Raw genomic sequence first — 57,671 nt, 5'->3', positions numbered from 1 at the left:
ATCAATGGAACCGAACCTTACGGCACCCGGAAATGGATATAGAAATGAATTTGAAGCAACTGGCCATGATGTACGCCTGGCATAGCATGCATCACTATTCGCACATTAAGAAGGGCCTGGACTAAACCCCGGTCTACTTCCATTTTATATTGCAGCCCATACTTGGCTTCTGGTCTTCTCGCTGCGGGCTATTATTGAGAACATTGTCCAGGGCTTCACGAAGATCCCGGCCATTTACAGGGATGCTGTTTCCCGGACGTGAGTTATCCAACTGACCACGATAGATGAGTTTCAAGTCCTGGTCGAATAAGTAGAAGTCGGGAGTGCAGGCGGCATCATAGGCCTTGGCAACTTCCTGGTCTTCGTCGAAAAGATAAGGGAATGGATAGCTGTGTTTGCGGGCAGTTTCCCACATTTTATCTGGCGCATCTTCGGGGTAGTTCTCCACATCGTTGCTGTTTATGGCCACAAAACCGAAGCCAGTAACCCTGTAGTCGTTGCATACTCGAACGATCTCTTCATTCACATGTTTCACATAAGGGCAATGATTACAGATGAACATAACGACCGTTCCTTTTTCTCCTCTTACTTTCTGAAGAGACACGGGTTTGTTGGTAATTGTGTCAATTAAAACAAAATCCGGGGCCTTGGTGCCCAGGGGTAACATATTTGAGGGAGTAAGCGCCATAGTTCTTTTTTGAAAGTATTAGTTGCTTTGCGACCGCTAAAGTTACAACTTATACCACTCCTGAGCTAATATCATAATCACCCCTGAAACATCTTAGTATGAGTATCGTCTTTATGTACAAACCATTCGGCCAAATGAAAAAAATACTAGTACTTCTTGCTATTACTGCCTTATTCTTGAGTTGCAATTCTACAACGACAGATACCTTAAACTTTGTAATTAAACCTTCAGAAATCAACGAGAAACCTGCTCTCGAAGTAACACTGAGTTTTGTCCCTTCAGACAGCACAGCGACTGTACTTTTATTCCAGGATCAGGGATGGGGGCAGGAGAATCTGCATAATCTGGTGCATAACCTTCGGATAGAGGAGGGAGCCAACGAGATCATTCAGAAAAAAGAAAAAGATCACTACGTAATAAAGCATGAGGCCTCTTCAGAAAAAATAACAATTAGCTATACATTGCTTCAGGATACGGAAGGTAAGTTGAATACCGAAAAAGCCATACGGCCTATTATCAACGAAGATTACTTTCACATATATTCGCACAATTTCTTTATGCTCCCTAAGAGTGTGATCGATCAAACTGGCGATTCATTCAATGTTGTGATCGAATGGCAGGAATTCCCTGAATCCTATGCACTGCAAAATAGTTTTGGAGGGGGTATAGCACAGCAAATAGGACCAATTTCCGAAGCTGAATTCCACAGTGCTGTATTTGTTGGAGGCGATTTCAGGATTTATGAAAAGACAATTGAAGGTAATAAGGTTGTGTTCGCAACACGTGGTGAATGGGAAGCGTTCAATGATAATGATATAGTGAACGTCCTGGAAAGTACGTTAAAAGCCCAGCGAGATTTCTGGGAAGATCATTCACAGGAATATTACCTGGTTAGCATGATCCCAACGATACAGGAGCAAGGCTATAGTTTCCACGGTACGGGCCTAACAAATTCTTTTTCCACCACCGTTTCGAACAATGAATTCGTTGAAATAGAAGGATTGGTGTACCTGTTCAACCATGAACTGCAGCACAATTGGACGGGGAAAGTGATAGAAAACGCAAATGAAGAGGAGCAATACTGGTTTAGTGAAGGATTTACCGAGTATTATACCTTTAGGAATATAGCGGCTAACGGGATCTATGAGCTGGACGAGGCTTATTTCGTTGAAAAGTTGAACGAAAATGTCAAGAACCTAGTCTCATCACCTGTTTTGGCTGCTCCTAACAGTGAGATCAATTATGAGAATTTCTGGTCGAGCTATGACTATAGCAAACTACCCTATTTCAGAGGGTCTGTTTTTGCCTTCATTCTCGACATGAAGATTCGCCAGGAATCCAATGGCGAAAAAAGTCTGGACGATCTGATGCTTCGGATCAAAGAGGATGCAGTGAGCAAAGGAATCAAACTGGACCATGATTATTTTCTGGAGACAACCAACGAATTCCTATCTAATGATATTACTCCCTTTTTCGAAACACATATTGTCGAAGGTAAACCATTTGACCTGGAAAGTATTTATTCTGAATTCGGACTGGAATACAACGCCTCATCTGAAGTCTTCGATCTTGGCTTTTCTTTTGATGATGACCGAAAATTCGTTGCTGCTGTTGATGAAGGTTCACAGGCTTTTGACGCCGGAATTCGTGAAGGTGATAAGGTGGTTAAATTGAGTTATATGAGAGACCATCGAAAGGAAGCAGAATTTACTGTCTTAAGAGATGGTAAAGAGATGAATATAAAGTACTTTCCCGTCAATCAAGCCAATATCCCGCAACTATTGCCTTTTGAAAGTAATCTTCAGAAATTGGGATTTTAGTGATCTAAACTCAATTTCGTTTATCTTAGGTAAAAATTCTCCGAGATGGATTTAACCTGGACCGATTTTCAAAAAGTAGATATGCGTGTGGGTACGATCATAGAAGTTGCCGACTTCCCCGAAGCGCGAAATCCTTCGTATAAGCTCAAGATCGATTTTGGTCGGGAACTGGGTATCCTTAAATCATCTGCACAAATCACAGCCTTGTATTCCAAAGAGGAATTAATGGGTAAACAGCTGATCGCTGTTGTTAACTTTCCGAAGAAACAAATTGGGCCATTTATGAGTGAATGCCTGGTGTTGGGTGCTGTAAATGAAATGGACGTTACCTTACTGGAACCCGGGCTTAGGGTTGAAAACGGCCTCCGAATATCTTAGAGAAGGTCAGATTCCTGTTCCAACTCACAGAATATGCTTACCTAAACTTCACTATCCATCAAATCGGTAACCACATAGTAGCGCGGATCGTCAATTGAATCCTGGATAACTTCTTCAAACCCAATATTGCTTTTAAGCAATAAGACTTTACAATCGGGACTAAGATGCGTAAGTGTTACTTTTTTCCCAGTGGTCTGGTATTTGTCCACAATTGCACGCATAGCTTCAACCCCGGAATGGTCGCTCACTTTCGATTCGATAAAATCGATCTCGATATTTTGAGGGTCTTCCTTCACATCGAATTTGGTCATAAAGTTGGTAGTGGAACCGAAGAATAATGGTCCCCAGATCTCATAGACCTTGGTTCCGTCTTCCTTGATCCTTTTGCGAGCCCGGATCATGGTAGCATTCTTCCAGGCAAATGTCAACGCACTCATAATAACTCCAGCGATCACGGCAACGGCTAGGTCCTGCCAAACTGTAATTGCTGAAACTGCAATGAGAACAAATGCATCACTTTTTGGGATCTTGTGCAGTATCCTGAAACTACTCCAGGCGAATGTCCCAATAACAACCATGAACATAACACCTACCAAAGCTGCAATAGGTATCTGCTCTATTAAGGGTGCTCCGAACAAAACAAAACATAGAAGTGCGATTGCAGCGGTTGCACCTGAAAGTCGGCCACGCCCGCCGGAATTTATATTGATGATGGATTGACCAATCATGGCACATCCTCCCATTCCTCCGAAAAGGCCATTGAGGATATTTGCACTTCCCTGGGCCACACATTCTCGATTTCCGCTACCTCGTGTTTCGGTCATTTCATCGATCAGGCTAAGGGTCATAAGTGATTCTATCAAGCCAATTGCCGCCAGGATAAAAGCTGTGGAAAATATCAGATCCCAATGTCCTTTTAGCGTGTATATCAAACCGAAGATTTGATCCTGGAATGTTGGCATCGATCCCTGCAATCCTTCTCCGCCACCTTCACGGATAAATGATCCCACGGTGCTCACATCGATCTTACCATAGATTACAATGGCCGCAACAACGATAATAGCGGTTAATGCTCCCGGAATCTTTTTTGTTAGTTTCGGTAGTCCGAACATGATTCCCATTGTAAGTAGTACAAGCCCAAGCATCATTAGGAGATCATATCCCTGCAACCAGGTCTTTTCACCGTCTACAGTTTCCTTGAACATACCCAATTGCGATAAGAAGATCACGATCGCAAGACCATTCACAAAGCCCATCATCACCGAGTGGGGGATGAGCCGGACGAATTTTCCCAGACGCAAAAACCCTGCAATAATTTGAATTCCACCAACAAATAGCAACGTAATAAACAACCACTGTAGACCCAGGTTTTCAATAGGTGTATCCAGGGCCATACCTGCATCATTTCCTTTCTGAATTAAATGAACCATTACTACCGCCATAGCTCCGGTGGCACCTGAGATCATGCCGGGACGACCGCCGAACAGGGCGGTGACGATACCCATCATGAACGCTCCGTAGAGTCCAACCAATGGATCTATCCCCGCAACAAAGGCAAAAGCTACCGCTTCCGGAACCAAAGCCAGGGCAACGGTTAGGCCTGAAAGGATATCATTCTTAGGATTCTGGGTGAAATTCTTGATTGTTTTCTGAATCATCTTATTCGCTTGAAAAAGCGGCAAAGATAGGATTTCGGAATTGAGTAGAAGACCAATTTCCGAAGAAATACAACGAAAAGGACTTCGAATCAGCTACATCTTATCTCCGAAGAAGACTGCATTCATTAGAAGCTTATTCGTTCCATACCAGAAGGCTCTGAAGTTGGTGTTATCTGTGAAATAGATCACTTCACCTCGGCCCATGTTCGATACCTTGAAAGGAACTGTATTGGCAAGATCCTTCAGGTTAGGTTTCGAAACATAGCCGCTCAATAAAGGGTTTGTGGTATACTGAATAGGATTGTTATAGCTATTGGCATCAGGCTCTATCATTAGGGTAGTGTTTCTGAACATGGCGATCTTATCGTTCTTATACCCGAAAGCGATAGGATGGGACCGATCCAGTTTAGCTTCGAAGATCGCTCCACCAATTACCTTAGCACCGCTGTAGTCTCTTCGTTGCTCAAAAGTAACATTGGTAGCGCTGTCTTTCCTTGATTTGAATTTCAACTTCATGAGTTCGTTGCGCTCCAGGAACCTCCCGGAACTCCTGAATGCAATAAGTGATCCTCCATTCTGCACCCAGGTTTTTAGTTTTTCGGCATCCCCTTTGTCCAGGGCACTGCCCCAACCAGCCGGAATGATTATATCGGTATAACGGCTTAAGTCGGTTCTCCCGAAACTTCGCGTATCCAGCTTGGTAAGTTGCATGTCGTAGCGGGTATCGAACAAATGCCAGATCTCGCCTGCATCGTACGGACTCACACCATCACCAACCAGCACTGCTACTTTCGGTTGCTCAACAGCCCTGAAATTACTACTTCCCAGGTCAATTCCCTCTGCAAGCCCCGTTCTAACCCCGTGAATGGGAACTTTGGTTTCCCGGCTCACTTTCGCCAGGAATTTTGTTAGGTCGGCCATATTCATGTCCTGGTTCTGAATAGGTATGAGGATAGTTCCGTAATCGTAGTCCTTCCCTTCCAGAGAAAACTGTTTCATGGCGACTTTTGCCCGTAAGCCTTCAGCAAATATCATATTTAGGGCCTTCGGACTATAATACTCATGCCATTCCATAAGGTAGGCATAGGTAGAGACATTGGGAGTGTCGGGAGTGCGCATTTTTAGATTCGTAATCTTTGCTCCTGCCCGACTCATTGAGGCGTTTTCAATATAGTCCAGGTTAAATGCCAGCGGAAAACTCCACGCACTGATATCATAGAACAAACTGTCCTGGAATTTCGTTCGCTTCTCGAACATTGCCTTGATCAATCTGTGTTGCCTCTGATTCATTGGAACCACATAGCTATGACCCTTTTTATATTTTTTTCCATCACTGGTGAATTCATCCTTCAATTCATGAATTTCGATCTTATGTCGGTCCAGGATTTCTGCAAGGTGAAAGGCTTTGGCCGCATCTTTTTCGTCGCCAAATACAATGGCTCCGCCGGATGCTGCTTCCTTCCTGGCGTTATTGTAAAATTCTCGTTGGTAATCGAGCAGATCCGTCCGGAGGCTTACAGCTGCCTCCAGGGTAGATAAGGCCGCAGTGAACTGGTTTCTGATGGTAAACGGAAAAGTTAGGACTCCATTCACACTTTCCTGGGCATGACCCCTGGAAGATGCTTGTTCAAAGAGGATTCCAACGCCACCGTTAATATCCGGGAAGGTAGATCCTTTTCCGTAGTAGAAATCGTCAAAATTCTCTTCGGAAAAGTAAAAACTTCCAAGTTGATCCAACGCTTTGGCATGGAATTTCGCGATCATACCAGTAAGTTCCTGGTTCTTTTTTGGAGTGAGCGGATGTGTTCTTGACGGAATTCCCGGCTGGAAAAAGAAGCTGGAATTCGTTCCCATTTCGTGGTGATCCGTTAGAATATTCGGATACCAGTTGTGAAACGTTTTAAGTCGAGCCCTGCTTTCTGGTAGTTGTACGGGAAGCCAATCCCGGTTAATATCGAACCAGTAATGGTTGGTACGACCTCCCGGCCATGCTTCTCGGTATTCGCGGTCGTTGGGATCGGGATTGATATTTTGTGCTTTATGCGTATTCGCCCAATGGGCAAATCGCTGTAATCCATCCGGATTAAAAGAAGGATCGAATAATATGACGGTGTTATTTAGTAACTGGTCTATCTTCGGGCCCTGGGCCGCTGCCAGGTAATACGCCACGGCCAAACCTGCGTTCGAGCCACTTGGTTCGTTACCGTGAATGGAAAAGCCTTGATATACAACAACCGGCATGTTCGAAGTATTCAGGGAGCCGGACCCACTTTCAACCAATGAAAGGTGTTGTGTGCGAATCGATTCCAAATTCCTGTGGTTAGCAGGGGAAGTGATCGTCATTAGTAACAAAGCCCGACCTTCAAATGTTTTACCCCGATCTTCTATAGTAATTCGGTCGCTGGCATCTGCCAGGGCATAGGCATATTGTACCAGTTTGTCGTGTGTAATGTGCCATTCTCCTACTTCGTGTCCAATTACGGATTTCGGAGTAGGTATACTTTTGTCGTAGGTTACATCTTTGGGAAGATAATAGTTGAGGTCTACGTCAAAGTTTTGGGCAAATCCGGAATAATTCAGAAGTAAAACGAGTAGAAGGAGTAATTTTCTCATAGTTGGTTTAGTGGTGTATTAGAAGCAACAGGCTGTAATGCGAAAGTGCTAAATATAAAAAAAACCGCCTCAAAAGGGGAGGCGGTCATTGTATTTTTAAGAGGAATTTAAGCTTTATATGTCGTCAAATTCTATATCCGTGAAATTAGAAGTTGCAGTTTCGTCCTTTGGCTCTTCAACTGAATTATTCTCTTCATTATTTTCCTTCTTGTAATCCTTTTGATGTCTTTCACTGATCACCTCTTCGCCTTTTTCATCAATAATGTACTGGATCATCTCTTCCACATTGTCCTTGAACTCGTGAAAATCTTCCTTGTATAGGTAGATCTTGTGTTTTTTGTAGTGGAAAGAGCCGTCGTCGTTAGTGAATTTCTTGCTCTCTGTAATGGTAAGGTAATAATCGCCGGCTTTGGTAGAACGAACATCGAAAAAATACGTTCTTCTTCCTGCACGCATCACTTTCGAATAAATTTCTTCTTTCTCCATCATATACTGCTCACTCATGGTTGGTTTTTTAATTGTGTTAGCCAAAAATCTAAAAAAAAACCAAATATGCCAACTTTAGCCTAGATTTCTTTTTCTAAAAGCTGCTTGGTATACAGATCCTTGTAGTAACCTTCTTGGTTTATCAGCTCATTGTGAGTACCTTGCTGGATGATCTTACCCTCTTCAAGCACCAGGATCTTATCTGCATTTTTTGCTGAAGAAACCCTGTGACTTACAATTATGGTAGTTTTTTGTGAAGATATGCGGTTCAGATTTTGAAGAATCTCTTCCTCAGTTTCCGTATCGACCGCCGATAAGCAATCGTCAAACAGAAGTATTTGGGGATCTTTTATAATGGCCCGGGCAATGGAGACCCGCTGTTTCTGACCCCCACTAAGGCTAATACCACGTTCCCCGAGTATTGTTTCGTATCCTTGGGTAAATCCAATGATGTTTTCATGGACTGCCGCATTTTTTGCCGCCTGGATAATCTCGTCCTGGGTAGCGTCCTCCTTTCCGAATTTAATATTATTCGAAAGTGTATCACTGAACAGGAACGCATCCTGAGGAACATATCCTATACTCGAGCGTAAACTGTGAAGATTCAGATCTTTAACAGGAATATTGTCGATAAGCAGATCACCTTTTTCAACGTCGTACAAACGACCGATCAACTCTAGTATGGTTGATTTACCTGAACCAGTATTTCCAACTATGGCCAGTGTCTCCCCCGGATTTATGGCAAAGGAAACATCTTTGAGCGCTGTTATATTGGTGTCGGGATAGGTGTACGATAAGTTCCGGAAAGCAATCTTTCCTTCGATGTTGGAAGGTGCGGGGTTTAAATTCTGAATGGCCGGTTCCACCTGCAGGAAATCATTGATCCGTTTTTGTGAAGCCTCCGCTTGCTGCACAATGGACGTAACCCATCCTACGATAGCTACTGGCCAGGTGAGTAGATTCACGTAAATAAGAAATTCCACAACGGTTCCCAGTTCGATTTGATTGTTCACGTATTGCTGTCCCCCAATGTAAATAACAAGTATATTACTCAGACCAATAAGCAACATCATCAGCGGAAAGAATAGTGCCTGTACTTTTGCGAGATCGATGTTTTTTTGTTTACTTCCTTCTGAAAGGTCCACGAACTCAGTGTTTGTGCGCGGTTCGAGACCGTAGGCCTTTATCACCGATATACCGCTAAAACTCTCCTGGGTGAATGTGGTTAACTTCGAAAGATATTCCTGGACGATGGTACTTCTTTTGTGAATAGCAGCACTGAGCTTGTAGATAAGGACGGATAAAACCGGTAGGGGAGCTACAGCATACAAGGTGAGTGTTGGTGCCTGGTAGATCATATAGCTAAGGACTACCACGAATAAAGTAACTGTAGTTGTGCTGTACATCAATGCCGGACCCAGGTACATACGAACTTTAGAAACATCTTCGCTAATTCGGTTCATGAGGTCGCCAGTGCGGTTTTGTTTGTAGAACCCCAAGGACAATTTCTCATAATGTTCAAATACTTCGTTTTTCAGATCGTATTCAACATATCGGGAAACCACAATGATGGTCTGTCGCATGATAAAGGTAAAAAGCGCTGATAGTAGCGTAGCACCTACTATCATTAAGATGCTATTCAGTAATAAGGATTCGAATTCACCTTCCGAAATACTCCCGTTGAGTCGGCTTTCAACGTGATTTACAATGTCTCCTACCTTCATAGGGACAATAAGTGCGAATATCCGGGCAACAACTGTTATTAGGAGTCCGAGTAACAGTCGCCACTTGTACTTAATAAAGTATTTATTCAGATATCGTAACTCCTTCATTAAGCAAGTTTATAGTTATTAACAAATTCTTGTTTTAACACCCTCTTAATTGCAGAATATTTAATAAACCTATATTTTTGCATGTCCTTTTTGAGGATATCTAAATTTTTATGATATATGGTGACTGATTTGATTTCTACGAGCGACTTGTCAAAAGTTGATCCTGTTTTCGGACAACTGTCTTTCGACAACCACGAACAACTGGTTTTTTGCAACGACAAAGATACAGGATTAAGAGCAATAATAGGAATACACAATACCACTTTGGGACCTGCCTTAGGTGGAACGAGAATGTGGAACTACGAAACCGAATGGGATGCCCTAAACGATGTACTTCGTTTGTCGAGAGGAATGACTTTCAAAGCGGCCATTACCGGTCTTAACCTCGGAGGAGGAAAAGCGGTGATCATTGGAGATGCTAAGACTCAGAAAACTCCTGAGTTGATGAAGCGATTCGGTGAGTTTGTGCACTCGCTCAGTGGCAGGTATATCACCGCGGAAGATGTAGGAATGGAGACGAAAGACATGGACCTGGTGCGAGAAGTAACTCCTTACGTTACAGGTATTTCAGAAGAAAAGGGTGGTGCAGGGAATCCTTCTCCCATAACTGCCTATGGTGTTTTTATGGGAATGAAAGCAGCAGCGAAATACGCTTTTGGAAGTGAGATACTGGAAGACCGAACAGTCTACGTTGAAGGAATAGGAAACGTAGGAGAGGCACTTGTTGAAAACTTGTCTAACGAAGGAGCGAAGATCTTTATTTCAGACATCAACCAGGAGAGGCTTGACTACGTAAGTAAAAAGTACAATGCAAGCATTTACACTGGTAACGATCTCTATTCGGAAGAAATGGATATCTATGCACCATGTGCGCTTGGAGCTACCATCAATGACAGGACTATTCATCAATTTAAGGCCAAAGTTATTGCGGGAGGCGCTAATAATCAATTAGCAGACGAGCATAAGCACGGACTGCTTTTAAGAGATCGCGGGATTGTTTATGCACCGGATTTCTTAATTAATGCCGGAGGTATCATTAATGTATATGCGGAACTGGAGAACTACGGAAGACATGAGATCATCCGGAAAACTGAGAATATTTTCAACACAACGCTTGAAATTCTTCAGAATGCAGAAACCAACGATATAACAGCCCATCAGGCAGCTTTCGACGTGGCGCAAGCTCGAATTGATGCAAGAAAGAAAGAGAATTAACTTTTTGGCAACCTTAAAGTAGTATATTTGCAACGCACAGGAAGTATCTTGTGCGTTGTTATTTTATGTTCTTATTTACATATGCTCACTAGAAGACATATTCGGGTTAAGGTGCTCCAGTCGCTTTACGCATTCAACCAGGGAGATCACCAGGATACAGAGAAACAGGAGAAGTTCCTATTTTACAGTATCAACCAAATGCACGAACTCTACGTGTTATTACTACAGTCAATGGTTAGCCTTCGGGAGCACGCGGAGGGGTACCTGCTGAAATCTCAAAAAAAACATCTGGCTACCGAAAAGGAGAAGAACCCAAGCAGGAATTTTATCGATAACCAACTTCTGCATCAAATAACGTCCCACGATGGTTTACGCCAACTCATTCAGAATAAAAAATTAAACTACTGGAAAGACGACGACGAATACATCGCCATCCTTTTTAATGAAATGGTGAAAACCGACTTCTACGCGGAGTACCTCGCCATAGAGAAGCCTTCTTTCAAGGACGACAGGGATTTTGTCGTTCAGCTCTATAAGAAAGTGATCGCCCCGAATGAAAAACTATACGAATATCTGGAGGACAAACGACTAACATGGCTGGACGATTATCCAATCGTGAATACGGTGTTGGTGAAGGTACTTTCGAAAGTAAATAAAGACAACATTGCTTCCAAATTGATCCCGGACCTTTATAAGAATGAGGAGGATCGTGATTTTGCCAGGGATTTGCTTCGGAAAGTACTTGTTAATGACGAGGATTTAACAGCCGAGATTGATGGAAAAACACCAAATTGGGATAAGGAAAGGATAGCCGATCTTGATATGATCATTCTGAAAATGGGTATTGCCGAATTTCTCTACTTCCCATCCATTCCCGTCCGTGCCAGTATTAACGAATACCTGGAAATAGCTAAAGAATACTCAACGCCCAAGAGCAGCTTGTTCATTAATGGCATTTTGGATAAGATGGTGAAAGATTTTACCGAGAGCGGTAAATTGAATAAAATCGGGCGTGGACTTAGATAAAAACAAAAAAAATGGCTATTTTTAGCCTCTCTAAAATCTAAAAACAATTATCCTATGAAAAAATCATTTTTGATTATAGCGGTTATGTCAGCTTTCGTTTTTACTTCTTGTAAGGAAAACGCTGCAGACAAAGTAAATGAAGAGAATGTGGCAGCAGCAGCTGACCGTGATGCAAAATCTTCGGAATTCCCTGTAATGGCTTTTGAAGAAACTGAATTCGATTTCGGAACTATCGACCAGGGAACTAACGTTGAGCACGTCTTCAAATTCTCGAACACTGGTACAGCACCTCTAGTTATCGTTGATGCTAAGAGTAGCTGCGGATGTACTGTACCTCAGTACACCAAAGAGCCTATAGCTCCAGGTGATTCAGGAGAACTTTTGGTTAAGTTCAACGGAAGTGGTAAAAACCAGGTTAGCAAGACCGTTACCATTACTGCGAACACTGAAAAAGGTACTGAGCAACTTAAGATCAAAGCATTTGTAAATGCTCCGGAAGGTGCTACACAGGCAGCGAGCAAAGTTATCCAGACCAACTAGTAATTTTTAGTAGGAAATAATCTTCTTGTATGGAACAGCAAAGTTTGATATTACTTGTACTGATGTTTGTGGTGGTGTACTTCTTTATGATACGCCCTCAGATGAAGCGTCAGAAACAAGAAAAGAAATTTGCTGCCGAACTCAAGCGTGGTGATAAGGTTATCACCAAAAGTGGCCTGCATGGTAAGATCCTTGATCTGAATGAAGATGGGACCTGTGTTATCGAAAGCGGAGCTGGCAAAATGAAGTTTGAACGTTCGGCTATTTCCATGGAGTTAAGCAATAAGCTTAATAATCCGCCGGCAAAGAAGTAATAAACAGATAAGACTAATAAAAAAGCCTTCAGAAATCCTGAAGGCTTTTTTTTATTGCTTAGCTGTCTCTTTAATAATATTTACGATCACTTCTATCGACTTCTGCATACTTTCCAACGGGACATATTCATAACGTCCGTGGAAGTTGTGTCCGCCAGCGAATATGTTCGGACAGGGTAGGCCCATAAAGCTCAGCTGAGAACCGTCCGTGCCACCCCTGATAGGTTTGATGATAGGAGTGATGCCTGCCTGTTTCATAGCTTCTTCCGCAATATCCACGATTTGCATCACAGGCTCTATCTTCTCACGCATGTTGAAATATTGGTCGTTGATCTCTACCTTGATCCTTTCATTCCCGTATTTCGAATTCAATTCTGAAGCCACCTTCAGCACAGTCTTCTTTCGCTCTTCAAAAAGCTCCCTGTCGTGATCCCTTATTATGTACTGTATTTTTGTTGAATCCACCGAACCTTCTACCGACTGTAAGTGGAAAAAGCCTTCACGGCCCTCTGTTCGTTCAGGGGTTTCTTCTCTCGGTAATGAATTGATGAATTCGGTGGCGATGTACATACTGTTCACCATTTTGTCCTTGGCATATCCCGGGTGTACGATCTTCCCCTGAATGGTGATCACAGCACCTGCAGCATTGAAGTTTTCATACTCTAGCTCACCTACCTGGCTGCCATCTACCGTATAGGCCCAATCGGCACCAAATTTTTCAACATCGAACTTGTGTGCTCCACGTCCGATCTCTTCATCGGGAGTAAAGCCAACACGAACTTTTCCGTGTTTGATCTCCGGGTGGGCGATGAGGTATTCCATGGCCGAAATGATCTCGGCAATCCCGGCTTTGTCATCGGCGCCTAGTAAGGTTGTACCATCAGTAGTAATAAGCGTCTGACCTTTATACATCAAAAGGTCTTCAAATTCAGAAGGGCTAAGTACAATGTTCTGCTCTTTATTGAGGACAATGTCCTCTCCGTCATAGTTCTCAACGATCTGTGGGTTCACATTCGCACCGGTGAAATCGGGAGAAGTATCGAAGTGAGATACAAAACCGATCACTGGGACGTCGTGATCAACGTTCGATGGCAATGTAGCCATGATGTAGGCATGCTCATCTATGGTAATATCTTCCATCCCGATACGCTTTAATTCTTCTACCAACGCGTTCGCCAGATCCCACTGTTTCTTTGTGCTTGGCGTGGTTTTGCTTTCCGGATCACTCTCTGTGTCCACGGTTATATAACTAAAGAATCGGTCTATGAGGTGCTTGTTATCAATCATGTTAATTTGTTTTCTACAAAATAAGAAAATAACGGTCAAATTTTCGGTGGTTTTCGACTATTTTTGCATGAAGATTCGAATTTCATGTACAAATCTTTCCTACGTCCGATCCTTTTCAAATTCGACCCCGAAAAAGTGCACCATTTTACCTTTTCGATGATCCGTTTTTTAACGGCTATTGGATTTGGTGGCCTCTTTCGATCGATGTATCGGGTAAAAGATGTTAAGCTGGAAAGAGAAGTCTTCGGACTCACATTTCCAAATCCAGTCGGACTCGCGGCAGGATTCGATAAGGATGCGAAACTTTTCAGGGAATTGAACAATTTTGGATTCGGATTTATAGAGATCGGGACGCTCACACCCAAACCCCAGGCAGGGAATCCTAAAAAGAGATTGTTCAGATTGAAAAAAGATCAGGCCATTATCAACCGTATGGGATTCAACAATGGTGGTGTGCATGAAGCTGTAGAACGTCTGAAGAAAAATAAAAATGTACTTATAGGTGGTAACATAGGTAAGAACAAGGTTACTCCCAATGAGGAGGCAGATAGCGACTATCTCATTTGTTTTGAAGCCCTGTTCGACCACGTGGATTATTTCGTGGTCAATGTAAGTTCTCCCAACACGCCAAACCTGCGTGCGCTGCAGGATAAGGAACCACTTTCCAAACTACTGAAATTGCTAAAACAGAAGAATTCAGAAAAAAAGAATCCTAAGCCTATACTACTGAAGATCGCCCCGGATCTAACGGATGAGCAGTTACTGGATATCATCGATATAGTCTCTGAAACGAAAATAGACGGTGTTATAGCCACGAATACAACTATTGCACGTGATCACTTGAAAACAGGGGATGTGCGAGTTGAGCAAATTGGAGCCGGCGGACTGAGTGGTAAACCTTTGAAAGATCGCTCTACGGAAGTGATCCGATTCCTTTCAGAAAAAAGTAATGCTGCATTCCCCATCATTGGAGTGGGAGGAATTCACTCTGCCGAAGATGCCCTGGAGAAACTTGAAGCCGGTGCCAGCCTTGTGCAGTTGTACACTGGTTTTATCTATGAAGGCCCCAAATTGATTAAACAGATTAACAAGGCCATTCTTAGCGCTTGATCACCTTCTTTACCACAGAGCTCCCGTCTGTGCTGGTTAGACGAAACATATACACACCCGAAGGCAAATCACTAATATCCAGTTGGGTTTGTTCCGAACTCAACTTTAGCTGCATCACCCGGGCTCCTAGCACATTGTAAACTTCCAGATTGGTCGCCCTCAAATTACCGCTTATGGTAACGCTACCATTTGTAGGATTAGGATATACCCTTATAGGGTTTTCTTCTTGCTCCGTGATACTAGTGTAATTCGCGGAATATGCGGATTCAGGCTGGGCAAAGGTAAATCCGATTGCCACGAGGAGTATGAACGGTATTATTAGTAAATTTCTTGGCATGTTGTTTTATTTTTCAATATCGGTCGGAAGTATCACAAAAACTCACAATGACCTCACAAAAAATGCTAAATTTATTCGATGATTGAGTCACTCTATCTTTTCTCTCTGGCAACCATGGGGTTGGCATTGTCTCCGGGACCCGATAATATCTATGTCCTAACACAATCACTCACAAATGGTGCCAAAAGTGGGATTGCCACAACCGCCGGTTTGATTAGCGGATGCATTGTCCATACAACCTTGCTGGCGTTTGGACTATCGATCATCATTACCACCTCCCCGGTATTGTTTTATTCTATTAAAGTTCTTGGCGCCTGTTATCTCATCTACCTGGCATGGAAAGTATTTCGAAGCGATACGGATATTAAACTGGGAACAAATGCCTCCCGGAAATCTTATGGACAATTGTTTAAACAAGGAGTGATCATGAACCTGGTTAACCCAAAGGTGTTGATTTTCTTCCTTGCTTTTTTTCCTGGTTTTCTGTGGGAGCCTTCCGAAAATACTGTAACGCAATTCTATATACTTGGGATTACTTTTATGGTCGTATCGTTTATTGTTTTTAGCAGTCTTGCGCTTCTTGCCGGCAGTATTTCTGCTTATATGTTGAATCATAATAATACCGGAATTATCTTGAAATGGCTGCAAATTGTTGTTTTTGTAGGAATTGCTGTTTATATACTTCTTCCCGAAAATTAGTGTGAGTCTACTCTTAAACCCGCATTATGCAATAGAAAATTTATTACATCTTGAAATTGCAATAAAACCAAAAGTTTCACGGCGTCTTTTAATTTATCCATAGCGATGCTATGCATTGATTAAAAAAACTCTTGGTTTTATTGCACTTTCAACCTTCATCACAAAGTTCTATTGCATAATTCGGGTTAAAATCAGTTATCTTTACCTTGTGCAAAGGGTAAAGCTCATAGAATGTCCAAGAGATGCCATGCAAGGCATCAGGGATTGGATTCCTACCGAAGAGAAGATAGGGTATATACAGAGTTTGTTGCGTTGCGGTTTCGATACCATCGATTTCGGAAGCTTTGTTTCTCCTAGGGCTATCCCACAAATGAAAGACACCGCCGATGTGTTGGCTGGCCTTGACCTCTCAGTTACAGAAAGTAAATTACTGGCTATTGTGGCGAATGTTCGCGGAGCTCAGGATGCCGTAACACATCCCCGGATCAATTATCTGGGGTATCCGTTTTCTATTTCTGAAAACTTCCAGATGAGGAATACCCACAAGACCATCGCACAGTCTATTGAAGTACTTAAAGAAATTCTTTTGCTGGCCAATGAACACGGTAAAGAAGTGGTTACTTATCTTTCCATGGGCTTCGGAAATCCCTATGGCGACCCCTGGGATGTAGATATTGTTGGGGATTGGGCCCACAAGATGGCCGAAATGGGAGTTAGTATACTTTCATTGAGTGATACGGTAGGTACTTCTAACGCGGAAGTGATCGACTATCTCTATTCTAATTTAATTCCGAAGTATCCTGAAATAGAATTCGGGGCGCATCTGCATACCACACCGTCTACATGGCATGAAAAAGTGAATGCCGCTTACAAGGCAGGCTGTCGAAGATTCGACGGCGCCATCCAGGGCTTTGGTGGATGCCCTATGGCAAAGGACGAACTTACCGGTAATATGCCCACCGAAAAAATGCTTAGCTATTTTACAGCTCAGAAAGTAGATACCAATGTCAACACCATGGCATTTGAAAGTGCACATAACGAAGCAACCAAGATATTCACTAAATATTTTTAGCATGACCATCCGACCAATACTCATTATCAGTCTTTTCCTCCTAATTATTTCATGTAAATCAACTCAGAAACCCGCGAATGTCACAGGGGATGATGGAATGATCACCCTGAAATTTGTACAGCTCAACGATGTATATGAAATCGCTCCATTAAGCGGCGGTAAATACGGTGGGATGGCCCGAGTGGCTCATGTGGTGGACTCCATAAGGAAGGGTCATCCAAATACATATTTGGTCCTTGCAGGGGATTTTCTAAATCCATCGCTTTTAGGTACTGTTAAAGTGGATGGAGAACGCCTTAGAGGCAAGCAGATGATCGAAGTGATGAATGCGATGAATTTCGACCTGGTGACCTTCGGAAATCATGAGTTCGACCTGGACGAGGAAGACCTTCAGAAACGACTGAACGAATCGAACTTTCAATGGTTGTCTTCCAATGTTTCAAAAAAGACTGAGGCCGGCAACAAACCATTCTCTGTGGCAAGGGATATCGGAGTTCTTCCTATTCCTTCAGAATACAATCTTACAGTTACTGATACCGACGGTACCATGGCAACTTTAGGTTTTTACAGTGTTTGCCTGGATTCTAATCCGAGGGATTATGTTGTTTACGACGACATCTATGAATCGGCGCAGAACACCTATAATAAATTGAAAACGAATTCCGATCTTATCATCGGACTTACGCATGTAAAGGTTGAAGACGATATTGCGATCGCTCAAATGCTGAAAGATGTCCCGCTCATCATGGGTGGACACGAACACAACAATATGTTAGTTCCCGAAGGCAATTCCGTTATTGCAAAAGCCGATGCCAATGCGAAGACGATCTACATTCATACGCTTACTTTCAATAAAGAAACAAAGGAAACATCTCTGGATTCCAAGCTGTTTCCTATCGATGAAAAAATAGCTTCCAAGCCTGAAGTTGAGGCGATAGTGAATCGATGGAACGCGGTGCTCGAATCCGAGATTAAGCAGGTGATACCCAATCCGCACGAAGTGATCTATTACGCCGATCCGCCGTTGGATGGAACAGATAGTGCCAGTAGGGGTATTCAAACCAATATGGGAGAGATCATAACCGCGGCTATGGCGGCTTCTTATGGCGAGGAGATCAGTGCAGCTATCGTAAACGGGGGTTCGATCAGAATTGATGACATGATCGCCGGTGATGTAACCAGTATTGATATCTTTAGAGTACTACCTTTCGGTGGAATGGTCCTGAAAGTGGATATGACGGGAGAGCTCTTAAAGAAAGTGCTGGATTTTGGGAAATCGAAACGCGGAACCGGTGCCTATTTGCAGCGCTACAACATCCGTGAGGGGTCGCGAGGAAGTTGGATGATCGACGGACAACCCCTGGAGACAGGAAATCGTTATTACACCATAGCTATTTCAGATTTCCTCCTGCTGGGATATGATATTCCGTTTCTTACCGCTGAGAATCCGGGCATACTTAAAGTATATACTCCAAAGGAAGGTGAAATGGCTTACGATGTGAGAAAAGCAGTAATTTTGAACTTAAAATCAAACCAACAATAATGATCAAGAAAGTCTTAAAGATCCTTGGGTACCTAGGTATACTTGCCCTGATCGTGATTCAATTTATTCGTCCCGAAAAGAATGAAGCGGGATATGAAGCATTCAAAGCCTTTGAGGCTGAGACCAAACCATCATCCGAAGTTGTGGGTATACTGAAAGCCAATTGCTACGACTGCCATAGTAATCATACCAATTACCCCTGGTATGCTGAAGTAGCACCGGTCTCACTTTGGCTTGAAGAACATGTCGATCATGGTAAGGACGAACTCAACGTTTCCGAATGGGCGAGCTATTCAGTAAAGAAAAAAGATCACAAGCTCGAAGAATTGATCGAAGAAGTTGAAGAGGGGCACATGCCTCTGGATAGTTACACCTGGATCCACGGCACCTTATCCGAGGACGATAAGACCACCTTGATCCAATGGGCAACTTTGGCTCGTCTTCAGTATAAAACCCAGTTGGAAGTATCCGCTCAATAGACGATCGAGCGGACACTTTTAAATTAGAAGGTATAGTTTATCCCTGCATTAACCATAAAAGGAGCCCCGGGTCTAAGGCCTGCGGGAAGCCTAGCGACTTCATATTCGGTATCGAGCAGGTTGATCACGTTCGCAAATAAGGTGACTTTTTCACTGTAGAAATAACGTCCTGCCAGGTCCATTATAAAGTTTGAAGATATTTTTTCTGAATCCGGTATGACCCCGGATCCTGCCTCGGTGCGGAAATCATCCGTAAAGCGACCACTAAGGCTTACATTAAATACCGAATTCTCCAATGCGGCTGTTACATTGAACTGGTTACGGGCGATATAGGGGATCTGGTCTCCATCCGAAACAGCTCCGAAGATATTGTCGTCACTATCGAAATCGGAAGTGAACTGAGCATTGGTAAAAGTGTATGAAACGGTTAGTGGGAGGCTGAGTTTTCCTTTCGGCGTCTCACCATTCAGCAGATCATAGTTCAACAAGACCTCCAGACCGGCTACAGAGGCTTCTCCGGCGTTGAATTGTTCGAGCGAACCCGTTCCGCCAGAAGCAGCAAGATCACTACCCAGTAGGTTCGAGTAATCGTTGTAGAAACCAACCAACTCACCGGTGATTCCGAGCACACTGAAGCGGCTTCCCAGTTCCAGGTTCAGACTTTCCTCCGGGTCGGTCCCCTCGGTGCTGCCCGGAGGGGCAAATCCTTTGTGAACCCCACCGAATAGCGCAACCTCGTTGTTGAATTTGTAGTGCAGCCCAATACCCGGTATGAACACGTCCACCTGGTTTTCACGTTCAGAAAGGTCGGTGCCTGTTCTTCCTGGGTCACTTTTCCCGAAGTCTTCACGCATCAGGTTTATATTCTCGTAACGCAGCCCGGGAGTGACAGTGAATTTATCAATAGTAAGCTTGTAAAGCAGATGAGAGGCGAATGCCTTTGCACTGCTAATTCGGTTGGCGTCTGTTCCGGGAGTTGCAACTGTGGTTCTAACCATTGCTCCGTTTTGCAGGGCATACAGATCCTTCCACTGAAACCGATCTTCGTAGTCTTCGTGGTATCGAAGTCCGATCTCCAGGTTTTGCATCCAACTGTCACCAAATCTGAAATTCACCCGCGACTGTATCCCTTTTGATTCGTAAGTTCTGTTATTGGCTTTTACTCCGAAGGCGTCATCGGGAGTGTCGTTAATGCCAAACAAAGAATTGAACTCATCGGCAAAAGTATCTGGGTCACCGAGTACGTTACTGATAGAAACTCGCTCTGTAAGAATTACATCGTCCAGCTTGTACCAGTTTCTCTTGAATTTATTGAAATAGGCGGTTGTGTTTACAGTAATGTTTGAACTGGGTTTAATGAGATGACTTAATTGGTATTGGGTATGTTCGTTCACCATATTATCAGCCTGAGAAGCAGCGTATCTGCGATATGGGTCTACTTCGAAGTCGGAGTCGGTAAGGCCGAGGTAGGTTTCATTGGAGTCTTCTTCTGAATATTGCAATTTCAGAGTAAGGGATTGAAACACCTTGGCATCTTTATCCGTGTTCCAGCGCAATTTTCCCAAGACATCTGTTTTGTCGAAACCGGTGTTTTCTCCATTTCCCAACGATTTGAAGCCATCGGAGCTATAATTGTAGAATTGGGTCACAAATCCGAAATTCTCACCTGAATCCCCTAAGGTCGCTTCTACATTCCTGGAGCTATAGCTTCCCATATTGAGTCTCACATTGCCTGAGAATTCGTTTGGGATCTTCTTTGAGATCATGTTGATGGCACCTCCGGTGGTAAATGGTCCGTATTGCACCTGGCTGCTTCCTTTGAGGACCTCAATGGATTCCAGTCGGCCCACCGTTGGGAAATAATAGGCGGCAGGCGCACTGTATGGAGCGGGAGCGATCAGGACATTGTCTTCCATTAAGGTGATCTTGGCACTTCGTTCCGGTGAGGAACCTCTAAGGCTGATGTTGGGCCTAAGTCCGAAGCCGTCTTCTTCGTAAATTGAAACTCCGGGAACCGCGCGGAGCACTTTGTTTACGTCGGTATAACCAAATTGCTGAAGTTCCTGAGGGGATACATAATAGGCAGATCCTGTTCGATTCCTTACCTCAAATTTGCTTCCCAGTATGTTAGAAGAGAGGAGTACTTCGTCCAGGACTTCCGGGGCTTTTTGGGTTGTTTGGGTACTGTCTTGAACCTGCTCCTGCGCATTCATAAATCCACACACCAACAGTGACATATACAGAGATGACCTTCTCATTATATTAATTTAGACTGATTATAAATAGATATTCAATTCGAAGGCAAAATTAAGTTGGGAGGAGCTATTAAGCAAGGTTATTTAGATTAAATTTAAATAAAACATGTGTTAAAATTCATAAGTGATTGAAGACCAAATTATTTTATGGGTGTTAGCGCGGATCTAATCATCTGAAGACCGTTTTTTTAGAATTTTGTACCTTCATAAAAAAGTAAAAGAATGAGTAGAATCCTGACCCTTGTAATAATTTCAATCGCGCTTGTTTCCTGTAAAAGCAAGCAACCATCAATCTTAAGCACCTCCAGTAACCCGTTTCAATCTTCTGCCAGTATTCAACCGCTATCTGGCGTTGATGGCTATTCTATGAACAAGGACTACGGCCTCGAAGGTGAGTTTCCGATTAAAGTAGGGGATAAGAGTCCTGCGAATCAAAGGCGATATATAGCGGCCTTGGCAGGACCCAACGGAGAAGTACTGAGTTTTCATAGAAGAGGGAGCTGTTGTCCATATGACAGTCCGAATGGTTTCGGTGGTTCAGCATTGGTAGATGTATATGAAGTTACCTATGAAGGATTGGATGAGCCCATACTACTTTATATTAGCTTCTATGATTTCGAGAAACTTTACGTTCCAAAAGGCTTGACAAAAAGAGAGCTCTAGATTCCCGTATTTTCCGTATATTTGCACGCAATTAAATGTTAACCACTTCCGGTTCTTCGGAATAAAATTTAATTGCGATGACTGCACACCAAAATAAAATCCTAGGAGAAGGCCTTACTTACGACGACGTACTACTTGTGCCTGCCTATTCCGAAGTTTTACCCAGAGAAGTTTCTATTAAGTCGAAATTTTCCAGGAATATATCCTTGAATGTTCCGATCGTTTCAGCAGCGATGGACACGGTTACCGAAAGTGCCATGGCTATTGCAATTGCGAGAGAAGGTGGAATTGGCGTTCTACATAAGAATATGAGTATTGAACGTCAGGCTATGGAGGTGAGAAAAGTTAAACGTGCCGAAAGCGGTATGATACAGGATCCTGTTACGCTGAAAGCAGATGCCACCGTTGGTGATGCCCAGAATACGATGCGGGAGTATAGCATAGGTGGAATACCTATTGTGAATGATGATGGGATACTAATTGGAATTGTAACCAACAGGGACCTTCGTTTCGAAAAGAACTACGAACGAAAACTCAGCGAGGTAATGACTTCGGAGAATCTAGTAACAGTAGAAGCAGGAACCTCGCTTAAAGATGCTGAGATAATCCTTCAGGAAAATAAGATCGAAAAACTTCCGGTGGTTGACGATGAAGGGAAACTTCTTGGATTAATCACATTCCGGGATATCACAAAACTTACTCAAAAGCCTATTGCTAATAAAGATAATTACGGAAGGTTGCGCGTAGCAGCAGCCCTGGGAGTCACCGCGGATGCAGTAGAAAGAGCAGCGGCCCTGGTCAAGTCGCAGGTTGACGCCGTAATAATCGATACGGCTCACGGTCACACCAAAGGAGTGGTTACCGTGTTGAAAGAAGTGAAAAAGAATTTTCCTAACCTTGAAGTGGTGGTGGGTAATATAGCTACAGGTGAAGCTGCCAAGTACCTGGTAGATGCCGGGGCAGATGCCGTTAAAGTAGGTATCGGACCCGGATCAATTTGTACCACTCGAGTGGTTGCCGGTGTAGGTTTCCCACAATTCTCTGCCGTACTTGAAGTAGCTCATGCTATAAAAGGTAGTGGTGTTCCGGTAATTGCCGATGGAGGTATCCGATATACGGGAGACATTCCGAAGGCAATCGCCGCCGGTGCCGATTGTGTGATGTTAGGCTCTTTGCTTGCTGGAACTAAAGAGTCCCCCGGAGAAACCATCATCTACGAAGGCCGAAAGTTCAAGTCTTACCGTGGAATGGGTAGTGTGGAAGCCATGAAGCAAGGTTCCAAGGACCGTTATTTCCAGGATGTGGAAGACGATATCAAGAAACTGGTTCCGGAAGGTATTGTGGGACGAGTTCCGTACAAGGGTGAACTAGTAGAGAGCATGACCCAATTTATAGGAGGTCTGCGCGCCGGAATGGGTTACTGCGGAGCCAAGGATATCGAATCATTAAAGGAAAATGGTCGATTCGTGAAGATCACCGCTTCGGGAATAAATGAAAGCCACCCTCATGATGTGACGATCACCAAAGAGGCTCCGAATTACTCGAGATAGTCTTAGAGATTGTTGATCTATTCCTCCTCTTTCACCTCAATACCCATGTCTTTTAGCACGGCTAAGGTAAGGTCGAAGCGATTATCGATATAAACTAAAATGTTACTGCGCTCCATTACCTGGGTATATCCTTCGGCCTGGGCTACTTTCTCCAGTGAAGCTCCAATTTTCGTGTATAGCGGCTGTAGTTCCTCATCACGCTTTAATCCTATAAGTTGAGTGGCATTCTGACGAAATTTATTAATATCACCCTCTACGCCAATAATCGAATCCTGCATGGTCTTTCTTTGTTCAGCAGTATATGAAGGATCGTTCTTTGCATACTCATTCACCAAACTTTGGTAGTTCCCCATCTTCTTGGAAAGATCGCTGTCCAGTGTTTTTCCATATTCTTCAACTTTTTTCTGAACATCGAGGATCTCCGGCATTTGAGCCAATACGAAGTCGATATCAATTGTTCCTACCTTGGTTTGAGCGGTCACAGAAACCGCGAATGATAGAATTAGAATCTGAAGTAATTTCATGTGTAGTTGTTTTTAATCATGCAATAATACTAAAGAAGGCAATAAACGAGCCATCTTTCGCAAAATTTTAAGAATCTGAATATACCTGACCCCTGTGCGGTTTAAGTCGGTCCCGAAGGTCTTGCATGCGGCTGCGTTCCGTGATCATGAAGGCTGAGTGATACATTTCACTATGCGCCTCCGTTCCCGTTTTGCTGTTAGGTATTTTTTCTGAATGAATGAACTCGTCCAGGTGTTTTGCGTGATGCACCGCAATATGAGACGCATTTGGTCCGCGAAAATCCCAAATTAGTTTTATTAATTCCATTATTCGTCTTCTGCTACCGATGTTCCGTTTTCTGCGAAGGCTTTAAAGTCGTTTAAATACTTCTGAGATTGCTTTTTGAAGGCACCGGGCATGAGCCACCCCAGCAGTTTCATCCCGAAACCGGAGAATTGGAACTCACTTTCAGAAACCCACTTAGTTGAAGAATCATCCACCTCGTAAAAAAAATTCCTCTGAATATTGTGCACTCCTTTGGTATCGTAATTTGCATGAAATTCAGACGGAAAATCGTTTTTGGTGATGGTTTCGGTCATGGACATTTCCCTTTTACCCATTTTATATTCGAGCTTCATCTTCGCCCCGGGTTGGCCGGGTGACCCTTCCAATAATTCATATCCTAACAGACCTCGTTGCCAGTGTTGCATGTTTTCCGGGTTGTCCAGTTTTTGTATCACTTCTTCACGGGGCAGATCTATGATTACTTCGGTGGTGTATCTCATTTTTGTTTATCGGGATTGGTCTAAAGGCAATTTACATAAATTTTGTCATACAATTGGCTAATACAGCATGCTTCAAGGTATCGAATAATGGTATGTTAATCCAGCTTGCGCAACCGTGCGATTTTGTTATTTTTGCCAGACTTCAATTTCGTATAAATATCTTATTAGAATGAAAAAAGTATTCGTTTTATCGGTGTGTCTGTTGATGACTTCAATCTCAGTCTTTGCACAAAAGAAGAAGGATGTGTTGCTCACTATCAATGACAAACCCGTCTATGCCAACGAATTCAGGCGAGTGTACAAGAAGAACCTTGATCTTGTGAAGGACGAACGGCAGAAAACCGTCGATGGGTACATGGATTTATTTGTCGATTATAACCTCAAGATCGCAGAAGCCTATGAAAACAACCTGCACAAACGCCCTACCTATTTACAGGAATTCTCCAGGTATGAGGAACAGTTATCGCGGAATTACATTTACGATGATGCCGTGGTGGACGAATTAGTAATGGAGGCGTATCAGCGCGGTTTGGAAGAAATTGAAGCCAGGCACATATTGATCTCTGCCGATTATAACTCCAGTCCGCAAGACTCGCTTAAGGCCTATAACAAGATCAAAGAAATTCGGGAGAAAGCACTTTCCGGCGAGGATTTTGAGGCCCTGGCCAGACAGTACTCTACAGAACCCGGAGCTGCCGACAGGGCCGGCTACCTTGGGTATTTCACGGCCTTTTCCATGGTGTATCCCTTCGAAAGTGCTGCGTACAATACGGAAGTTGGAGAGATCTCGGAGATCGTTCGCACCCAGTTTGGCTACCATATTTTGAAAGTGCTCAACAGAAGGGAGAAGGGATCTGAGATTTCAGTTTCTCACATCCTGATTTCAGAAAAAGACAACAATACAAGAACATTCAGTCCTGAAGAAAGGATCAACGAGATCAATCAGCTGCTCAAACAGGGAGAGGATTTTGCGAAACTTGCAGAGCAGTACTCCGACGATAAGAATTCGGCAGTGCGGGGTGGACGACTGAATCGCTTCAGCAGGGGAAGGTTGCGTTCGATGGTATTCGAAGACAAAGCCTTCGAGCTGAAAGAGATAGGTGATGTCAGTGAGCCCTTTAAGAGTGAGTTCGGGTGGCATTTAGTAAAGTTGGAAGAGATACACGCAAAACCAACGTTCGAAGAATTGAAACCCAATCTCGAGAAACGTGTAAAGGATGGAGACCGCTCCAAAAAGGTTACTAGTGCCATCAGCAATAAGATAAAGGAGAAGTATGGGTTTTCAAAAGGAGAGCCATATCTTGAATACTTCGTTGACTTTTTGCCCGATGAGGTACTGCAGCGGAGATTCAGATATGATTCAGTAGCACCCGTTGCCAACAAAACCCTTTTCACCATTGGCAAAAAACCGTATTCCTTCGAGGATTTTACTCGTTTCATTGAGTCTAAGCAACGTCAATTCGTTAACTACAATACTAAATATTCTCTGGTTACAGCGGCATACGATGAGTTTGAAGTAAATTCTCTGAAGGCCTATTACAGGAGTCAGCTGGAACTTGAAAACGAAGATTACGCCACGACTATTAGTGAATATCGAAACGGTCTTTTGATATTCGATCTTATGAGTGAGAATATTTGGAGAAAAGCCAAGGAGGATTCACTGGGTCTGGAAGCGTTTTACCAAAAAACCAAGGAACAATATCAGTGGGGTGAACGTATTAAGGCTACGATAGCTGGAACTACCGAAAAAGAGAATGCTCTGCAGGTTGCCGAATTATGGAAGGAAGGCAAAACGGATGATGAGGTGAAGGAATTGATGAATTCGGAAGAAAAGGTAAGCGTGATCATGACAGCGGGAACCATTGAGGTGACCAATGACAAACTTCCAGAAGGCCTGCCTATCAAAAAAGGAGTTTCGGATCTATACAATAATAGCGGAACTTACGTTGTAATAAGGATTGATGAGATCGTTCCGCCGGGAATTAAGGAGCTCGATGAAGTGAGAGGGAAAGTGATGAGTAATTACCAGATACAGTTGGAAAACGACTGGATGGAGTCTCTGCGGAAAAAATTCAAGGTCGAAATCAATAAAAAAACACTCAAGAAACTCAAAAAGGAATTCAAGTCTTAATGCGGACAAAGCTTTTATTGATATCCCTGCTAGCTACGCTATCGATTTCATGTGATTTTCTGAAACCGGAGGCGAATAAAGTGCCGATAGCTCGAGTAAATGAGAGCTATTTGTACGAGGAGGATATTGCGGCATTGATTTCGGAGAATATGTCTGAAGCAGACAGCACTCTTATCGTTTCGAATTTCATCAATCGATGGGCCACTCAGCAACTGCTCATAGATCAGGCCCGAATCAATCTCACCGAAACTCAGCTGGAAGATTACGAAAAACTGGTTCAGGATTACAAAAACGACTTACTAACGGAAGCCTACAAGAATACCATTGTTTCGCGTCAATTGGACAGCACCATCACCGAGCAAGAATTTGATAATTACTACGAAGAGAATAAGGAAAATTTCAAGTTGAATGACGAGCTCATGAAGATCAGGTACATTCACCTGGATGAGAACTATTCGAATTTGAGTCAGACACGCACCATCCTTGCCCGTTTTGACGATGAGGATAAAAAGATGCTGGATTCCTTAAGCATTCAGTTCAAGGCGTACAATTTCAACGATTCAACATGGGTTAAAAAGCAGGCAGTGATGAATGCTTTACCGGTTTTAAGAACGGCGGATCCCAATCTGTTAAAAAAATCAAATTTTGCACAAATACAAGATTCATTAGGAGTATATTTGGTGAAAATTGAAGATATTCTTAAGACAAATGATATAGCACCTTTGTCTTACGTTCGGCCAACGATTAGGGAAATAATTCTGAATAAACGAAAGTTGGAGTTGATAAGGGAACTTGAAAGAGATATAACAAAAGATGCGGTTAAAAACAACAAATATGAAGTCTACAATAATCAGTAGCCTCTTTTGCCTCTTAATTGGATGGGGAGTAAGTGTGGCCCAGGTTACTGAAACCGGAGAAACTTCGCTGGAGGTAGAGGCCTTGGAAGAAACCCCGGAACCCGTGAAAGTTGATACGGTTAAGAAACCCTTTAAAAGGATCAAAGCTGGTGGAGTCAGTGCAGTGGTTGGAGAATACGTAATCGTGGAATTCGATATCGACCTTGGCTTTATTGAACTGCAGCAACAAGGCGCGTCAATTGAAGATATCTCCCGTTGCCAGATGCTAGGTAAGCTGATGGAGGATAAACTCTATTCCCATCACGCCAAACAAGATAGTATTATAATACCCGATTCACAGACCAATTCAAGGACAGATCAGCAACTACAGTATCTGACCGCTCAATTAGGGACCCAGGAGAAGGTACTTGAATATTACAAAAAAGACAATCTTGAAGATCTTCGGAAAGAGCTTTTTGATGTAAACCAGCAGATTGCTTTGGCTCAGGAAATGCAACGCACTATCACCGATGAAGTGGAGATCACCCCTGAAGAGATACGCAACTTCTTCTATTCCATACCTGAAGATGAACGCCCTGTTTTTGGTGCTGAAGTGGAAGTAGCTCAGATCATAGTGGACCCGGAAGTGACAGAAAAAGCAAAGGAAGACGCTATTAACAGGCTTAATGAAATTCGTACCGATATAGTAGAAGACGGGTCAAGCTTTTCCACCAAGGCCGTTCTTTACTCCAAGGACGAGGGTAGTGCACGAAAAGGTGGACTTATAGAAGGTGTGCGAAGAGATGCCCCCTTTGCTAAAGAGTTTAAAGACATGGCTTTTTCACTGCTCGAAGGTGAGGTAAGTGAACCGTTCGAGACCGATTTCGGATTTCATATTCTCTATGTTGAAAAAATACGAGGACAGGAAGTAGATGTTCGTCATATTCTATTGTTCCCGGAGGTCACTCAGAAAACTCTTGACGAAGCACGCGAGAAGATAGATAAGATCAGGGAAAGTATCGTGAATGACAGCCTTAGTTTCGGCGATGCTGCCCGTTTGTATTCAGACCAAAAGGAGACTCGTAACAGTGGTGGTCGACTTATGAACCCGATTACCGGGGATACTCGCTTCGACCTTACAAAAATGGATCCTACGCTTAGTGCCCAGGTATATAATCTGGCCGAAGGAGAAGTATCAAAAGTATTTACAGACCGAGACAGAACTGGTAAAAGCAGTTATAAGATATTGTCAGTAACGCGTAGGTTTGAAGAGCACCCGGCCGATTTCGTAAAAGACTACGAAAAGATCAAGGACCTGGCTTTAAAAGAGAAACAGATCAAGGCCATACAGAAATGGCAGGAAAAGAAGATCAAGGAAACCTATATTAGTGTAAATCGTGATTACACCGACTGTGATTTCTCCAATAATTGGCTTCAAAAATAAGAAGAGGGTATATGAGTGACGTAGCTGCAATTGAACAACTGGTAACAAAATACAATGCCTTACGGCAGGAGATAAAAAAAGTAATTGTAGGACAGGACGACGTTGTTGAACAAGTGCTGTTATCTATTTTCTCCGGTGGACATGCCTTGCTTATTGGTGTGCCGGGCCTTGCAAAGACCTTATTAGTTCATACCGTGGCCGAAGCTTTAGGGCTTCAGTTTAAGCGGATTCAGTTTACACCGGACCTTATGCCAAGCGATATACTCGGTTCCGAGATCCTGGATCAGAACAGGGAGTTCAAGTTCATCAAAGGCCCGATATTCTCGAACATTATTCTTGCCGATGAGATTAATCGTACACCACCAAAAACCCAGGCTGCATTGCTGGAAGCCATGCAGGAGAGGGTAGTTACTGTTGCCGGACACAGATACACACTCGATAGCCCATATTTCGTATTGGCTACCCAAAATCCAATAGAACAGGAAGGTACATATCCATTGCCGGAAGCGCAGTTAGACCGCTTTATGTTTGCCATCAACCTTGAATACCCTTCTTTCTCGGAAGAAGTGGAAGTGGTGAAAACGACCACCGGAGGTGAGTCGCAATCGGTGAATGCACTGTTTTCAGGAGATGAAATCCTCGGATATCAGAAATTGATACGAAAGATCCCAGTTGCGGATAATGTGATAGAATACGCCGTAACCCTGGTTGGTAAGACCAGGCCGAAGAGTCAGGCGGCCCCGGAGATTGTAAAAAATTATATCGATTGGGGAGCTGGGCCCAGGGCCTCACAAAACCTGATCCTTGGAGCCAAAGCCAACGCCGCTTTGAATGGGAAATTCTCACCCGATATCGAAGATGTGCAGAAAGTAGCCATAGGTATACTTCGTCACAGGCTTATCAAGAACTACAAAGCCGAAGCGGAAGGCTTAACGATTGAGCAGATCGTCACAAGTCTATATTAATTTTAAAGATTATGACAGGTTGAAACATGTGGATTGATCATGTACGTTGTGGTCGTTTCATTTATTGGAATTCTTTTTAGTAACTTCCTTCCCGATATCGCCAACCGAATTACATGAACATCGCCAATAAGAAAAGAAACATCGGATTGGATGTGGCTCGCACCATTGCCATACTCCTCGTACTCTTTTCCCACACACTTTGGATAAGTGATCATTACCCTAAAGTGGTGAGTTCGGCAATGAAGTTGAGCGGGACCGCAGGTGTTGAGGTATTTTTTATCATCAGTGGTTTCCTTATTGGAAAGATCGTTTGGCGAGAACTATTGCTGCCCGATTACTCCTTCAAAAACGTAAAATATTTTCTGCTTCGCAGGTGGTTCAGAACTTTCCCGAACTACTATCTATTGCTCTTCGTGAATGTACTTGTATGGTATTTTATTTACGGTGAATTCCCCGAAAAGGTATACAAATACGTTCTTTACATTCAGAACTTCGCCGATACCTCGCTCCCTTTTTACAGAGTGTCCTGGAGTTTGGCAGTGGAGCAATTCTCATACATTCTCGGGCCCTTTATTCTATATGCCCTGATACGTTTGTTTCCGAAGAAAAACAGGGACAAATTCTTTCTGTGGGTGACCATATTCATACTCCTCTGCTTTACGCTCACCAAAGTCTATTTTTACTATACCAAAGAAGTAGCCAATATTTATGAATGGAATGAATCCATCCGAAAAGTTCTTATTTATAGGCTCGATGCCGTTTACTGGGGGTTCCTACTTCGTTATTTCTACAATAAATACACCGATTGGATCCACAGGCGCGAAAAGTTATTGCTAGGCATAGGATTGTTTGGGTTTATCTTCCTGAATATTCTAAGGGTTCCTTTGGGTATCACCGTTGAACAGACTCCCGGCTTTATGATAATTTTTTACCTGGCCATTCATTCTATCGGGATTTGCTGTATCATTCCTTATCTCGTAAGTATGAAGATGAAGTCGAAGATAGGAGTACAGTTCTTTACAACCATAAGTTTGATCTCCTATTCATTGTATTTGCTCCACTACACCATCATTCTTCATAGTTTGAAAACAATATTTCCTTCGGAAGAACTCCGTGGGGTTTCATTGTGGCTGTACACTTTCCTTTATTGGGGTATAACTATTCTCTTATCTTATTTACTCTACAAATATTTTGAGCGTCCGCTCACAAATTTGAGGGATTCACCCCGATTACTGAAATTCCTGGGGTATTCTAAAAATTAGAATTTATCAATAATTGGCATCAAAAATTGAATAGTATTCAAGATAATTCAATAAAAATTGATATTTTAAGAATTATATTTATTAAAAATGCGGTTTCGCTAAGCATTTTAAAATTATTTTAAAATTTTGTACTTTCGCAACGCTGTTCGCTGAATTACTTATCAGAGGATAGGAGCACATTCAAAACCAAAAAAATTACACTATGGCATTCGACATTGACATGATCAAAAAAGTATACGCCCAATTACCGGCACGAGTTGATAAAGCGCGGGAGATTGTGGGTAAACCTTTAACTCTGGCAGAGAAAATTCTGTATTCTCACCTTTGGGATGGAACACCGAACCAGGCTTTTGACAGGGGTAAAGATTATGTGGATTTCGCACCAGATCGTATCGCTTGTCAGGATGCGACTGCCCAGATGGCCTTACTACAATTCATGCAGGCCGGAAAGGATAAAGTAGCTGTTCCAACTACGGTACATTGCGATCACCTGATCCAGGCAAAAGAAGGAGCATCGGCCGATCTTCAGCGTGCGAATGATACCAGTAGTGAAGTATTCAATTTTCTTGAATCAGTATCTAACAAATACGGTATTGGTTTCTGGAAACCGGGAGCCGGGATCATCCACCAGGTAGTACTTGAAAATTATGCCTTTCCGGGAGGAATGATGATAGGAACGGATTCGCACACAGTAAATGCCGGCGGACTGGGAATGGTGGCTGTTGGAGTTGGAGGTGCAGATGCGGTGGATGTAATGGCCGGTATGCCGTGGGAACTTAAATTCCCTAAACTTATTGGTGTTAAACTAACCGGGGAATTGAACGGATGGACCGCTTCTAAAGATGTGATCCTGAAAGTAGCAGGAATTCTAACAGTTAAAGGAGGAACCGGAGCTATAGTTGAATATTTTGGACCGGGAGCCAAGAATCTTTCCTGTACTGGGAAAGGAACTATCTGTAATATGGGTGCTGAGATAGGGGCGACCACATCGACCTTTGGATATGATGATGCCATGGAGCGATTCCTTCGTGCCACAGAAAGAGAAGAGATCGCCGATGAGGCCAACAAAATTAGAGAATATCTTACCGGGGATCCGGAAGTATATGAGAACCCTGAGCAATATTTCGACCAGGTGATAGAGATTAACCTATCGGAGCTTCGTCCACACCTGAATGGGCCTTTCACTCCGGATCTGGCTACGCCAGTAGGTGAGTTGGGTGAGAAAGCCCGTGCTAACGACTGGCCAATTAATGTGATGTGGGGATTGATCGGTTCGTGTACCAACTCCTCTTATGAGGATCTTACACGCGCAGCTTCCATTGCACAGCAAGCCATAGATAAGAAATTGAGACCGAAGAGTGACTTCGGAATTAACCCGGGATCGGAGCAAATTCGCTACACGGCCGAAAGGGACGGACTTCTGGAAGTTTTTGAAAACCTTGGAGCGACCATATTCACCAATGCTTGTGGACCCTGTATTGGTCAGTGGGACCGAAGTGATGTACTTGGAGATGAGAAAAATACCATCGTTCACTCTTTCAACCGAAACTTCTCGAAGCGAGCCGATGGTAACCCGAATACCCATGCCTTCGTAGGATCTCCCGAAATGGTAGCGGCCATCGCAATTTCCGGACGACTTGATTTCGACCCAATGAATGATACCCTTATCAATGAGGATGGAGATGAAGTAAAGCTAGACGAGCCAAGGGGAATTGAACTACCTCCAAATGGATTCGACGTGGAGGATGCTGGTTATATAGAGCCGGATGCAGACGGAAGTCATGTGAATGTTGTTGTGAACCCTACTAGTGAGCGCATACAATTACTTACACCTTTTGAGCCAATAAAGGACGAAGAATTACAAGGTGTAAAACTGTTGATCAAGGCTTTCGGAAAGTGTACAACAGACCATATCTCCATGGCCGGTCCGTGGTTACGATTCAGAGGTCACCTGGACAACATTGCAAATAACACTCTTATCGGAGCGGTTAATGCTTTCAATAAGAAAACGAATTTCGTAAAGAATCAACTGGATGGTGAATACGGAGGTGTGCCGGATACACAGCGCGCATACAAAGCCGCAGGTATCCGAACCATTGTTGTGGGAGATCATAACTATGGTGAAGGATCGTCCAGAGAGCATGCTGCCATGCAACCACGTCATTTAGGTGTTGCTGCCGTGCTTGTGAAATCTTTTGCCAGAATTCACGAAACAAACCTGAAGAAACAAGGTATGCTGGGGCTTACGTTTGCGAACGAGAGCGATTACGACCTTATCCAGGAAGACGATACTTTCAACTTTGTTGACATTGCCGATTTCTCAGCGGGTAAACCGTTAACTATTGAAGTAGTGCACGCAGATGGAAGTAAGGACACGATCAAGGTTAATCACACCTACAACGACGCACAGATCGAATGGTATCGTGAAGGTTCGGCCTTGAACCTGATCAAAAAGCAGAATGCTTAACCAGGTACTTTCGAATATCAACGAGACTGTCTATAAATGCTTTAATTGTCATTCTGAATTCAATTCAGAATCTGAATCAAGTTCAGATTGACAACATTGTTCTTGCGAAGACAGTCTCTTTTGTTTAAGATCATTTTCGAGATTCTGACGAATAATTCATGAAACCATTTCTTCGTAAACATTGGAGCAATCTGTTGATCGTTATCGCGGTGGGATTGCTCATTGTGCCACAGACCTCGATTCCCATCAAGGTCTTCTTCCAACGGTTGATCATGACATCTCCTTCGGAATTGGATGCTTCAGAAATAAATGAACTAAGCACTTATAACTGGCAGATCAGCACTTTAAATGGTGATGCCGTAAACCTAAGCAGGTCTGAGAACAAAGTAGCGGTAATAAATCTTTGGGCCACCTGGTGTCCGCCCTGCATCGCCGAATTGCCAAATTTTCAAAACCTGTACGATGAACTAGGTGATCAGGTGGATTTCTATTTTGTTTCTGCGGAAGAGCCTGAGATCATTGAACGGTTTCTTCAGAAGAAAGAATACGAACTACCTATATATCTCGAGACAGCAAGGCCTCCAGCTGAACTTCGCGTCAATACGATTCCTACCACATTTGTGATAGATAAGAATGGAAGTATCCTTATTCAGAAGACCGGTGTTGCCCGTTGGGACAGTGATGAAGTAAAAGAATTGCTGCGAAGTCTGTTGGCTGAGTAACCAGTTTGGAATTATGTAATTTTTTTACGACCAGATCGTTTTTCAAGCGCCTCCATTACCACATATACCGTAAGCAACATCCCCAGGTTATAAATAGTATCCTCTACTGGAATAGTTAGCATTCTCAGGGACAAGTTCTCATCGTTATTGTACCAAACCACCTGCTCATCGATCCCGGAACCGGTAAGAATTCCATTCACCAGGAAAAACGGTATGAGGATTACCAAATACGTAGCAAAGAAATTACGCAATAAGTCTTTCCTATAACTCTGTACGATCCCTAACATTAGTAATGCATAAACGAAACATGTGAGAGTGTACCAACGATCATAGTTGTACCATAAGGTGATGATGAGCACTGTTAACAACGAAACAATAATAATGTTGGTTGTCAATACTCCAAAACGAAATTTTGAAGAGAGCTCCAGTAAGGCGTAGTGGGTAAATAAACAAGCGTAAGGTATACAGATAAAGAACATCCATTCTTCAATTGGTAGACCGAGTAAATAATACCCTGTTAAGTAATCGGGATTAAAGCCCCAGAAGCTGTTTTCAGTAAAAACAATATCCCAGGGAATGAAGACGGCCATCATTACCAGGATTCCCAGGAAAAGGGATTTCCATTTCTTGTAAAATTTCAGTCTTGGATGGAAACTAAATAATAACGGTACACTAATAGAACCAATGTTGAGCCAAAGGTATAGGGAGTTCATTAGTTATTTCTTGAAATATTTCAAAGGAGGAAAGAGCATTCCAAAACATTCTCCTTTGTCTTTTCCAAGGTGCTTGTGGTGAATTTTATGGGCTCTTCGAATACCTTTTGCGTACCAATTATTCGCATTGCGGAACATTTTAAAACGCTGGTGGATGAAGATATCATGCACCATGAAATAAGTTACACCGTATGCAAAGATTCCCAAGCCTATAGGCAGACCTGCCCAAAACCCATAATATTCCCATGCGATAAAGCAGCTAATACTTACTGCAGCATAGAAAATAAAGAATGCATCGTTCCGCTCCCACCAGCTTCCGTGATCTTTTCTGTGGTGGTCCTTGTGCAATACCCAAAGGAAACCATGCATGATGTACTTATGGGTAAACCATGCCATAAATTCCATTATACAAAATGTTGCCAGAAAGATGAGTATCCAAAGAAGTACTTCCATGATATTACTTTACTAGTTTAAGTTGATATTTTACATAACTTCGGGTAAGCAGTCCGAATTTTTCGTAGTTCGGTACCCGAATCCTCTTATTTTTAATTTCCATAGCTGGCGTCTTAGCCAGTTTTTTCAGCAGTCTTTTATAGTATCGATATGCGATAAACACACCAAATTTCGCTTCAGCAGGTAATAGAAGAATTCCCTGGTAACCTTTTCTAAAATCGTCTTCGATCTCTTCGATGATCCTCTTTTTCGAATCTTCATCAAGTGCCGAAAGGTTGGTATTAGGAAAATACGTTCTGTTCAACGTCTCATAGTCTGCCTTGAGGTCGCGAAGGAAATTTACTTTTTGAAAAGCTGATCCAAGACTCATAGCAGCATCCTTTAATTCTTCAAACTTCGCTGCATCTCCTTTTACAAAAACTTTCAGGCACATCAATCCCACTACATCTGCCGAGCCGTATATATATTGTTGATATTCTTCGTTGGTAAGATATTCAGACTTCGTAAGGTCCAAACGCATACTTGACATGAATGAATCGATCAGTTCTTTATCGATATTGTAATTGTGAACCGTGTGCTGAAAAGAATTCAGTATTGGGTTCATACTGATCTTATTTGCCAGGGCGTAATTCAGATCCTCTTCAAATTTGCTAAAAAGTTCTTCCTTGTTGTAATCGTGGAAGGAGTCCACAATCTCATCTGCAAACCGGACAAATCCATAAATATTATAGATGTCTTGCCGAATTGCAGGAGCAAGCATTTTGGTTGCCATAGAAAAGGAGGTGCTATATGTTTTAGTCACCTTCTTACTACAACTTTCTGAAACATTGTCGAAAATTGCTTTCACATCAATTGTTTTTTTCAATTAAACCAGCAACCAATTTACCAGAGATAAGCGATGGTGGTACTCCGGGACCCGGAACTGAAAGCTGACCTGTAAAATATAGATTTTTCACTTTCTTGCTTTTCAATTTAGGCCTTAAAAATGCCGTTTGCAATAGTGTATTTGCGAGACCGTACGCATTCCCTTTGTAGGAATTGTATTCACTAATGAAATCGTTCACGCAAAAAGACTCCTTAAATATAACAGAATTTTTAACTTTTTGGCTTGTTAGTAATTCAAATCTCGACATAATTTTGTCGAAATATTTTTCACGTATTTCGGGCGTATCCTCTATCCCGGGAGCTAATGGAATCAGGAAAATTCCTGCTTCTTTCCCTGCTGGTGCCGCAGAATCGTCGGTTTTCGACGGGAAACTGGCATAGAATAATGGTTCTTCGGGCCATGCGGGTTGGTCGTATATCGCTTTTGCGTGTTCTTCAAAATCCACATCGAAAAATAGGGTATGATGATCCACATTTCTTATAGGATGGTCGAACCCTACATAGAATAACAGCGAGGAAGGAGCGAATACTTTTTTATCCCAGTATGATTCTGAATACTGCCTTAGTTTAGGCTCGAGCAAAGTTTCGGTATGATGGTAGTCTGCTCCACTCAGGATTATATCGGCATTTATATCTTCTCCATTTACTTTAATTCCTTGTGCTGTTTTGTTATTGGTAATGATTTTTTCCACGGAAGCATTGGTGTGGATTTTCACTCCCAGTGATACCGCAAGATCTCGCATACCTTCTATCACTGAATACATACCGTCTTTAGGGTGAAAGGTTCCCAAACCGAAGTCGGCGTAGTTCATAAAACTGTAGAAAGCTGGCGTATTTGAAGGTTTCGCTCCCAGAAACAGGACCGGGAATTCGAGTATGGATATGAGTCGTGGGTTGTTAAACTCTTTTCTTACTTCCTTGCTTATAGTTGAGAAGAACTGACCGATCTTCTTAGCCGTAGCTGGTGTTACCAATTCCAGGGGAGAAACTCCTGGCCTATAAACGAGGTCTTTGATGGCGATGTTGTAATTATCCAGGGCCTCATCCATGAATTTCTTCAATTTCACAGAACTCCCGGGTTCTTCTTTTTCAAAAGCTTTACAGATTTTTTCCAGGCTATCTTCGATAGTGATGAAATCATTCTCACCAAAATATACTGAATAGGCTGGGTTGAGTTTTATAAGTTCATAGTAATCGGAAGGATGCTTCCCAAAGTCACCAAAGAATCGCTCAAACACATCTGGCATCCAGTACCATGTTGGACCTATGTCGAAGGTGAATCCCTCTTTCTTCAATTGGCGCGCCCTGCCACCAACGGTGTCATTTTTCTCATAAATAGTAACCTTGTTGCCTGCCTGCGCGAGGTAAGCTGCGGCGGCTAAAGAGGAAAATCCGGACCCTATGACTGCAATGTCTTTCATATTTTGTTTAACAAACATATTAAATAATTAAACAAAATATCGACAGGTCAGGTCTTTTATGATTTTTTTAGTGTTTCGATCTTAGAAATGAAGTCGGCCAAAGATGAAAATACTGTAAAGTTCTTATCCAGTTCCACACCTGTCAATTCAGTTGTTTTGTAGCCCATCAACCACAGGTCGTAAGTACGATCGGAACTAATTTTTTTGTTGAATTCCTTTATGTAGTCTAACAAACCTTGACGATCGGGCTTAACTGTAAAGTACGAAATAAATGTGATGTTCTTATGGTGTTTGATCACAAATTTCAGACTATCCAGTGGTATATTATTCCCGAGGTATATCGTTTTAAATCCAGCATTTAAAACTTCATAGTTTGCGTATAGCAGTCCGATCTCATGAATTTCTTCATAAGGAAGGTATAGGGCGAAAACAGTACTTGTTTGTGTTGGTTTTTTGCGTTGTACTTTTTCAGTATTCAGAACGATCTGTTGTTTCATTAGTTCTGAAATAAATCGTTCGTGAGATGGATCGATGGTCCCGGTTTGCCATAATACGCCTATTTCGTTCAGCAGTGGCATGAAGACATCGAAGAAAATTTCCCGAAACGATTTCGTCTTGGACAGATTATCGAATGTTTCCAGGAATAGTTTTGTGTCGAAATCCAGCATGGCCGACTTCAACGCATTTAAGGCGTATGCTTCCTTTTTATCTTCTCCATGTCCCAGAACCAACTTATTTATCTCCTTCTCACTTAGCTTTGCGATTTTCGAGATCTTGAGTCCCTCGTTGTACAGAAAAGTAACGTTCAGGAGTTTCTTAAGATTAATGAGGTCGTACTGACGGATGTTCGTTTCTGTACGATTGGGTTCAAGTAGGTTGTAGCGTTTCTCCCAGATCCGAATAGTATGAGCCTTAACGTTGCTCAGATTCTCCAAATCCTTGATACTGAATTGTGTTTTGACGTTCATAGCGGCATTTTTCACGGACTAAAGTACGTAAAAATGCTAATAGTGTTTAATAAAGTTTTCTAAAAAATAAACAAAAAGTAATTACGGGAGTTAGAAGACTCACCAGATTATTTCAGATATAAAGGTAGGTCATGAGCCAGTTCACCTCTGAAAATCGTGTTCAAAAAATTACGATTTTCACCTGCTCGCCACGCCCAAAACGGGCTCAACAATTGTCATTCTGAACCTGCCCGAAGGTCATGGCGGGCTTGATTTTTGTCAATCTGAACTTGATTCAGATTCTATTAGACACACTTTCATTCTTTGAGACCCTCCTTTTGAGACTGGCTAATCGTAACCCCAAATGGGAGCGTTGTTAATTCCCGGCTCGCATCTGAAATTTGTGTTTCACAGTTTACAAATTTCACCTGCTCGCCACGCCCACCACGGGCTTAACTTTCAGCAATAAAAAAAGTCACTCTATTTAAGAATAATTTGAGAGTAGGAGATGGGAGTGTTTTGGATTGCCGGCTCGCATCTGAAATTTGTGTTTCACATTTTACAAATTTCACCTGCTCGCCACGCCCACCATGGGCTTAACTTTCAGCAATAAAAAAAGTCACTCTATTTAAGAATAATTTGAGAGTAGGAGATGGGAGTGTTTTGGATTCCCGGTTCACATCTGAAATTTGTGTTTCACAGTTTACAAATTTCACCTGCTCGCCACGCCCACCACGGGCTTAACTTCAGTCAATAAAAAAAAGCCACTCCGTTTAAGAATGACTTTCCGTGCCCGAGATGGGAGTCGAACCCATACGCCCTATTGGACACATGGCCCTCAACCATGCCTGTCTACCAATTCCAGCACCCGGGCAAAAAAAAAGTTAAACCGCGGGGCTTAACTTTTTTTGTGACCTGACTGGGGCTCACTTCGACTGCGCTCAGTGTAAACTTCTCGCCCCATAAGCTAACGCGATACAAACCTGCGGTTTGTAAAATCACTTTGTGACCTGACTGGGGCTCGAACCCAGGACCACCTCCTTAAAAGGGAGGTGCTCTACCAACTGAGCTATCAGGTCTCCTTCATTGCGGGTGCAAATATACTATCAATAAATTTATTTTTCAAAGCATATTAAATTAAATTTGTCAATAAGCGATGAGAAGCTTCAGAACCATGAACATAACAATCCTGAGCGAATGATCTTAGTACTAATTGGTTATATGGGCAGCGGTAAAACTGCTGTTGGTAAGGAGCTGGCATCAACGTTGGATTTCTCTTTTACCGACCTGGATAATTACATCGAAATTCAAGAATCCAAATCCATACAGGAACTATTCGCCACAAAAGGAGAGATCTACTTCAGAAGAAAAGAAAGCGAAGCCGTTGCCAAAGTTCTGAATGAAAAAAACAAGCTCGTACTTGCCACAGGAGGCGGAACACCCTGCTATGGAAATACCATGAATCTTTTCCTGGAATCGGAGCAGGTAAGAACAATCTACTTAAAAGCTTCGGTGGATGAACTCACGACGCGATTGTTTGAAGAGCGAAGTAAAAGACCACTTATAGCCCATCTGGATGATAGGGAGAATCTAACCGACTTCATACGGAAACACTTATTCGAAAGAGCACCGGTCTATGAAAGATCGGAAACCATCATTTCCGTAGAAGGAAAAAGTATTTCTGAAATAGTACGGGAGATCGTTCTCCAGCTATTCTAGAATAGCCCGGTCATTGTCCTTTTCAATGATCACGGAGACATTTTCGCTTATGGAAGTAGATAGCGAAATACCTTTAAAATCGGCTTTTACAGGATACTTTTTATGATTCCGATCAACAAGCACAGCGGTTTTGAACTGCTTTAGAGGAACTTCCAGGAAATGTTTCACTCCATAGATCAACGTCGTACCACTATGTAATACGTCGTCTACCAGTACCACCGACTTATTCGTGTAGGCCTCGGCATCGATCGAGGTCTTGATTGGATTGGTAGGGACTGATTTGTCGATGGTTACTTTGCACAGTGTTACATCAATAGGAGAGACCTTCTCCACCAGGCGCTTCAGTTTCTTTGCCACAAGATAACCGTTGCTCTCAATACCCGCGATAACCACCTCTTTCTCATTGATGTTGGTCTCATATACCTGGTAGGCCATCCGTTTCAGCTTGTGAGCGATCTGGGTCTTATTCAGAATTACTGTTTCCTGTGCCATGTAGTTGTTTTTTTCAAAGATAATAAACCGTTGAACTAATCGAATTCACTTTCGGTAAAATCCTCAAGGTCTCTCCGATCCTTTTTCGTTGGCCGTCCCACACCCTTTTTTCGGTAGTATTCTTTCGAGTATTTAAGCAGTTCCTTATTGGCAAATGCCTCTTTGGGTGTAGTGTCCTTGCGATACATATCAACGAGTTTGGCGCCCAATCGGCTATCGGGTAGGTCAAGTACTTCCAAAGTGAAATTGATTTGCTCCTTTCGCAAGCCTATTGCGTCTCCGGGATATACCTCCCTGGATGGTTTCACCGTGCTCCCGTTCACCGTAATTGAACCCTTCTTGCAAGCACGAGTAGCAATACTTCTCGTTTTATAGTATCTGAGGCACCAGAGATATTTATCAACCCTCATACAATCCCACTTAATTCTACGTTAATATATCGTACAAAAATAGTGGAAAATTGTATCTTGCACCACTCTAAAAATTGATGATGAAAAAATATATTGGTCTACTTTTCACCGCACTATCGATTCTCCTGATTGTGAATTCGTGTGGCAATGATGACGATGTACAAGATAACTTCATTCCTGCCAGGGATCGAGCGGAAGAAGCACCGGTGGCCCAGGCTATAATTGAAGAATACCTGAATACTCACTTTTATAATTACGAAGAATTCGCGAATCCTCCGGCTAATTTCGATTTCCAGATCAAATTCGATACGATAGCAGGGGTTAATTCGGATAAAACACCTTTGAGAGAACAGGTCACTTCCAAAATGGTAAAGGATCGTATTAAAGAAGGATTAGAATACAAATTGTATTACCTCGTGGTAGAAGAAGGGGGAGGAGACCGCCCGGAATTTCCTGATTTAGCGACTATCACCTACGATGGGACCTACATAAACAAGGAAGAAGAGATTCTACCTTACTCACGACGATTCGATGCATCAACAATTCCTATTAGATTCGATATGACAGCTGTTGTTAATGGGCTGCAAGATGTTCTGGTTGAGTTTAAAGGTGCCACCTCTATAGTTACTAACCCTGATGGGTCAACTTCCTTTGAGGGTTATGGCATCGGAGCTGTTTTTATGCCTTCCGGTCTTGGTTACTACGTGAACCCCCCACCAACTTCGGTGATTCCTACCTATGCCCAGTTGATCTTCGCCTTTCAGCTATACGAAAATGAAATGGGTGACCAGGATAACGATGGTGTGCCATCGGTTGTGGAAGACCTAAATGGGAATAATTTAGAAGAAGACGATGATACGGATTTAGACCTTCTTCCGAACTATGCTGATAACGATGACGATGGTGATGGTCGTCCAACAAGAGATGAGATCGAGATAGACGCCAATGGAAATATTACTTACCCCGATGAAGATGGGGATGGGATTGTAGATTATCTGGATTCAGATAGTTAGAATTAATTATTTCTGAAAAAATTAGAAAGCCTCACCGTTTAAGTGAGGCTTTTCCTTTTTAATTACTGAAGGAATACGGTCCTTCACCAAAAGGCTTACTTGCGTCCCATTACTTTCTTAGCCGCTTTATGGATGGCTTTGGCGTTTAGTCCGTATTTCTCCATCAGTTGTGCTGGAGTTCCGGATTCCCCGAAGGTATCTTGAGTTGCCACGAATTCCTGGGGCGTTGGTGTATTTTCTCCTAAAACCCTGGCAACACTTTCGCCAAGACCTCCGTGGTAGTTGTGTTCTTCAGCGGTTACAATACAACCCGTTTTGGCTACACTATTCAGGATAGCTTCTTTATCCAATGGTTTGATAGTATGAATATTGATAACATCTGCCGAGATTCCTTGCTCATGAAGCGAATTGGCAGCTTCCAGGGCTTCCCATACAAGGTGACCGGTTGCCACTATCGTAACATCGTTTCCTTCCTGTAGCTGCACTGCCTTTCCAATCTCGAATACCTGGTCTTCCGGGGTGAAGTTAGCTACCTTGGGCCTCCCGAAACGAAGGTAGACAGGTCCGTGATGCTCTGCAATAGCAATGGTAGCAGCTTTAGTTTGATTGAAATCACAAGTGTTAATCACCGTCATCCCGGGCAACATCTTCATAAGTCCGATATCTTCAAGGATCTGATGTGTTGCTCCGTCCTCACCCAGGGTAAGTCCGGCGTGAGATGCACATATCTTTACATTCTTATGACTGTAAGCGATGCTTTGGCGGATCTGGTCGTAGACTCTTCCGGTTGAGAAATTGGCAAAAGTACCGGTGAAGGGAATCTTACCACCAATGGTCATCCCTGCAGCTATTCCCATCATATTGGCCTCAGCGATCCCTACCTGGAAAAAGCGATCCGGATGGTTCGCTTTGAATTCGTCCATTTTCAGGGATCCGGTGAGATCGGCACAAAGAGCCACAATGTTTTCGTTCTTTTTTCCTAACTCTGTGAGTCCGGCTCCAAAGCCTGAGCGAGTATCTTTCTTACCGGTATCTGTATATTTTTTCATTCTTTTATATTGAATCCGTTGGAGATGTTTATTGATGAATTGATGTCCTTAACTGAAATAGCTTCGAATAAGGTGCCACTAGTAGTATAGGCACCAAGGATAAGCCCGTTGGGAATGTCGAAACTTGCACTGCCTTCGCTTTCGGTCTTGCGCAGCATCAACTCGACAAACTCATTGATTAAGTTTAAATTATTGACTGGCCTGTTGGTATCCATGACCAGGGTGAGTGGTTCTTCAGGTTCATTCTTCGGGTATAGTAAGAAAGTTGGATAGCTGTTGCCTACGAGATTTATTTTATCGCCCGTGGCCTCCGCTATAAGATCCAGATCGCCCTCCAGCGGATCACGTTCAACAGGAATAAAATTCTCTACATTCATCTTCATGAACATGATATTATCTTCAAAATTGAAATGAAAATAGAAAAGCATCTGCTGGGTGTCCAGAACAAAGTTCGCATCCGAATTTGAAAGATCGAAATCAGGATTCTTCAGTACACTCCTTCCGAAATCTTCCCCCAAAAAAGGAATATTTGAATGCAGGTACCTGCCATCCTTAGTGAAACCCACTGTAATAGTGTCTGATGTATTTCGCCTGGGAGCAGGAATAGTATAGGTTACTTCGTAATCCAGGTTCACCGTGAGTTCCTGACCCTTAGCACCAATGGTACACGACAGAATCAGGAAGACAATGAGTAACTTTTTCATCTTAGTAATCTCCAATGGTTTCAGGATTTTGCGCAAGTGCTATTTCCAATTGCTCATCGTTTGGTGCTTTTCCGTGCCATGCGTGGGTGTGCATCATGAAATCCACACCGTTACCCATCACTGTGGTCATTAGAACACAAACGGGCTTGCCTTTACCCGTAAGTTCCTTAGCGCTTTTCATTCCATCGATCACCTGCTGCAGGTCGTTTCCGTTCTCAATTTCAAGGACGGTCCATCCGAAAGCCTCAAACTTGGCTTTAAGGTTACCTAAGGCAAGTACATCATCTGTCGATCCGTCGATCTGCTGTCCATTGTAATCAACGGTCACTATGAGGTTGTCTACTTTGTGAGCCGCCGCATACATGATCGCTTCCCAATTCTGACCTTCCTGTAATTCGCCATCACCGCAAAGCGTGTAAACGAGATGATCGTCATTGTTAAGTTTTTTTGTTGTAGCTGCACCCACAGAAACTGAAATTCCTTGTCCCAGGGAACCTGAGGCAACCCTTATTCCGGGTAAACCTTCATGAGTGGTAGGATGGCCTTGTAATCGTGAATTAATTAAACGGAAGGTATTCAGTTCATCTACCGGGAAGTAGCCCGACCGTGCCAGGACACTGTAAAATACCGGAGATATGTGACCGTTGGATAAGAAGAAGATGTCTTCTTCAGTTCCGTTCATGTCGAATCCTTCTTTTCTGTCCATGATCTCCTGGAACATGGCTACAAAAAACTCGGTACAACCCAATGAACCACCGGGGTGGCCCGAATTTACTTTATGAACTTGTCTTAGTATATCCCTACGTACCTGGATTACTAAGTCGTTTAGATAGGAAATATCCGGCATAATCTTGTTTTTTACAGCTTCAAAAGTAACGCATTCTCAAAGTGGAACAAAGGGCTAAATTGGGCAGTTATTAACGATTTGCCCTAATTAGTTAACATAATTACAACATTCCGAAATCTCTGAAGCTTCTAACAGTATTTTAGGAGGCTAAACCCACAAATCGTATATCTTTGCAGCTCAGCACGGGTTTTGGCCCTTTAAATGCGATTATGCACTTTCAACTGGAAGGAAAAGACGAGAATTCATCTGCGCGTGCGGGTACCATCACACTCGGTCACGGGAAAGTAGAGACACCTATATTCATGCCCGTTGGAACGGTGGGAACCGTAAAAGGAGTGCATCAGCGGGAACTTTCCGAAGATATCAACCCGGACATCATCCTGGGCAATACCTATCATCTTTACCTCAGGCCCCAGATACCCATACTGGAAAAAGCAGGTGGTCTGCATAAATTCATGAACTGGGACCGGAATATCCTAACGGACAGCGGCGGTTACCAGGTATATTCACTCTCAGCAAATAGAAAGATAAAGGAAGAAGGAGTAAAGTTCAAATCGCATATCGACGGAAGCTTTCACTTTTTCACTCCTGAAAATGTCATGGAGATACAGCGTTCGATAGGCGCCGATATCATTATGGCCTTCGATGAATGTACACCCTATCCCTGCGACTACGATTACGCCAAACGATCGATGCGTATGACGCATCGCTGGCTGGATCGTTGCCTGGATCACCTTCAGAAAACACCTTTGAAATACGAGCACGAACAAGCTTTCTTTCCCATAGTACAGGGAAGCACCTATAAGGATTTGAGAAGGCAATCGGCCGAGTATATTTCAAATACTGATGCCTTCGGAAATGCCATTGGCGGGCTATCGGTTGGTGAGCCGGCGGACGAAATGTATGAAATGACGGCGGTAGTAACTGAAATACTTCCGGAAGAGAAACCACGTTACCTTATGGGAGTGGGAACACCTATCAATATTTTGGAGAATATTGCACTGGGTATCGATATGTTCGACTGTGTCATGCCCACCAGGAACGGAAGGAACGGAATGTTATTTACCGCACATGGGACCATTAATATCAAGAACAAAAAGTGGGAAGATGATTTTTCGGCTATAGACGAAATGGATATTACCTGGGTGGACACGGCTTACAGTAAGGCATATTTACGTCACTTATTTACTGTAAACGAAATGCTTGGACGTCAGATCGCAACAATTCACAATCTCGGATTCTACCTGTGGTTGGTAAGAGAGGCGAGAAAGCATATCTTAGCCGGCGACTTCAGATCCTGGAAGGAAACCATGGTGAAACAAATGGACAAACGCTTGTAATGCTTAGCATACTGGACAGGTACATATTGCGCAAATACCTGGGGACCTTCATCCTCTTGTTACTTCTATTCATTCCGATAGGTATTACAGTAAATCTTGCCGAAAAGATAGACAAGATCCTCGCTAACGAGGTGCCATTCATTGAAGTGGCGAAATACTACCTGGATTTTACCGTCTATTTTGCCAACCTGCTATTTCCACTATTCCTGTTCCTTTCGGTGATATGGTTTACATCAAAACTGGCTAACAATACCGAAGTGATCGCCTTTCTGAGTAGTGGTGTGTCCTTCTCAAGGTTCCTGCGACCCTATATTATAGGTGCGACCATAGTATGTCTTGGTGCATTGGTTCTGGGGATGTACCTGGCTCCCATGGCGAGTAAAGGATTCAACGAGTTTACCTATACCTATTTAAAGAAAGGTAAACGAGATCGCAACCAGACTAATGTGTTCAGGCAGATCAATGAAAATGATTATATCTATGTGAGCTATTTCAACGTAAAGGAAAAATCAGGAAATAATTTTACGCTTGAACATATTGAAGGGAATAAGATGGTCTACAAGATCTCTGCAAGTCGGATCAAATTCAATGAAGCAGATAGCACCTATTCTTTATTAAACTATAAGAAACGTACCATCCTCGAGAACGAAGACATCATTGAGAAGAGGAGAAGGGTGGATACCACCTTTACTTTCGAACTGGAAGATCTTACCCCGGTTGAATACATAGCCGAAACATTGAATTTCACAGAACTGAATAAATTCATCAAGAGAGAGAAAGAGCGAGGTTCTTCCTATATCAATCGCTATGAGGTTGTTCAGTACAAAAGGTGGAGTTTACCGGTGTCGGCTTATATCCTCACCGTGATCGCAGTGGCGGTTTCATCCATTAAGAGAAGGGGAGGAATGGGTGTGAATCTTGCCATCGGAATCGCCATTGGTATGGTTTATATCTTCTTCGATAAGATCTTCGGCACTATGGCCGAACAGAGTACGTTTTCTCCTTTCATTGCTACCTGGTTCCCTAATTTTGTATTTGGTATTTTAGCAGTATATCTGTTACGAAATGCAAAACGCTAGGCTTCTCAATTACCTTCACCTTCATGTGATCGTTTTCATTTGGGGATTCACTGCTGTCCTGGGAGCGCTGATATCCATTGAAGCCATTCCCCTCGTTTGGTACCGCATGTTGTTGGCAACAGGTTTTATTTTGCTCTTTCTCCTGTTGTGGAAAGTAGATTTAAAACACACCCGAAAGGCCCTGGCTGGTTTCTTTATCGCAGGTTTGCTCATTGCATTGCACTGGTTGGCTTTCTTTGGCGCTATCAAAATTTCGAACGTTTCCGTTACCCTGGCGGTGATGTCTACAGGTGCTTTTTTCACATCCTTCCTGGAACCTCTTTACTATCGACGAAGGATCAATGGATATGAGGTACTTTTCGGAATCCTGGTGGTTATAGGACTCTATATCATCTTTCAATTCGAGACAGCTTATGTGAACGGAATTCTTCTGGCGTTGTGTTCTTCTTTTTTAGGTTCGCTGTTTTCGGTGATCAACGGGAAGATGGCAAAGCGACATAAAGCCTCGGTCATATCGTTTTACGAACTGCTTTTCGGTGTGATGTGCATTACAATTTACCTGATGTTCAATGGTAGTTTTACTTCGGAATTTTTTCAGCTGAATAAAAACGACTGGATATACCTGATCATTCTCGCTTCGGTGTGCACGGCCTATGCATTCATAGCCTCGATCCACGTAATGAAATGGCTTAGCCCTTACACCGTTATGCTCACCATCAACCTGGAACCTCTTTACGGAATCATTCTCGCTTTGCTTATCCTGGGAGATTCGGAGAATATGAGTCCGCAATTCTACTATGGAGCACTTATCATATTGGTTACGGTGATCATAAACGGAATCATGAAAACCAGGCGCACTATAAAAAGTAAAGGAGGGAGGGCTAACTAAATTCAAAGTTTTATCTTTGTGAGCTAAGCCAACTAAATTCAGCAAACCTTTAATTATGGAATATCTTGAGTTTGAATTACCTATCAAGGAGCTACAGGAACAATACGAAAAAGCCTGCAAGATTGGTGAAGAGAGTGATGTAGATGTAAGCAATACCTGTAAGCAAATAGAACTTAAGCTGGAAGAAACTAAAAAGGAGATTTATAAGAACCTAACTCCCTGGCAGCGTGTCCAGCTTTCCCGTCATCCTAACCGTCCCTATACTTTGGATTATATAAAAGCCATCTGTGGGGATTCTTTTTTGGAACTGCACGGTGACCGCAGTTTTAAAGACGATAAGGCGATGATCGGCGGACTGGGAAAGATTGGTGACCAGAGCTATATGTTCATAGGTCAGCAAAAAGGATTCAATACCAAGACCCGACAGTATAGAAACTTCGGAATGGCCAACCCCGAAGGTTATCGCAAAGCATTGCGCCTTATGAAAATGGCCGAAAAATTTGGTGTGCCGGTGGTGACCCTCATCGATACTCCGGGTGCATATCCCGGCCTGGAAGCCGAAGAAAGGGGACAGGGCGAGGCAATTGCAAGGAATATCATGGAAATGACCCGTTTGAAAGTTCCTATCATCGTGGTCATCATAGGTGAAGGAGCCAGTGGAGGTGCACTGGGGATAGGAGTAGGTGATAAAGTGCTAATGCTTGAAAACACCTGGTACTCGGTAATCTCCCCCGAAAGCTGCTCGTCCATCCTCTGGCGTAGCTGGGAGTATAAGGAACAAGCAGCAGAAGCCCTCAAGCTAACTGCCGCCGATATGAAGAAACAAAAGCTCATCGATCAGATTGTAAAAGAACCTCTTGGAGGAGCACATAGCGATAAGGAAAAAACATATCTCATAGTAGCCAATGCAATCGAAAAGGCATTTCGAGGTCTTGAGAATTTATCCCCAAAGGAATTGGTGGAAAATCGTATGAAAAAATATTCTGAAATGGGAGTCCATAAAGGCTAAATTCAGCAATAACAACCCTTTAGAAAATCCGAAGTTTCTGCTTCGGATTTTTTTGTAACTTATTAACAATAAATCTGAGTTATGAACAGTTCAATTGTTAATGAATGGTGAATACTAGAACCTACCGAAATTACTGCTTGTCTTAACATTTTATTTACATTCGCTCAATGGAAAAACTGAAACCTCACTCAACGTATCCTTCACGGTCGTCCCAGGTTATTTCTTTGGAAAAAGGAAAATTACCTCCGCAAGCGGTTGATTTAGAGGAAGTTGTGTTAGGGGCAATGATGATCGACAAAAAAGGTGTCGATGAGGTCATTGATATCCTCAACGCCGAGGTCTTCTACAAAGAGTCACATCAACACATCTTTGAAGCCATCCACATGCTCTTTGAAAACAGTGAGCCAGTGGACTTATTAACCGTTTCGGCCCAATTGAAGAAGAATGCTAAGCTGGACGCGGCTGGAGGGGAGTTTTACCTGGTACAATTAACGCAAAAAGTGTCCTCTTCGGCACACATTGAATTCCATGCGAGAATAATCCTTCAAAAATTCATTCAACGCAGCCTCATCAAGATATCAAACGAGATCATCGAGGACTCTTACGACGAAACCACCGACGTGTTCGATTTACTCGACAATGCGGAGTCGAAATTGTACGAAATCACACAGGGAAATATCAAACGATCTTCGGAAACTGCACAAAGTTTAGTTATCCAGGCCAAGAAGCGAATTGAGGAAATTGCAAATCGTGAAGGATTATCAGGTGTTCCCTCAGGATTCACAAAGGTGGACAAACTAACATCAGGTTGGCAGCCCAGTGACCTTATTATTATTGCAGCTCGACCGGGTATGGGTAAAACAGCACTTACCTTGTCAATGGCTCGAAATATAGCTGTGGAGCACAATATACCCGTGGCCTTCTTCTCACTGGAAATGTCATCGGTTCAGTTGATCACACGATTGATTTCTTCTGAAACAGGCCTTAATTCAGAAAAGCTAAGAACAGGGAACCTTGCCAAACACGAATGGGAACAGCTCAACGTGAAAGTAAAGGGACTTGAAAAAGCACCTCTCTTCATCGATGATACACCATCACTTTCAATTTTTGACCTAAGGGCCAAGGCGAGACGTCTATCCTCTCAGCATGGTATTCAGTTGATCATTGTGGATTACCTTCAACTAATGACTGCCGGAGGCAGCATGAAAGGGGGAAACAGGGAGCAAGAAATCTCAACGATCTCCAGAAACCTGAAGGCACTTGCAAAAGAATTGAACGTACCGGTTATAGCACTTTCTCAGCTGTCCAGAGCCGTGGAAACAAGAGGGGGTAGTAAGCGTCCATTGTTGAGTGATCTGCGTGAGTCCGGGGCGATTGAACAGGATGCAGATATAGTATCCTTCATCTACCGTCCAGAATACTACAAAATAGACGAATGGGACGACGAAGACCGAACTCCTACGGCAGGTCAGGCAGAATTCATAGTTTCCAAGCATCGTAATGGTGGGCTGGATGAGATCCGACTCAAGTTCATCGGTCACCTCGGTAGGTTTGAGAACCTCGAGACTTTCGACTTCCCAACCGAGATCCATTCAAGGATGAATGACGCAGCTAATGATGACACCTTTAAGACCGATCATTTCCCATCGGCCGATGAGGCCTTCGGAAGCAGTATGAACGATGATCTATCTCCGGACGACGACAACGACGTGCCGTTCTAATTGCCGGTTATATATTTCTTAAAATTCAATTTGGAACAAATTTTGTCGTTATCTTAGCATGATGACGCGATTATTCACCCTTTTTATACTACTTATGTCCTTCGGACAGCTCTCTGCTTCTTATATCCTGATTCCCATGGATGCGGAAGGCCAGAAAGAACACCTCAAAGCATACGGAATTACCTACTGGACTCTCGAACGCCAGCAAAAAGTGAAGTGGCTCCTCAATTACAGAGGTGGCTCCTTTCTTCTACCGGATGCTGAAGAGATTCGGAAGGAGTGCCAGATCAGGGGAGTCTTGTATGAGGTATTGTCAGATTCGAAAGCAGAACAGATACTCGAAGAGATAAGCAGCCCATCACAAAATATGGAGGCCGTGGTATTGGAAAAAGCACCGCGCATCGCGGTGTATTCACCAAAGGGAAATCAACCCTGGGATGATGCCGTTACCATGGTACTAACCTACGCCGAGATTCCATATACGGTTGTATACGATGAGGAAGTTTTAGGCGATCAGTTACTTCTCTTCGATTGGTTACACTTGCACCACGAAGATTTTACGGGTCAGTATGGGAAGTTCTATCGCGCCTATCGCTCTGCACCCTGGTATATTGAAGAAAAACGCAAAGCAGAAGCCCTTGCCACTAAACTAGGATATAGCAAAGTTTCCGAAGCTAAGCGCGATGTATCTCTGAAGATCAGGGACTACGTTATTGGCGGTGGATTCATGTTCGCCATGTGCAGTGCCACAGATAGTTTTGATATTGCCCTGGCGGCTGAAGGCGTAGATATCTGCGAACCTATGTTCGATGGGGACCCAAGCGAACCCGGATATCAGGGGAAAATAGATTTCAATAAAACTTTTGCGTTCAAAGATTTTACCCTCGAAAGGAGTCCGATGGTCTATGAGTTTTCTTCTATCGACATGACTCGCGACAGGCGAATAATTAAGGAGACCGACTATTTCTCATTGATGGATTACTCTGCCAAATGGGATCCGATTCCATGCATGCTTGTGCAGAATCATACCTCCCTGGTAAAAGGCTTTATGGGACAGACTACCTCTTATAGAAGAAGCACAGTAAAGTCGAATGTCCTCGTGATGGGTGAGACCAAAACAAATGGCGAGGCCAGATACATTCACGGTATCAAGGGTAAGGGTTTCTTTACCTTTTATGGAGGTCATGATCCCGAGGATTATCAGCACAGGGTAGGGGACGCCAAAACCGAATTAGCGCTGCACCCCACATCTCCGGGGTATAGACTGATCCTAAATAACGTGCTCTTCCCGGCAGCCAAGAAGAAGAAGCAAAAGACCTGATCTATTCTTCAGTGAACGATTCAAAATAATCCCTGGGCGGAAGCACCATAATTTCTACACGCCTGTTTATTTGTTTGTTTTCGTCCGAGTTGTTTTCTACTCTGGGTTTTGATTCACCAAATGCTCGGATTTCAAAATGATAGTCTCCTACATACGCCAGCATCTTTTCGAGTTTTTTATGGACCGATTTACACCTGTTCTCAGATAATTCAAGGTTGTACTCTTCTTCACCATCATTGTCGGTATGGCCTTCAATTAGTATGGTTCCTTTTTCCACCACACGAATGGCTTGTACCAGTGAATCCAGGGTTTTCCTTGCGGACGACTTTAGTTTGTATTCATCTACATCGAAAAGAACATCGGCATTTACTGAAATTTTTAGTACGCTATTGATTGCAGCTATGGCATCGATATCCGCCCCGGCACTTTTACCGGCACACTCGTCTTTCAAGTCCCTGATTCTTACATAATAAAATATCTTATTTGGGTCTATATTACTGTTGGAGAGGTCTATTTTCGAAGTTCCACCATTGGTAGCACCAGCGCTATACCATATCATACCGTCTTCACTCACCTCAATTGAGGCACGTTCACGGGCAGGTCCTACTTCAAAAATGGCCAGGTCGGGACCAAGTAGATCCATAAATCCATTGTTATTGAATTTCAGCACTAATGAGCCCTTGCAGCCCAGCGACACAAAATCGGGGCTTTTATACCCTTTGTAGTTTGGCCGGTTCAAAGCCTGGGTACTATCCCTAAAAATGCTAAGTGGCCTGGGAAAACCCATGTGAAATGCTACTACGGAATCGGCAAAAGACACTTTGCCCAATGGGAGGTGAATACGATGTCCATCGCTTCCGGTGTAGTTGAACCTGGGTTCAGGCTGGGCGAAGCAGTTTGCCGCCAGGAGGATCAAGACGATATGGAAAAACCTGAAATACAAAAGATTACACTATTTCACGAATGTACAAATTTCTGTTTTCTCTTAATGAAAATAAAAAACCCGCTCATTGAGCGGGTTTTTCCGAAGTAATATGTTAAAATCTTATTTTACTTTGTCTACAATAGCTTTGAAAGCTTCCGGGTGATTCATAGCCAGGTCGGCAAGAACCTTGCGGTTCAATTCGATGTCATTGGCTTTGAGTTTCCCTATAAACTGAGAATAAGACATTCCGTGCTGACGTGCCCCCGCATTGATACGGGTGATCCATAGGGATCTGAAATTTCTCTTTTTTGTACGGCGGTCGCGATATGAATACAACATGGCTTTTTCCACGGCATTCTTAGCAACTGTCCAAACGTTTTTACGTCTTCCAAAGTAACCTTTGGCGTGCTTCATCACCTTTTTTCTTCGGGCTCTGGAAGCAACTGAATTTACTGATCTTGGCATAATTTAATTTTTTTTGTAGCAGGCGGTTTCAGTGATGAGTTTTTAGTGTTAAGTTTTAAATATTCATCAACTTAAAACTTAGAACTCAAAACTTAAAACTCTTTACGGGCCATACTCCAGGGTTTTTAAAATAGTTTAACCGGTTAAGGATTACTTCAAACGAAGCATCTGCTTAACATTGTCCTCATCATGTTTATGCACCGTAGTGTCATGAGTGAGGGCTAGCTTGCGTTTTTTCGACTTCTTTGTTAAGATGTGACTTTTGAACGCATGCTTTCTTTTGATTTTACCAGTACCTGTTAGCTTAAATCGCTTCTTGGCACTGGATTTTGTTTTTTGTTTCGGCATGTTTCCTATGTTTTATATTACTTCATTAATCTTTCCCTGAACGCTCATTTTCCTATTGGTCCCTGAGCATGTTGAAGGGTTATTTCTTTTTAGGCGCGATGAACATTGTCATTCGCTTTCCTTCCAGTCTTGGCATTTGCTCTACCTTTCCGTAGTCTTCCAGTTCCTGGGCAAGTCGGAGTAACAATATCTCCCCCTTGTCTTTATATATGATCGATCGCCCCTTAAAGAACACATAGGCCTTTAGCTTGGCTCCGTCCTTCAAGAATTTCTCGGCATGCTTCTTTTTAAACTCATAGTCGTGATCATCTGTGTTGGGTCCGAAACGGATCTCCTTGATTACCACTTTAGAGGCTTTCGCCTTTAGCGCTTTCTCACGCTTTTTCTGTTCGTAAACGAACTTTTTGTAATCCATCACCTTACAAACAGGTGGGGTTGCTTTCGGTGAGATCTCTACCAGGTCTAAACCTTGTTCCTCGGCTATTTTAAGTGCCTGTTGTCTGGAATAGATTCCTACCTCTACATTATCTCCAACCACACGGAGTTCCTCCGCACGGATTTTGTCATTGATCCGGTGTAGATCTTTTTTAATGACCCTTGCCGGGCCTCTGCTTCTTTTTCTTCGTATTGCTATAACTAAGTATTTATAAATCCGTCAATGCGGATCTGTTAAACATTAAATTCGACACTATTCTTTTCAATTTCCGAATTAATCATTTCGGAAAATTCTTCAACGCTCATCGTGCCTATGTCGCCTTCGCTATGTTTCCTTACAGAAACCGTACCATCATTTTCTTCCTGTTCACCAACGATAAGCATATAAGGTATTTTGCTCATCTCCGCCTCACGGATCTTCTTTCCGATGGTCTCGTTGCGATTGTCAACAAGGGCGCGAATTTCGTTATTTTCTAACAAATTTAAAACTTTTTGAGCGTAATTCTCATATTTTTCACTGAGAGACAGTATACTAACTTGCTCGGGCATGAGCCACAACGGGAAATTACCTCCTGTATGTTCCAGCAGTATGGCGACAAAACGCTCCATACTTCCAAACGGTGCCCTGTGAATCATAACCGGTTGGTGGAGTTCATTGTCACTGCCCTTATAGGTTAGTTCAAAGCGTTCCGGTAAGGTATAATCCACCTGTATAGTTCCCAATTGCCAGCTTCTCCCAAGAGCATCCCGCACCATGAAGTCAAGCTTAGGTCCGTAAAAGGCTGCTTCTCCTGTTTCTATTACAAAATCAAGCCCCTTATCCGTAACTGCACTTACTATCGCTTGCTCGGCCTTTTCCCATACTTCAGGATCTCCAATATATTTCTCGGGCTTTTCAGGATCCCTTAAAGAAACCTGGGTAGTGAAGTCTTCAAATCCTAACGAACCAAATACATACAACACAAGGTCGATCACCTTTTTGAATTCCTCATCCAATTGATCAGGAGTACAGAAAATGTGGGCATCGTCCTGTGTGAAACCGCGTACGCGGGTTAGGCCGTGAAGTTCTCCACTTTGTTCGTATCTGTAAACGGTTCCGAATTCAGCAAAACGCTTTGGCAGGTCTTTGTAAGACCATGGCTTGCTTTTGTATATCTCACAGTGGTGTGGACAGTTCATCGGCTTCAACAAAAACTCTTCATCCTCATTGGGAGTCTTGATAGGTTGAAAGCTGTCTTCACCGTACTTGGCATAATGACCGGAGGTAACATATAATTCCTTCTGTCCGATATGTGGCGAAACCACCATTTCATAACCGGCTTTCTTTTGAGCTTTCTTTAGGAAATTCTCCAGTCGTTCTCTAAGAGCAGCTCCTTTTGGCAACCACAAAGGAAGACCTTGCCCCACCTTTTGAGAAAAGGTAAATAAATCCAGTTCTTTGCCTAGCTTTCTGTGGTCTCGTTTTTTAGCTTCTTCGAGAAGCTCAAGGTATTCTTTCAGTTCCTTTTGCTTCGGAAACGATATGCCGTAAACACGAGTTAGTTGCGGATTGTTCTCATCACCTCTCCAATAGGCTCCGGCGATACTCATCAGCTTCACCGCCTTTACGATGCCTGTGTTTGGGATATGTCCTCCTCGGCAGAGGTCCGTAAACGTATCGTGATCGCAAAAAGTAATGGTGCCATCCTCCAGGTTTTCAATCAGCTCCACCTTGTATTCGTTCTCCTGGTCGCGATAGAATTGCAAAGCTTCTTCCTTACTTACGGATCGCATTTTAAAATCATGCTTTCCACGAGCGATCTCCAGCATCTTGTTCTCTACGGCTGGTAGATCTTTTTCAGAAATAGTATGGCCATTGAGGTCAATGTCGTAGTAAAACCCATGCTCGATGGGTGGTCCTATCGTTAATTTGATGCCCGGATACATTTCTTCCAGCGCCTGTGCCATAATATGGGAAGTGGAATGCCAAAAGGCTTCTTTGCCCGCATCATCGCGCCAGGTGTATAGCACCAGGGATCCGTCTGTGTTGAGTGGGGTAGAGGTCTCGACCTTTTCGTTGTTGAACGATGCCGAAATTACATTTCGTGCCAGCCCCTCACTTATGCTCTTAGCCACATCCATGGGAGTAGTTCCGGCCTCCACTTGTTTTACACTTCCATCTGGTAGCGTGATCCCAATCATATCTTATTAATTTAAGGGCCAAAGATACTACGGTTTTCGGCTATAAACAATAAGGTCTTATGGTATTATTTTTCTTTGGGCGTTACCCCTGTAGGAGAGCAGAGCACCCTACATGGGTCGGGCTTTGCGCTTTATCTCTCCATAGCTCTGTGAGCGAAGGAGAGGATGTCGCTTCAATCCCTAACGCGGAGATCGAACCTAATAGAGTAGATATATAGGTAAAGATTTGTTGTAAAATATTTCCTGGAGTAATTTGAGAAGTATCAAATACTTAGATAAGCAGCACGAAACTTTTTCGAAATTTTATCTCTGAATCACTTGTGGGAAATAAAATGGACTGTATATTTGCATCCGCTTTCACGAGCGACATAAGTTCTTAAAAACGGGGAAATTCTAAAGTCTTCATTTTTATTTTGAAATTAATTTTCAAATCCTTGTTGGGATTAAAAAATGTTGTATATTTGCACCCGCTAAAAACGGCTGATTTGAATGTTGGCTGTTTTTTTGAGTTAAGAAAAGACGCCTCGAAAAGGGGTACGTTCATTGAGATATTGAAATTGACAGCGTATATGGGATTGGGACGGAAACGTCTTGATTCTATATCGAAATGACTAAACTAAGTAG

55 protein-coding genes and 2 tRNA genes (1 of these 57 running past the window's edge) are annotated in these 57,671 nt (G+C 43.0%); 29 read left to right on the top strand and 28 right to left on the bottom strand.

Annotated features, from left to right (window positions below; genetic code table 11):
* A protein-coding gene (locus tag J1N09_RS04840) for a YfiT family bacillithiol transferase (protein WP_265198552.1) crosses the window boundary here: on the top strand, positions 1 to 125 show its 3' end. It extends 397 nt beyond the left edge of the window; only the last 125 of its 522 coding nucleotides appear in the window; its start codon lies beyond the left edge, outside the window; it ends in the stop codon at positions 123 to 125.
* A gap of 8 nt (positions 126 to 133) precedes the next feature.
* Here J1N09_RS04840 and J1N09_RS04835 read toward each other — a convergent pair whose 3' ends face one another.
* On the bottom strand, positions 134 to 688 hold the full coding sequence (locus J1N09_RS04835) for a thioredoxin family protein (RefSeq protein ID WP_265198551.1): 555 nt from the start codon (positions 686 to 688) through the stop codon (positions 134 to 136).
* A 134-nt stretch (positions 689 to 822) separates the two neighbouring features.
* Between J1N09_RS04835 and J1N09_RS04830 the strand changes: the two genes are divergently transcribed.
* Together J1N09_RS04830 and J1N09_RS04825 are read left to right on the top strand one after the other, a co-directional pair.
* Positions 823 to 2,508 carry a hypothetical protein gene (locus J1N09_RS04830; protein ID WP_265198549.1) on the top strand — a complete coding sequence of 562 codons (1,686 nt, stop codon included), beginning with the start codon at positions 823 to 825 and terminating at the stop codon, positions 2,506 to 2,508.
* Positions 2,509 to 2,553: 45 nt separating this feature from the next.
* A complete protein-coding gene (locus J1N09_RS04825; protein ID WP_265198547.1) occupies positions 2,554 to 2,886 on the top strand; it encodes a tRNA-binding protein in 333 nt (110 codons plus the stop codon).
* Between the two features lie 41 nt (positions 2,887 to 2,927).
* Here the strand turns inward: J1N09_RS04825 and J1N09_RS04820 are convergent, their stop codons facing one another.
* The 4 genes from J1N09_RS04820 to J1N09_RS04805 form a co-directional block, all read right to left on the bottom strand.
* A complete protein-coding gene (locus J1N09_RS04820; protein ID WP_265198544.1) occupies positions 2,928 to 4,544 on the bottom strand; it encodes a SulP family inorganic anion transporter in 1,617 nt (538 codons plus the stop codon).
* Positions 4,545 to 4,637: 93 nt separating this feature from the next.
* Complete coding sequence (locus J1N09_RS04815; protein WP_265198542.1) at positions 4,638 to 7,157, bottom strand: M14 family metallopeptidase; 2,520 nt, start codon at positions 7,155 to 7,157, stop codon at positions 4,638 to 4,640.
* Positions 7,158 to 7,271: 114 nt separating this feature from the next.
* Positions 7,272 to 7,661: a PUR family DNA/RNA-binding protein gene (locus J1N09_RS04810; RefSeq protein ID WP_265198541.1), complete on the bottom strand. Its 390-nt coding sequence runs from the start codon at positions 7,659 to 7,661 to the stop codon at positions 7,272 to 7,274.
* Between the two features lie 62 nt (positions 7,662 to 7,723).
* Complete coding sequence (locus J1N09_RS04805; RefSeq protein WP_265198539.1) at positions 7,724 to 9,475, bottom strand: ABC transporter ATP-binding protein; 1,752 nt, start codon at positions 9,473 to 9,475, stop codon at positions 7,724 to 7,726.
* A 117-nt stretch (positions 9,476 to 9,592) separates the two neighbouring features.
* On the opposite strand from J1N09_RS04805, the gene J1N09_RS04800 reads away from it, so the two are divergent.
* The 4 genes from J1N09_RS04800 (at position 9,593) to yajC (ending at position 12,570) form a co-directional block, all read left to right on the top strand.
* Positions 9,593 to 10,690: a Glu/Leu/Phe/Val family dehydrogenase gene (locus tag J1N09_RS04800; protein ID WP_265198537.1), complete on the top strand. Its 1,098-nt coding sequence runs from the start codon at positions 9,593 to 9,595 to the stop codon at positions 10,688 to 10,690.
* 81 nt (positions 10,691 to 10,771) lie between these two features.
* Entirely contained in the window at positions 10,772 to 11,716 is a 945-nt protein-coding gene (gene nusB / locus J1N09_RS04795) for a transcription antitermination factor NusB (protein ID WP_265198535.1), read from the top strand.
* A gap of 54 nt (positions 11,717 to 11,770) precedes the next feature.
* Complete coding sequence (locus tag J1N09_RS04790; protein WP_265198534.1) at positions 11,771 to 12,256, top strand: DUF1573 domain-containing protein; 486 nt, start codon at positions 11,771 to 11,773, stop codon at positions 12,254 to 12,256.
* Between the two features lie 29 nt (positions 12,257 to 12,285).
* Complete coding sequence (gene yajC, locus J1N09_RS04785) at positions 12,286 to 12,570, top strand: preprotein translocase subunit YajC (protein WP_265198533.1); 285 nt, start codon at positions 12,286 to 12,288, stop codon at positions 12,568 to 12,570.
* Between the two features lie 51 nt (positions 12,571 to 12,621).
* On the opposite strand, the gene pepT is transcribed toward yajC, so the two are convergent.
* A complete protein-coding gene (gene pepT / locus J1N09_RS04780) occupies positions 12,622 to 13,857 on the bottom strand; it encodes a peptidase T (RefSeq protein ID WP_265198532.1) in 1,236 nt (411 codons plus the stop codon).
* 84 nt (positions 13,858 to 13,941) lie between these two features.
* On the opposite strand from pepT, the gene J1N09_RS04775 reads away from it, so the two are divergent.
* Complete coding sequence (locus J1N09_RS04775) at positions 13,942 to 14,967, top strand: quinone-dependent dihydroorotate dehydrogenase (protein ID WP_265198531.1); 1,026 nt, start codon at positions 13,942 to 13,944, stop codon at positions 14,965 to 14,967.
* On the opposite strand, the gene J1N09_RS04770 is transcribed toward J1N09_RS04775, so the two are convergent.
* Positions 14,957 to 15,304: a T9SS type A sorting domain-containing protein gene (locus J1N09_RS04770; protein ID WP_265198530.1), complete on the bottom strand. Its 348-nt coding sequence runs from the start codon at positions 15,302 to 15,304 to the stop codon at positions 14,957 to 14,959. The genes J1N09_RS04775 and J1N09_RS04770 overlap by 11 nt on opposite strands.
* Positions 15,305 to 15,382: 78 nt before the next feature.
* Between J1N09_RS04770 and J1N09_RS04765 the strand changes: the two genes are divergently transcribed.
* From J1N09_RS04765 to J1N09_RS04750, 4 genes are all read left to right on the top strand, one after another.
* Positions 15,383 to 16,003, top strand: coding sequence for a LysE family translocator (locus J1N09_RS04765; RefSeq protein WP_265198529.1), 621 nt, complete (start codon positions 15,383 to 15,385; stop codon positions 16,001 to 16,003).
* A 208-nt stretch (positions 16,004 to 16,211) separates the two neighbouring features.
* Complete coding sequence (locus J1N09_RS04760; protein WP_265198528.1) at positions 16,212 to 17,075, top strand: hydroxymethylglutaryl-CoA lyase; 864 nt, start codon at positions 16,212 to 16,214, stop codon at positions 17,073 to 17,075.
* A 1-nt stretch (position 17,076) separates the two neighbouring features.
* On the top strand, positions 17,077 to 18,618 hold the full coding sequence (locus tag J1N09_RS04755; protein WP_265198527.1) for a bifunctional metallophosphatase/5'-nucleotidase: 1,542 nt from the start codon (positions 17,077 to 17,079) through the stop codon (positions 18,616 to 18,618).
* The gene (locus tag J1N09_RS04750) at positions 18,618 to 19,097 is read left to right on the top strand and encodes a heme-binding domain-containing protein (RefSeq protein WP_265198526.1); all 480 of its coding nucleotides are present in this window, start codon (positions 18,618 to 18,620) and stop codon (positions 19,095 to 19,097) included. The genes J1N09_RS04755 and J1N09_RS04750 overlap by 1 nt, the downstream gene beginning before the upstream one ends.
* Before the next feature lie 23 nt (positions 19,098 to 19,120).
* Here J1N09_RS04750 and J1N09_RS04745 read toward each other — a convergent pair whose 3' ends face one another.
* Positions 19,121 to 21,355 (bottom strand): TonB-dependent receptor family protein, encoded by a 2,235-nt coding sequence (locus J1N09_RS04745; RefSeq protein WP_265198525.1) that lies wholly within the window; start codon positions 21,353 to 21,355, stop codon positions 19,121 to 19,123.
* A 219-nt stretch (positions 21,356 to 21,574) separates the two neighbouring features.
* On the opposite strand from J1N09_RS04745, the gene J1N09_RS04740 reads away from it, so the two are divergent.
* Complete coding sequence (locus tag J1N09_RS04740) at positions 21,575 to 22,015, top strand: hypothetical protein (RefSeq protein ID WP_265198523.1); 441 nt, start codon at positions 21,575 to 21,577, stop codon at positions 22,013 to 22,015.
* A 77-nt stretch (positions 22,016 to 22,092) separates the two neighbouring features.
* On the top strand, positions 22,093 to 23,565 hold the full coding sequence (gene guaB, locus J1N09_RS04735; RefSeq protein WP_265198521.1) for an IMP dehydrogenase: 1,473 nt from the start codon (positions 22,093 to 22,095) through the stop codon (positions 23,563 to 23,565).
* Positions 23,566 to 23,582: 17 nt separating this feature from the next.
* Here the strand turns inward: guaB and J1N09_RS04730 are convergent, their stop codons facing one another.
* The 3 genes from J1N09_RS04730 to J1N09_RS04720 form a co-directional block, all read right to left on the bottom strand.
* On the bottom strand, positions 23,583 to 24,089 hold the full coding sequence (locus J1N09_RS04730) for an OmpH family outer membrane protein (protein WP_265198519.1): 507 nt from the start codon (positions 24,087 to 24,089) through the stop codon (positions 23,583 to 23,585).
* A gap of 67 nt (positions 24,090 to 24,156) precedes the next feature.
* A complete protein-coding gene (locus tag J1N09_RS04725; protein WP_321160796.1) occupies positions 24,157 to 24,396 on the bottom strand; it encodes a hypothetical protein in 240 nt (79 codons plus the stop codon).
* Positions 24,396 to 24,854, bottom strand: a complete 459-nt coding sequence (locus tag J1N09_RS04720) for an SRPBCC family protein (RefSeq protein WP_265198517.1) — start codon at positions 24,852 to 24,854, stop codon at positions 24,396 to 24,398. The genes J1N09_RS04725 and J1N09_RS04720 overlap by 1 nt, the downstream gene beginning before the upstream one ends.
* A 169-nt stretch (positions 24,855 to 25,023) precedes the next feature.
* Here J1N09_RS04720 and J1N09_RS04715 point away from each other — a divergent pair, with 169 nt between their 5' ends.
* From J1N09_RS04715 to J1N09_RS04685, 7 genes are all read left to right on the top strand, one after another.
* On the top strand, positions 25,024 to 26,985 hold the full coding sequence (locus J1N09_RS04715; RefSeq protein WP_265198515.1) for a peptidylprolyl isomerase: 1,962 nt from the start codon (positions 25,024 to 25,026) through the stop codon (positions 26,983 to 26,985).
* Complete coding sequence (locus tag J1N09_RS04710; RefSeq protein ID WP_265198513.1) at positions 26,985 to 27,842, top strand: peptidyl-prolyl cis-trans isomerase; 858 nt, start codon at positions 26,985 to 26,987, stop codon at positions 27,840 to 27,842. The genes J1N09_RS04715 and J1N09_RS04710 overlap by 1 nt, the downstream gene beginning before the upstream one ends.
* The gene (locus J1N09_RS04705) at positions 27,820 to 29,265 is read left to right on the top strand and encodes a peptidylprolyl isomerase (RefSeq protein WP_265198512.1); all 1,446 of its coding nucleotides are present in this window, start codon (positions 27,820 to 27,822) and stop codon (positions 29,263 to 29,265) included. The genes J1N09_RS04710 and J1N09_RS04705 overlap by 23 nt, the downstream gene beginning before the upstream one ends.
* 11 nt (positions 29,266 to 29,276) lie before the next feature.
* A complete protein-coding gene (locus J1N09_RS04700) occupies positions 29,277 to 30,230 on the top strand; it encodes an AAA family ATPase (protein WP_265198510.1) in 954 nt (317 codons plus the stop codon).
* A 113-nt stretch (positions 30,231 to 30,343) separates the two neighbouring features.
* The gene (locus J1N09_RS04695) at positions 30,344 to 31,492 is read left to right on the top strand and encodes an acyltransferase family protein (protein WP_265198508.1); all 1,149 of its coding nucleotides are present in this window, start codon (positions 30,344 to 30,346) and stop codon (positions 31,490 to 31,492) included.
* A gap of 202 nt (positions 31,493 to 31,694) precedes the next feature.
* On the top strand, positions 31,695 to 33,959 hold the full coding sequence (locus tag J1N09_RS04690; RefSeq protein ID WP_265198506.1) for an aconitate hydratase: 2,265 nt from the start codon (positions 31,695 to 31,697) through the stop codon (positions 33,957 to 33,959).
* A 158-nt stretch (positions 33,960 to 34,117) separates the two neighbouring features.
* On the top strand, positions 34,118 to 34,681 hold the full coding sequence (locus tag J1N09_RS04685; protein ID WP_265198505.1) for a TlpA family protein disulfide reductase: 564 nt from the start codon (positions 34,118 to 34,120) through the stop codon (positions 34,679 to 34,681).
* Positions 34,682 to 34,692: 11 nt separating this feature from the next.
* Here the strand turns inward: J1N09_RS04685 and J1N09_RS04680 are convergent, their stop codons facing one another.
* The 7 genes from J1N09_RS04680 to J1N09_RS04650 all read right to left on the bottom strand — a co-directional run bounded on the left by J1N09_RS04680 (position 34,693) and on the right by J1N09_RS04650 (position 40,179).
* Positions 34,693 to 35,394 carry a lycopene cyclase domain-containing protein gene (locus tag J1N09_RS04680; protein ID WP_265198503.1) on the bottom strand — a complete coding sequence of 234 codons (702 nt, stop codon included), beginning with the start codon at positions 35,392 to 35,394 and terminating at the stop codon, positions 34,693 to 34,695.
* 3 nt (positions 35,395 to 35,397) lie between these two features.
* Positions 35,398 to 35,847 (bottom strand): sterol desaturase family protein, encoded by a 450-nt coding sequence (locus tag J1N09_RS04675; protein ID WP_265198502.1) that lies wholly within the window; start codon positions 35,845 to 35,847, stop codon positions 35,398 to 35,400.
* 4 nt (positions 35,848 to 35,851) lie between these two features.
* Complete coding sequence (locus tag J1N09_RS04670) at positions 35,852 to 36,694, bottom strand: phytoene/squalene synthase family protein (RefSeq protein ID WP_265198851.1); 843 nt, start codon at positions 36,692 to 36,694, stop codon at positions 35,852 to 35,854.
* A 1-nt stretch (position 36,695) separates the two neighbouring features.
* Positions 36,696 to 38,153 (bottom strand): phytoene desaturase family protein, encoded by a 1,458-nt coding sequence (locus J1N09_RS04665; RefSeq protein ID WP_265198500.1) that lies wholly within the window; start codon positions 38,151 to 38,153, stop codon positions 36,696 to 36,698.
* A gap of 56 nt (positions 38,154 to 38,209) precedes the next feature.
* On the bottom strand, positions 38,210 to 39,121 hold the full coding sequence (locus J1N09_RS04660) for a MerR family transcriptional regulator (protein ID WP_265198497.1): 912 nt from the start codon (positions 39,119 to 39,121) through the stop codon (positions 38,210 to 38,212).
* A gap of 769 nt (positions 39,122 to 39,890) precedes the next feature.
* A tRNA-Leu gene (locus J1N09_RS04655) sits at positions 39,891 to 39,974 on the bottom strand.
* A gap of 132 nt (positions 39,975 to 40,106) precedes the next feature.
* Positions 40,107 to 40,179: transfer RNA gene (locus J1N09_RS04650), tRNA-Lys, on the bottom strand.
* A 118-nt stretch (positions 40,180 to 40,297) separates the two neighbouring features.
* On the opposite strand from J1N09_RS04650, the gene J1N09_RS04645 reads away from it, so the two are divergent.
* Positions 40,298 to 40,819, top strand: coding sequence for a shikimate kinase (locus J1N09_RS04645; RefSeq protein WP_265198496.1), 522 nt, complete (start codon positions 40,298 to 40,300; stop codon positions 40,817 to 40,819).
* On the opposite strand, the gene J1N09_RS04640 is transcribed toward J1N09_RS04645, so the two are convergent.
* Both J1N09_RS04640 and J1N09_RS04635 read right to left on the bottom strand, forming a co-directional pair.
* The gene (locus J1N09_RS04640) at positions 40,811 to 41,311 is read right to left on the bottom strand and encodes a phosphoribosyltransferase family protein (protein WP_265198493.1); all 501 of its coding nucleotides are present in this window, start codon (positions 41,309 to 41,311) and stop codon (positions 40,811 to 40,813) included. The two genes, J1N09_RS04645 and J1N09_RS04640, sit on opposite strands and share 9 nt — an antisense overlap.
* A gap of 35 nt (positions 41,312 to 41,346) precedes the next feature.
* Entirely contained in the window at positions 41,347 to 41,721 is a 375-nt protein-coding gene (locus J1N09_RS04635) for an RNA-binding S4 domain-containing protein (RefSeq protein WP_265198492.1), read from the bottom strand.
* Positions 41,722 to 41,801: 80 nt separating this feature from the next.
* Between J1N09_RS04635 and J1N09_RS04630 the strand changes: the two genes are divergently transcribed.
* The gene (locus tag J1N09_RS04630; protein ID WP_265198490.1) at positions 41,802 to 42,734 is read left to right on the top strand and encodes an FKBP-type peptidyl-prolyl cis-trans isomerase; all 933 of its coding nucleotides are present in this window, start codon (positions 41,802 to 41,804) and stop codon (positions 42,732 to 42,734) included.
* A gap of 95 nt (positions 42,735 to 42,829) precedes the next feature.
* Here J1N09_RS04630 and J1N09_RS04625 read toward each other — a convergent pair whose 3' ends face one another.
* From J1N09_RS04625 to J1N09_RS04615, 3 genes are read right to left on the bottom strand one after another with little or no spacing between them, the layout of a single operon-like run.
* Positions 42,830 to 43,783, bottom strand: a complete 954-nt coding sequence (locus tag J1N09_RS04625) for a transketolase family protein (RefSeq protein ID WP_265198489.1) — start codon at positions 43,781 to 43,783, stop codon at positions 42,830 to 42,832.
* Positions 43,780 to 44,487, bottom strand: a complete 708-nt coding sequence (locus J1N09_RS04620; protein WP_265198487.1) for a hypothetical protein — start codon at positions 44,485 to 44,487, stop codon at positions 43,780 to 43,782. Before J1N09_RS04620 ends, J1N09_RS04625 begins: the two co-directional genes overlap by 4 nt.
* 1 nt (position 44,488) lies before the next feature.
* Entirely contained in the window at positions 44,489 to 45,334 is an 846-nt protein-coding gene (locus tag J1N09_RS04615) for a transketolase (RefSeq protein ID WP_265198485.1), read from the bottom strand.
* A gap of 209 nt (positions 45,335 to 45,543) precedes the next feature.
* On the opposite strand from J1N09_RS04615, the gene tgt reads away from it, so the two are divergent.
* The 6 genes from tgt (at position 45,544) to J1N09_RS04585 (ending at position 52,693) form a co-directional block, all read left to right on the top strand.
* Positions 45,544 to 46,674, top strand: a complete 1,131-nt coding sequence (gene tgt, locus J1N09_RS04610; RefSeq protein ID WP_265198484.1) for a tRNA guanosine(34) transglycosylase Tgt — start codon at positions 45,544 to 45,546, stop codon at positions 46,672 to 46,674.
* Positions 46,674 to 47,753: an LptF/LptG family permease gene (locus J1N09_RS04605; protein ID WP_265198849.1), complete on the top strand. Its 1,080-nt coding sequence runs from the start codon at positions 46,674 to 46,676 to the stop codon at positions 47,751 to 47,753. The genes tgt and J1N09_RS04605 overlap by 1 nt, the downstream gene beginning before the upstream one ends.
* A complete protein-coding gene (locus J1N09_RS04600) occupies positions 47,740 to 48,642 on the top strand; it encodes a DMT family transporter (protein ID WP_265198482.1) in 903 nt (300 codons plus the stop codon). Before J1N09_RS04605 ends, J1N09_RS04600 begins: the two co-directional genes overlap by 14 nt.
* Positions 48,643 to 48,697: 55 nt before the next feature.
* Positions 48,698 to 49,651, top strand: a complete 954-nt coding sequence (locus J1N09_RS04595) for an acetyl-CoA carboxylase carboxyltransferase subunit alpha (protein ID WP_265198481.1) — start codon at positions 48,698 to 48,700, stop codon at positions 49,649 to 49,651.
* Positions 49,652 to 49,818: 167 nt separating this feature from the next.
* On the top strand, positions 49,819 to 51,372 hold the full coding sequence (dnaB, locus tag J1N09_RS04590) for a replicative DNA helicase (protein WP_265198480.1): 1,554 nt from the start codon (positions 49,819 to 49,821) through the stop codon (positions 51,370 to 51,372).
* A 61-nt stretch (positions 51,373 to 51,433) separates the two neighbouring features.
* Entirely contained in the window at positions 51,434 to 52,693 is a 1,260-nt protein-coding gene (locus J1N09_RS04585; protein ID WP_321160798.1) for an asparagine synthetase B, read from the top strand.
* Position 52,694: 1 nt separating this feature from the next.
* Here the strand turns inward: J1N09_RS04585 and J1N09_RS04580 are convergent, their stop codons facing one another.
* The 5 genes from J1N09_RS04580 to thrS form a co-directional block, all read right to left on the bottom strand.
* Positions 52,695 to 53,636 carry an OmpA family protein gene (locus J1N09_RS04580; protein WP_265198478.1) on the bottom strand — a complete coding sequence of 314 codons (942 nt, stop codon included), beginning with the start codon at positions 53,634 to 53,636 and terminating at the stop codon, positions 52,695 to 52,697.
* Between the two features lie 102 nt (positions 53,637 to 53,738).
* The gene (gene rplT, locus J1N09_RS04575) at positions 53,739 to 54,083 is read right to left on the bottom strand and encodes a 50S ribosomal protein L20 (RefSeq protein WP_265198477.1); all 345 of its coding nucleotides are present in this window, start codon (positions 54,081 to 54,083) and stop codon (positions 53,739 to 53,741) included.
* 150 nt (positions 54,084 to 54,233) lie between these two features.
* Complete coding sequence (rpmI, locus tag J1N09_RS04570; RefSeq protein ID WP_265198475.1) at positions 54,234 to 54,431, bottom strand: 50S ribosomal protein L35; 198 nt, start codon at positions 54,429 to 54,431, stop codon at positions 54,234 to 54,236.
* A gap of 79 nt (positions 54,432 to 54,510) precedes the next feature.
* Complete coding sequence (gene infC, locus J1N09_RS04565) at positions 54,511 to 55,023, bottom strand: translation initiation factor IF-3 (RefSeq protein ID WP_265198846.1); 513 nt, start codon at positions 55,021 to 55,023, stop codon at positions 54,511 to 54,513.
* Between the two features lie 77 nt (positions 55,024 to 55,100).
* Entirely contained in the window at positions 55,101 to 57,047 is a 1,947-nt protein-coding gene (gene thrS / locus J1N09_RS04560) for a threonine--tRNA ligase (protein ID WP_265198474.1), read from the bottom strand.
* Positions 57,048 to 57,671: the final 624 nt, after the last annotated feature.

The organism is Aureitalea sp. L0-47 (assembly GCF_026126405.1).
Classification (GTDB): Bacteria; Bacteroidota; Bacteroidia; order Flavobacteriales; family Flavobacteriaceae; genus Pukyongia.
This window is presented reverse-complemented; position numbering and strand designations above follow the sequence as displayed.

Coding starts and splice junctions, on each gene's coding strand:
- J1N09_RS04635 (WP_265198492.1), bottom strand. CDS start 41,721: ATGAGGGTTGATAAATATCTCTGGTGCCTCAGATACTATAAAACGAGA.
- J1N09_RS04675 (WP_265198502.1), bottom strand. CDS start 35,847: ATGGAAGTACTTCTTTGGATACTCATCTTTCTGGCAACATTTTGTATA.
- J1N09_RS04720 (WP_265198517.1), bottom strand. CDS start 24,854: ATGAGATACACCACCGAAGTAATCATAGATCTGCCCCGTGAAGAAGTG.
- J1N09_RS04820 (WP_265198544.1), bottom strand. CDS start 4,544: ATGATTCAGAAAACAATCAAGAATTTCACCCAGAATCCTAAGAATGAT.
- dnaB (WP_265198480.1), top strand. CDS start 49,819: ATGGAAAAACTGAAACCTCACTCAACGTATCCTTCACGGTCGTCCCAG.
- tgt (WP_265198484.1), top strand. CDS start 45,544: ATGCACTTTCAACTGGAAGGAAAAGACGAGAATTCATCTGCGCGTGCG.
- J1N09_RS04695 (WP_265198508.1), top strand. CDS start 30,344: ATGAACATCGCCAATAAGAAAAGAAACATCGGATTGGATGTGGCTCGC.
- J1N09_RS04615 (WP_265198485.1), bottom strand. CDS start 45,334: ATGCCGGATATTTCCTATCTAAACGACTTAGTAATCCAGGTACGTAGG.
- J1N09_RS04625 (WP_265198489.1), bottom strand. CDS start 43,783: ATGAAAAAATATACAGATACCGGTAAGAAAGATACTCGCTCAGGCTTT.
- pepT (WP_265198532.1), bottom strand. CDS start 13,857: ATGATTGATAACAAGCACCTCATAGACCGATTCTTTAGTTATATAACC.
- J1N09_RS04835 (WP_265198551.1), bottom strand. CDS start 688: ATGGCGCTTACTCCCTCAAATATGTTACCCCTGGGCACCAAGGCCCCG.
- J1N09_RS04705 (WP_265198512.1), top strand. CDS start 27,820: ATGAAGTCTACAATAATCAGTAGCCTCTTTTGCCTCTTAATTGGATGG.
- J1N09_RS04725 (WP_321160796.1), bottom strand. CDS start 24,396: ATGGAATTAATAAAACTAATTTGGGATTTTCGCGGACCAAATGCGTCT.
- J1N09_RS04690 (WP_265198506.1), top strand. CDS start 31,695: ATGGCATTCGACATTGACATGATCAAAAAAGTATACGCCCAATTACCG.
- J1N09_RS04775 (WP_265198531.1), top strand. CDS start 13,942: ATGTACAAATCTTTCCTACGTCCGATCCTTTTCAAATTCGACCCCGAA.
- J1N09_RS04715 (WP_265198515.1), top strand. CDS start 25,024: ATGAAAAAAGTATTCGTTTTATCGGTGTGTCTGTTGATGACTTCAATC.
- J1N09_RS04605 (WP_265198849.1), top strand. CDS start 46,674: ATGCTTAGCATACTGGACAGGTACATATTGCGCAAATACCTGGGGACC.
- J1N09_RS04685 (WP_265198505.1), top strand. CDS start 34,118: ATGAAACCATTTCTTCGTAAACATTGGAGCAATCTGTTGATCGTTATC.
- J1N09_RS04585 (WP_321160798.1), top strand. CDS start 51,434: ATGACGCGATTATTCACCCTTTTTATACTACTTATGTCCTTCGGACAG.
- J1N09_RS04770 (WP_265198530.1), bottom strand. CDS start 15,304: ATGCCAAGAAATTTACTAATAATACCGTTCATACTCCTCGTGGCAATC.
- yajC (WP_265198533.1), top strand. CDS start 12,286: ATGGAACAGCAAAGTTTGATATTACTTGTACTGATGTTTGTGGTGGTG.
- J1N09_RS04805 (WP_265198539.1), bottom strand. CDS start 9,475: ATGAAGGAGTTACGATATCTGAATAAATACTTTATTAAGTACAAGTGG.
- J1N09_RS04595 (WP_265198481.1), top strand. CDS start 48,698: ATGGAATATCTTGAGTTTGAATTACCTATCAAGGAGCTACAGGAACAA.
- J1N09_RS04750 (WP_265198526.1), top strand. CDS start 18,618: ATGATCAAGAAAGTCTTAAAGATCCTTGGGTACCTAGGTATACTTGCC.
- thrS (WP_265198474.1), bottom strand. CDS start 57,047: ATGATTGGGATCACGCTACCAGATGGAAGTGTAAAACAAGTGGAGGCC.
- J1N09_RS04600 (WP_265198482.1), top strand. CDS start 47,740: ATGCAAAACGCTAGGCTTCTCAATTACCTTCACCTTCATGTGATCGTT.
- J1N09_RS04745 (WP_265198525.1), bottom strand. CDS start 21,355: ATGAGAAGGTCATCTCTGTATATGTCACTGTTGGTGTGTGGATTTATG.
- J1N09_RS04730 (WP_265198519.1), bottom strand. CDS start 24,089: ATGAAATTACTTCAGATTCTAATTCTATCATTCGCGGTTTCTGTGACC.
- guaB (WP_265198521.1), top strand. CDS start 22,093: ATGACTGCACACCAAAATAAAATCCTAGGAGAAGGCCTTACTTACGAC.
- rpmI (WP_265198475.1), bottom strand. CDS start 54,431: ATGCCGAAACAAAAAACAAAATCCAGTGCCAAGAAGCGATTTAAGCTA.
- J1N09_RS04790 (WP_265198534.1), top strand. CDS start 11,771: ATGAAAAAATCATTTTTGATTATAGCGGTTATGTCAGCTTTCGTTTTT.
- J1N09_RS04810 (WP_265198541.1), bottom strand. CDS start 7,661: ATGAGTGAGCAGTATATGATGGAGAAAGAAGAAATTTATTCGAAAGTG.
- J1N09_RS04630 (WP_265198490.1), top strand. CDS start 41,802: ATGAAAAAATATATTGGTCTACTTTTCACCGCACTATCGATTCTCCTG.
- J1N09_RS04700 (WP_265198510.1), top strand. CDS start 29,277: ATGAGTGACGTAGCTGCAATTGAACAACTGGTAACAAAATACAATGCC.
- J1N09_RS04830 (WP_265198549.1), top strand. CDS start 823: ATGAAAAAAATACTAGTACTTCTTGCTATTACTGCCTTATTCTTGAGT.
- rplT (WP_265198477.1), bottom strand. CDS start 54,083: ATGCCAAGATCAGTAAATTCAGTTGCTTCCAGAGCCCGAAGAAAAAAG.
- J1N09_RS04740 (WP_265198523.1), top strand. CDS start 21,575: ATGAGTAGAATCCTGACCCTTGTAATAATTTCAATCGCGCTTGTTTCC.
- J1N09_RS04815 (WP_265198542.1), bottom strand. CDS start 7,157: ATGAGAAAATTACTCCTTCTACTCGTTTTACTTCTGAATTATTCCGGA.
- J1N09_RS04660 (WP_265198497.1), bottom strand. CDS start 39,121: ATGAACGTCAAAACACAATTCAGTATCAAGGATTTGGAGAATCTGAGC.
- J1N09_RS04765 (WP_265198529.1), top strand. CDS start 15,383: ATGATTGAGTCACTCTATCTTTTCTCTCTGGCAACCATGGGGTTGGCA.
- J1N09_RS04665 (WP_265198500.1), bottom strand. CDS start 38,153: ATGAAAGACATTGCAGTCATAGGGTCCGGATTTTCCTCTTTAGCCGCC.
- J1N09_RS04825 (WP_265198547.1), top strand. CDS start 2,554: ATGGATTTAACCTGGACCGATTTTCAAAAAGTAGATATGCGTGTGGGT.
- J1N09_RS04680 (WP_265198503.1), bottom strand. CDS start 35,394: ATGAACTCCCTATACCTTTGGCTCAACATTGGTTCTATTAGTGTACCG.
- J1N09_RS04710 (WP_265198513.1), top strand. CDS start 26,985: ATGCGGACAAAGCTTTTATTGATATCCCTGCTAGCTACGCTATCGATT.
- J1N09_RS04645 (WP_265198496.1), top strand. CDS start 40,298: ATGATCTTAGTACTAATTGGTTATATGGGCAGCGGTAAAACTGCTGTT.
- nusB (WP_265198535.1), top strand. CDS start 10,772: ATGCTCACTAGAAGACATATTCGGGTTAAGGTGCTCCAGTCGCTTTAC.
- J1N09_RS04800 (WP_265198537.1), top strand. CDS start 9,593: ATGGTGACTGATTTGATTTCTACGAGCGACTTGTCAAAAGTTGATCCT.
- J1N09_RS04620 (WP_265198487.1), bottom strand. CDS start 44,487: ATGAAAAAGTTACTCATTGTCTTCCTGATTCTGTCGTGTACCATTGGT.
- J1N09_RS04640 (WP_265198493.1), bottom strand. CDS start 41,311: ATGGCACAGGAAACAGTAATTCTGAATAAGACCCAGATCGCTCACAAG.
- J1N09_RS04755 (WP_265198527.1), top strand. CDS start 17,077: ATGACCATCCGACCAATACTCATTATCAGTCTTTTCCTCCTAATTATT.